52 protein-coding genes, 2 tRNA genes and 1 rRNA gene (1 of these 55 running past the window's edge) are annotated in these 57,671 nt (G+C 44.4%); 12 read left to right on the top strand and 43 right to left on the bottom strand.

Going from position 1 to position 57,671, the window contains the following annotated elements:
- From urtC to trmJ, 24 genes are all read right to left on the bottom strand, one after another.
- Positions 1 to 214, bottom strand: partial view of an urea ABC transporter permease subunit UrtC gene (gene urtC, locus L1D37_RS21080; protein ID WP_239849055.1) — the start only. 959 nt of this gene lie to the left of the window's left edge; the window shows 214 of its 1,173 coding nt (coding positions 1–214); it begins with the start codon at positions 212 to 214; the stop codon falls past the left edge of the window.
- A 10-nt stretch (positions 215 to 224) separates the two neighbouring features.
- Positions 225 to 1,853, bottom strand: coding sequence for an urea ABC transporter permease subunit UrtB (gene urtB, locus L1D37_RS21075; protein WP_239849054.1), 1,629 nt, complete (start codon positions 1,851 to 1,853; stop codon positions 225 to 227).
- Between the two features lie 160 nt (positions 1,854 to 2,013).
- Complete coding sequence (gene urtA, locus L1D37_RS21070) at positions 2,014 to 3,300, bottom strand: urea ABC transporter substrate-binding protein (RefSeq protein ID WP_017629853.1); 1,287 nt, start codon at positions 3,298 to 3,300, stop codon at positions 2,014 to 2,016.
- A 295-nt stretch (positions 3,301 to 3,595) separates the two neighbouring features.
- Entirely contained in the window at positions 3,596 to 3,823 is a 228-nt protein-coding gene (locus L1D37_RS21065; protein ID WP_132743347.1) for a zinc ribbon domain-containing protein, read from the bottom strand.
- 36 nt (positions 3,824 to 3,859) lie between these two features.
- Positions 3,860 to 4,861 carry a sensor domain-containing diguanylate cyclase gene (locus L1D37_RS21060; protein ID WP_239849053.1) on the bottom strand — a complete coding sequence of 334 codons (1,002 nt, stop codon included), beginning with the start codon at positions 4,859 to 4,861 and terminating at the stop codon, positions 3,860 to 3,862.
- A gap of 289 nt (positions 4,862 to 5,150) precedes the next feature.
- A complete protein-coding gene (locus L1D37_RS21055; RefSeq protein WP_239849052.1) occupies positions 5,151 to 6,053 on the bottom strand; it encodes an alanyl-tRNA editing protein in 903 nt (300 codons plus the stop codon).
- A gap of 133 nt (positions 6,054 to 6,186) precedes the next feature.
- Positions 6,187 to 7,668 (bottom strand): ribosome biogenesis GTPase Der, encoded by a 1,482-nt coding sequence (der, locus tag L1D37_RS21050; RefSeq protein WP_017629857.1) that lies wholly within the window; start codon positions 7,666 to 7,668, stop codon positions 6,187 to 6,189.
- Positions 7,669 to 7,826: 158 nt separating this feature from the next.
- Complete coding sequence (gene bamB / locus L1D37_RS21045) at positions 7,827 to 8,987, bottom strand: outer membrane protein assembly factor BamB (RefSeq protein ID WP_239849051.1); 1,161 nt, start codon at positions 8,985 to 8,987, stop codon at positions 7,827 to 7,829.
- 10 nt (positions 8,988 to 8,997) lie between these two features.
- Positions 8,998 to 9,612: a YfgM family protein gene (locus L1D37_RS21040; protein ID WP_017062513.1), complete on the bottom strand. Its 615-nt coding sequence runs from the start codon at positions 9,610 to 9,612 to the stop codon at positions 8,998 to 9,000.
- Between the two features lie 80 nt (positions 9,613 to 9,692).
- The gene (gene hisS / locus L1D37_RS21035; protein WP_017062514.1) at positions 9,693 to 10,961 is read right to left on the bottom strand and encodes a histidine--tRNA ligase; all 1,269 of its coding nucleotides are present in this window, start codon (positions 10,959 to 10,961) and stop codon (positions 9,693 to 9,695) included.
- Between the two features lie 70 nt (positions 10,962 to 11,031).
- Positions 11,032 to 12,153, bottom strand: a complete 1,122-nt coding sequence (ispG, locus tag L1D37_RS21030; RefSeq protein ID WP_017629859.1) for a flavodoxin-dependent (E)-4-hydroxy-3-methylbut-2-enyl-diphosphate synthase — start codon at positions 12,151 to 12,153, stop codon at positions 11,032 to 11,034.
- 7 nt (positions 12,154 to 12,160) lie between these two features.
- On the bottom strand, positions 12,161 to 13,111 hold the full coding sequence (gene rodZ / locus L1D37_RS21025; protein WP_239849050.1) for a cytoskeleton protein RodZ: 951 nt from the start codon (positions 13,109 to 13,111) through the stop codon (positions 12,161 to 12,163).
- 440 nt (positions 13,112 to 13,551) lie between these two features.
- A complete protein-coding gene (locus L1D37_RS21020) occupies positions 13,552 to 14,694 on the bottom strand; it encodes a bifunctional tRNA (adenosine(37)-C2)-methyltransferase TrmG/ribosomal RNA large subunit methyltransferase RlmN (protein WP_017629861.1) in 1,143 nt (380 codons plus the stop codon).
- A 625-nt stretch (positions 14,695 to 15,319) separates the two neighbouring features.
- Complete coding sequence (ndk, locus tag L1D37_RS21015; protein ID WP_008222758.1) at positions 15,320 to 15,754, bottom strand: nucleoside-diphosphate kinase; 435 nt, start codon at positions 15,752 to 15,754, stop codon at positions 15,320 to 15,322.
- Positions 15,755 to 15,861: 107 nt separating this feature from the next.
- Positions 15,862 to 17,157, bottom strand: coding sequence for an aminopeptidase PepB (pepB, locus tag L1D37_RS21010; protein WP_017629862.1), 1,296 nt, complete (start codon positions 17,155 to 17,157; stop codon positions 15,862 to 15,864).
- A 207-nt stretch (positions 17,158 to 17,364) separates the two neighbouring features.
- Complete coding sequence (gene iscX / locus L1D37_RS21005; RefSeq protein ID WP_004740335.1) at positions 17,365 to 17,565, bottom strand: Fe-S cluster assembly protein IscX; 201 nt, start codon at positions 17,563 to 17,565, stop codon at positions 17,365 to 17,367.
- A gap of 117 nt (positions 17,566 to 17,682) precedes the next feature.
- Positions 17,683 to 18,021: an ISC system 2Fe-2S type ferredoxin gene (fdx, locus tag L1D37_RS21000; RefSeq protein WP_017629863.1), complete on the bottom strand. Its 339-nt coding sequence runs from the start codon at positions 18,019 to 18,021 to the stop codon at positions 17,683 to 17,685.
- Between the two features lie 20 nt (positions 18,022 to 18,041).
- On the bottom strand, positions 18,042 to 19,892 hold the full coding sequence (gene hscA, locus L1D37_RS20995; RefSeq protein ID WP_239849049.1) for a Fe-S protein assembly chaperone HscA: 1,851 nt from the start codon (positions 19,890 to 19,892) through the stop codon (positions 18,042 to 18,044).
- Between the two features lie 22 nt (positions 19,893 to 19,914).
- Positions 19,915 to 20,430, bottom strand: coding sequence for a co-chaperone HscB (gene hscB / locus L1D37_RS20990; protein ID WP_017629865.1), 516 nt, complete (start codon positions 20,428 to 20,430; stop codon positions 19,915 to 19,917).
- Positions 20,431 to 20,514: 84 nt separating this feature from the next.
- Positions 20,515 to 20,838, bottom strand: coding sequence for an iron-sulfur cluster assembly protein IscA (gene iscA / locus L1D37_RS20985; protein WP_010440519.1), 324 nt, complete (start codon positions 20,836 to 20,838; stop codon positions 20,515 to 20,517).
- Positions 20,839 to 20,936: 98 nt separating this feature from the next.
- The gene (gene iscU / locus L1D37_RS20980) at positions 20,937 to 21,314 is read right to left on the bottom strand and encodes a Fe-S cluster assembly scaffold IscU (protein ID WP_004735094.1); all 378 of its coding nucleotides are present in this window, start codon (positions 21,312 to 21,314) and stop codon (positions 20,937 to 20,939) included.
- Positions 21,315 to 21,347: 33 nt separating this feature from the next.
- Positions 21,348 to 22,562, bottom strand: coding sequence for an IscS subfamily cysteine desulfurase (locus L1D37_RS20975; RefSeq protein ID WP_017629866.1), 1,215 nt, complete (start codon positions 22,560 to 22,562; stop codon positions 21,348 to 21,350).
- Between the two features lie 27 nt (positions 22,563 to 22,589).
- Positions 22,590 to 23,111, bottom strand: coding sequence for a Fe-S cluster assembly transcriptional regulator IscR (gene iscR / locus L1D37_RS20970; protein ID WP_010440512.1), 522 nt, complete (start codon positions 23,109 to 23,111; stop codon positions 22,590 to 22,592).
- A 116-nt stretch (positions 23,112 to 23,227) separates the two neighbouring features.
- On the bottom strand, positions 23,228 to 23,956 hold the full coding sequence (trmJ, locus tag L1D37_RS20965) for a tRNA (cytosine(32)/uridine(32)-2'-O)-methyltransferase TrmJ (protein ID WP_123301608.1): 729 nt from the start codon (positions 23,954 to 23,956) through the stop codon (positions 23,228 to 23,230).
- Positions 23,957 to 24,137: 181 nt separating this feature from the next.
- Between trmJ and suhB the strand changes: the two genes are divergently transcribed.
- Positions 24,138 to 24,941 carry an inositol-1-monophosphatase gene (gene suhB / locus L1D37_RS20960; RefSeq protein WP_017062520.1) on the top strand — a complete coding sequence of 268 codons (804 nt, stop codon included), beginning with the start codon at positions 24,138 to 24,140 and terminating at the stop codon, positions 24,939 to 24,941.
- 299 nt (positions 24,942 to 25,240) lie between these two features.
- Here the strand turns inward: suhB and secF are convergent, their stop codons facing one another.
- The 5 genes from secF to queA form a co-directional block, all read right to left on the bottom strand.
- Complete coding sequence (gene secF / locus L1D37_RS20955; protein WP_086716169.1) at positions 25,241 to 26,188, bottom strand: protein translocase subunit SecF; 948 nt, start codon at positions 26,186 to 26,188, stop codon at positions 25,241 to 25,243.
- 14 nt (positions 26,189 to 26,202) lie between these two features.
- Entirely contained in the window at positions 26,203 to 28,059 is a 1,857-nt protein-coding gene (secD, locus tag L1D37_RS20950; RefSeq protein WP_123309911.1) for a protein translocase subunit SecD, read from the bottom strand.
- Positions 28,060 to 28,079: 20 nt separating this feature from the next.
- On the bottom strand, positions 28,080 to 28,409 hold the full coding sequence (yajC, locus tag L1D37_RS20945) for a preprotein translocase subunit YajC (protein WP_010440492.1): 330 nt from the start codon (positions 28,407 to 28,409) through the stop codon (positions 28,080 to 28,082).
- A 111-nt stretch (positions 28,410 to 28,520) separates the two neighbouring features.
- Complete coding sequence (gene tgt / locus L1D37_RS20940; protein ID WP_017056177.1) at positions 28,521 to 29,657, bottom strand: tRNA guanosine(34) transglycosylase Tgt; 1,137 nt, start codon at positions 29,655 to 29,657, stop codon at positions 28,521 to 28,523.
- Between the two features lie 195 nt (positions 29,658 to 29,852).
- Positions 29,853 to 30,905 (bottom strand): tRNA preQ1(34) S-adenosylmethionine ribosyltransferase-isomerase QueA, encoded by a 1,053-nt coding sequence (gene queA / locus L1D37_RS20935; RefSeq protein ID WP_017629870.1) that lies wholly within the window; start codon positions 30,903 to 30,905, stop codon positions 29,853 to 29,855.
- A gap of 334 nt (positions 30,906 to 31,239) precedes the next feature.
- Here queA and L1D37_RS20930 point away from each other — a divergent pair, with 334 nt between their 5' ends.
- Positions 31,240 to 31,686: a CBS domain-containing protein gene (locus tag L1D37_RS20930; RefSeq protein ID WP_017629871.1), complete on the top strand. Its 447-nt coding sequence runs from the start codon at positions 31,240 to 31,242 to the stop codon at positions 31,684 to 31,686.
- Between the two features lie 64 nt (positions 31,687 to 31,750).
- Here the strand turns inward: L1D37_RS20930 and L1D37_RS20925 are convergent, their stop codons facing one another.
- Positions 31,751 to 34,729: a hypothetical protein gene (locus L1D37_RS20925; RefSeq protein ID WP_239849048.1), complete on the bottom strand. Its 2,979-nt coding sequence runs from the start codon at positions 34,727 to 34,729 to the stop codon at positions 31,751 to 31,753.
- 348 nt (positions 34,730 to 35,077) lie between these two features.
- Entirely contained in the window at positions 35,078 to 35,983 is a 906-nt protein-coding gene (locus tag L1D37_RS20920) for a hydrogen peroxide-inducible genes activator (protein WP_239849047.1), read from the bottom strand.
- 210 nt (positions 35,984 to 36,193) lie between these two features.
- Here L1D37_RS20920 and L1D37_RS20915 point away from each other — a divergent pair, with 210 nt between their 5' ends.
- From L1D37_RS20915 to L1D37_RS20895, 5 genes are all read left to right on the top strand, one after another.
- On the top strand, positions 36,194 to 36,802 hold the full coding sequence (locus L1D37_RS20915) for a peroxiredoxin C (protein ID WP_004740353.1): 609 nt from the start codon (positions 36,194 to 36,196) through the stop codon (positions 36,800 to 36,802).
- Positions 36,803 to 37,119: 317 nt separating this feature from the next.
- A complete protein-coding gene (locus L1D37_RS20910; protein ID WP_239849046.1) occupies positions 37,120 to 37,863 on the top strand; it encodes a copper homeostasis protein CutC in 744 nt (247 codons plus the stop codon).
- A 101-nt stretch (positions 37,864 to 37,964) separates the two neighbouring features.
- On the top strand, positions 37,965 to 38,906 hold the full coding sequence (locus L1D37_RS20905) for a LysR family transcriptional regulator (RefSeq protein WP_239849045.1): 942 nt from the start codon (positions 37,965 to 37,967) through the stop codon (positions 38,904 to 38,906).
- 119 nt (positions 38,907 to 39,025) lie between these two features.
- Positions 39,026 to 39,583: a porin family protein gene (locus tag L1D37_RS20900; RefSeq protein WP_239849044.1), complete on the top strand. Its 558-nt coding sequence runs from the start codon at positions 39,026 to 39,028 to the stop codon at positions 39,581 to 39,583.
- A 63-nt stretch (positions 39,584 to 39,646) separates the two neighbouring features.
- Entirely contained in the window at positions 39,647 to 40,138 is a 492-nt protein-coding gene (locus tag L1D37_RS20895; RefSeq protein ID WP_239849043.1) for a hypothetical protein, read from the top strand.
- A gap of 27 nt (positions 40,139 to 40,165) precedes the next feature.
- Here L1D37_RS20895 and phoU read toward each other — a convergent pair whose 3' ends face one another.
- The 4 genes from phoU to L1D37_RS20875 all read right to left on the bottom strand — a co-directional run bounded on the left by phoU (position 40,166) and on the right by L1D37_RS20875 (position 45,726).
- Positions 40,166 to 40,864, bottom strand: a complete 699-nt coding sequence (gene phoU, locus L1D37_RS20890; RefSeq protein ID WP_017632981.1) for a phosphate signaling complex protein PhoU — start codon at positions 40,862 to 40,864, stop codon at positions 40,166 to 40,168.
- Positions 40,865 to 40,938: 74 nt separating this feature from the next.
- A complete protein-coding gene (gene pstB / locus L1D37_RS20885; RefSeq protein WP_239849042.1) occupies positions 40,939 to 41,757 on the bottom strand; it encodes a phosphate ABC transporter ATP-binding protein PstB in 819 nt (272 codons plus the stop codon).
- A 1-nt stretch (position 41,758) separates the two neighbouring features.
- Entirely contained in the window at positions 41,759 to 43,453 is a 1,695-nt protein-coding gene (pstA, locus tag L1D37_RS20880) for a phosphate ABC transporter permease PstA (RefSeq protein ID WP_239849041.1), read from the bottom strand.
- Positions 43,454 to 43,497: 44 nt separating this feature from the next.
- Positions 43,498 to 45,726: an ABC transporter permease subunit gene (locus tag L1D37_RS20875; RefSeq protein ID WP_239849040.1), complete on the bottom strand. Its 2,229-nt coding sequence runs from the start codon at positions 45,724 to 45,726 to the stop codon at positions 43,498 to 43,500.
- 203 nt (positions 45,727 to 45,929) lie between these two features.
- Here L1D37_RS20875 and ppk1 point away from each other — a divergent pair, with 203 nt between their 5' ends.
- Both ppk1 and ppx read left to right on the top strand, forming a co-directional pair.
- Entirely contained in the window at positions 45,930 to 48,029 is a 2,100-nt protein-coding gene (gene ppk1, locus L1D37_RS20870; RefSeq protein WP_239849039.1) for a polyphosphate kinase 1, read from the top strand.
- On the top strand, positions 48,016 to 49,599 hold the full coding sequence (ppx, locus tag L1D37_RS20865; RefSeq protein WP_275665549.1) for an exopolyphosphatase: 1,584 nt from the start codon (positions 48,016 to 48,018) through the stop codon (positions 49,597 to 49,599). Before ppk1 ends, ppx begins: the two co-directional genes overlap by 14 nt.
- Before the next feature lie 15 nt (positions 49,600 to 49,614).
- Here ppx and L1D37_RS20860 read toward each other — a convergent pair whose 3' ends face one another.
- Genes L1D37_RS20860 through phoB form a run of 3 tightly spaced genes read right to left on the bottom strand, consistent with a single transcriptional unit; the run spans position 49,615 to position 52,610 of the window.
- Positions 49,615 to 50,571, bottom strand: a complete 957-nt coding sequence (locus L1D37_RS20860) for a phosphate ABC transporter substrate-binding protein PstS family protein (RefSeq protein ID WP_239849064.1) — start codon at positions 50,569 to 50,571, stop codon at positions 49,615 to 49,617.
- Positions 50,572 to 50,588: 17 nt separating this feature from the next.
- Positions 50,589 to 51,887: a phosphate regulon sensor histidine kinase PhoR gene (gene phoR / locus L1D37_RS20855; protein WP_176681937.1), complete on the bottom strand. Its 1,299-nt coding sequence runs from the start codon at positions 51,885 to 51,887 to the stop codon at positions 50,589 to 50,591.
- A gap of 33 nt (positions 51,888 to 51,920) precedes the next feature.
- Positions 51,921 to 52,610, bottom strand: coding sequence for a phosphate regulon transcriptional regulator PhoB (gene phoB / locus L1D37_RS20850; protein WP_004735064.1), 690 nt, complete (start codon positions 52,608 to 52,610; stop codon positions 51,921 to 51,923).
- 194 nt (positions 52,611 to 52,804) lie between these two features.
- Here phoB and rdgC point away from each other — a divergent pair, with 194 nt between their 5' ends.
- The 3 genes from rdgC to L1D37_RS20835 all read left to right on the top strand — a co-directional run bounded on the left by rdgC (position 52,805) and on the right by L1D37_RS20835 (position 55,612).
- A complete protein-coding gene (gene rdgC / locus L1D37_RS20845; protein WP_017062534.1) occupies positions 52,805 to 53,719 on the top strand; it encodes a recombination-associated protein RdgC in 915 nt (304 codons plus the stop codon).
- 206 nt (positions 53,720 to 53,925) lie between these two features.
- Complete coding sequence (yegQ, locus tag L1D37_RS20840) at positions 53,926 to 55,329, top strand: tRNA 5-hydroxyuridine modification protein YegQ (protein ID WP_239849038.1); 1,404 nt, start codon at positions 53,926 to 53,928, stop codon at positions 55,327 to 55,329.
- Positions 55,330 to 55,357: 28 nt separating this feature from the next.
- Entirely contained in the window at positions 55,358 to 55,612 is a 255-nt protein-coding gene (locus L1D37_RS20835; RefSeq protein ID WP_004735061.1) for a YfhL family 4Fe-4S dicluster ferredoxin, read from the top strand.
- 40 nt (positions 55,613 to 55,652) lie between these two features.
- Here the strand turns inward: L1D37_RS20835 and L1D37_RS20830 are convergent, their stop codons facing one another.
- The 5 genes from L1D37_RS20830 to rrf form a co-directional block, all read right to left on the bottom strand.
- Positions 55,653 to 55,961, bottom strand: a complete 309-nt coding sequence (locus L1D37_RS20830; RefSeq protein ID WP_076656433.1) for a hypothetical protein — start codon at positions 55,959 to 55,961, stop codon at positions 55,653 to 55,655.
- 274 nt (positions 55,962 to 56,235) lie between these two features.
- Positions 56,236 to 57,075 (bottom strand): penicillin-insensitive murein endopeptidase, encoded by an 840-nt coding sequence (gene mepA, locus L1D37_RS20825; protein ID WP_239849063.1) that lies wholly within the window; start codon positions 57,073 to 57,075, stop codon positions 56,236 to 56,238.
- 187 nt (positions 57,076 to 57,262) lie between these two features.
- Positions 57,263 to 57,339: transfer RNA gene (locus L1D37_RS20820), tRNA-Trp, on the bottom strand.
- 35 nt (positions 57,340 to 57,374) lie between these two features.
- Positions 57,375 to 57,451: transfer RNA gene (locus L1D37_RS20815), tRNA-Asp, on the bottom strand.
- 79 nt (positions 57,452 to 57,530) lie between these two features.
- Positions 57,531 to 57,646 (bottom strand): 5S ribosomal RNA (gene rrf / locus L1D37_RS20810).
- Between the last annotated feature and the right edge of the window lie 25 nt (positions 57,647 to 57,671).

Here is a 57,671-nt window from a genome sequence, read left to right as displayed (position 1 = left end):
CCCACACCAGATCGAGCGCCAACGCCAACATCGCATAGCTCAGGTATTTGCCCATTAGTGAGATAGTGAAGGTCTCAACATGAAGCGGGTGTCCACTGGGCAACATGGTGTTAGCCAATGGGATAAGAATCACGGCCGCGAGAATGGCAAGGATGGTCAGTTGCCCACCTTTATCACCACGCATCGCCGAAAGTACAAATGATTTAGACTGCATGATGTTGTCCTTAACCTTCAGCCGCACGACCACGTTGCGGGAACAATCCGCGTGGGCGTTTTTGAATAAATAAAATGATGAAAACCAGTACTAGAATCTTGGCAAGTACTGCGCCAGCCCATGGCTCTAAGATCTTATTGAACAAACCAAGGCTCAGACCTGCGACTAATGTTCCCCACAAGTTGCCGACTCCGCCAAACACCACCACCATGAAAGAATCAATGATGTACGCTTGCCCCATATTAGGGCCAACGTTAGTCAATTGAGACAGTGCTACACCGGCAACACCCGCCACGCCAGACCCTAAGCCAAAGGTCATCGCATCAACTCGTTCAGAGCGAATGCCCATCGCACGCGCCATACCACGGTTTTGAGAAACGGCACGAACCTGTAAACCTAGCGGTGTCTTTTTCAGAACCATTAACAAGCCCATAAACACCAAACCACAGAACAAGATGATATATAAACGGTTGTAGGTCAGAGACAACATTGGATTCAATTGAAGTGCACCAGACATCCATTCAGGTGTGCTTACTGAGCGGTTCAAAGGAGAGAAAATAGAACGAACGGCTTGCTGCAAGATCAAGCTAATACCGAAGGTCGCAAGCAAGGTTTCCAATGGGCGACCGTAAAGATGACGAATCACACTGCGCTCTATCGCAATGCCCACTAAGCCAGACACAATAAACGCAGCCGGAATAGAGAGAATCAGCGCTAAACCGATATGATTCGGCATTAACAGTTGTAATACATAGGTGGTGTAAGCGCCAATCATGATCAGCTCGCCATGGGCCATGTTAATCACACCCATTACACCAAAAGTGATCGCCAAGCCAATGCCTGCTAGCACCAACACAGAGCCCAAACTCAAGCCAAAGAACACGGTCTCAACACCCGAGTACAGTGCTTGGCTCTGTTGATAATCATCCATCGCTCTCTCTGCTGCCGCCAAGACTTTTGGGTCTTGTTCGCTGTTGAGCAATTGATTCAAGGTTTTGAGTACTACTGAATGTTTGAAGTCACCGACTCGGTCAATCGAAGCCACACGATCATCAACCGCGGTACTCTTATCAAGAGAAGTGAAAATAGCTAACGACAAGTCCATCAACTCAGCGACTTTGCCATCCGATTCACTGGTTCTGAGTACAGCTAAACGATCGATAATGTCGGAATCTTTGGTACCGAGCAGATCCAGAACCGCTTTATAACGCACATCTGGGTTACTGCTGTTCAGTCCAATCGAGGCAATTTCCCCACGCAAGATCCCGCGAAGCTTGTTGTTCACGCGAACTTTTTTGAACTGTCTAGCATTCTCGATACTGAGGCTTGATTCATCCCATACCGACTGAGCCTCGGTTGCCGTTTTAATGCTTTGAATCAGGTAAAGCTGGTTGTACTGCTCGCTCTGTTTATCATTGAAATAATAGAGATTACCGTTTAACCAGCCATCCAAAATAGGTTTCGACACATCTTCCGTTTGTGCCTCAATAACCCAATCGATAGCCAATTCTTTATCCGATGTTTTCTTACCAACTAGCGCCTTGGTAAAGCTAACTTCATCCGTTATTCCAGCAAAAGCCAACTGAGCACTGACTGCCATAAGCAATAGCGCCTTAAATACGTTCAATACGTTTTTCATCCCTGCTTCCTTAATCCATCGAGCTAGATATTGTTATTTTTGCTCAGTGGACATGTGGAGAATTATTGTTAGTTGAAACGATGAGCCTTCCGTTTGCTTCACCTCTTAAACAGAGACGCTCTTCCCAAACAAGAAGGCTCAATATTCCTAAATTAACGCTCTAGTTACCGCCAGAACACTTCTTGGTTTCGACGTTAAACGCACCACATGAGAATGGCTTAGACCAGCTAGAAAACAGCTTCGCTGATTCAGGTAAGTAACTAGACCAAGCATCACCCGCAACAAGACCCGTGGTTTCCCAAACGATATCGAATTGACCATCGTCTTGGATTTCACCGATCAGGACAGGTTTAGTGATGTGGTGGTTTGGCAGCATGGTGGAGTAGCCGCCAGAAAGGTTAGGAACAGACACGCCAATCAAGGCATCTTGTACAGATTCAGGATCAGTTGTGCCCGCGTTGGTTACCGCTTGCGCCCACATATTGAAGCCAACATAGTGCGCTTCCATTGGATCGTTGGTGACACGCTTTTCACTCTTGATGAACGACTGCCACGTTTCAACGAACTCTTCATTGGCTTCGGTATCAACACTCATGAAGTAGTTCCAAGCCGCTAGATGACCAACCAGTGGTTCAGTATCCATACCTGACAGCTCTTCTTCACCAACAGAGAATGCAATCACTGGGATGTCTTCAGATGAAATGCCTTGAGCGCCAAGCTCTTTGTAGAAAGGTACGTTCGCATCGCCGTTCACAGTAGAAACCACAGCGGTTTTCTTGCCTGCTTCACCGAACTTTTTAATGTCTGAAACGATAGACTGCCAATCGGAGTGACCAAATGGCGTGTAGTTGATCATGATGTCTTCTTCTGCGACACCTTTATCTTTTAGGTAGGCTTCAAGGATCTTGTTGGTCGTGCGTGGGTAAACGTAATCGGTGCCTGCTAGTACCCAACGTTCAACTTCAAGCTCTTCCATCAAGTAATCCACAGCAGGAATTGCTTGTTGGTTTGGCGCAGCGCCGGTGTAGAAAACGTTTTTAGACGACTCTTCACCTTCATATTGAACTGGGTAGAAGAGGATGCTGTTAAGCTCTTCAAATACCGGCAGCATCGATTTACGCGATACCGATGTCCAACCACCGAAGACCACATCGACCTTCTCTTTTTCGATCAGCTCACGGGCTTTTTCTGCAAATAGAGGCCAGTTTGACGCAGGGTCGACAACCACAGGCTCTAGCTTTTTACCCAGCAAGCCGCCCTTTTTGTTCTGCTCTTCGATGAGCATTAGCACGGTATCTTTTAGCGTGGTTTCACTGATCGCCATGGTGCCGGACAGTGAATGTAGAACGCCGACCTTGATGGTCTCGTCAGCCGCAAGCACTGATGCAGAAGAAAATGAAAGTGTTGTACACAGTGCAGCTAGCGATAAATTGAACACCTTGTTCATGATAGTACTCCATAATTGTATTTTTGTTATTCAATTACAGAGTAACAAGAAGAGTGCCAAACTTAAAAATTAACCACTAAATTTATAAGTCATTGTATTTATGGAACTAAAAAACCATTCACACCAATAGCGTGCATAGCAATCATGTAACTATGTTTCATACTGGTGCAGCGACGATAAGAATGAACCAAGATGAGACATAACCGCACAATGGATACAAAAAAGGCCCAATACATAGGTATTAGGCCTCTATTAAATTGTATGGATTGCGATACTTAACCTTCTCGCTTTCAAGCTAGTCCGCAGCTTGGAACTCGAATTTTACTCTCGACTTAGATTTAAGCTCGTTACAGTCACCATTACAAAAATAACTGGCAGCACCACAGGCTTGAAGCTTCTCTAGCTGGCTACTGCACTCTGGGCAGAACCCAACTTTGGTAAAGTGAGCCTGACAACTTTCACAGTGATATTTACCATCCCAGCCTAACTCTGACTGGCACTTAGGGCAGATATTTTCACTCATTAGCATTTCCTAATTCACTACTATTTTTACAATCTACTACTGCTGAGACTTAGCTTGCTTGATTTGGTACATGTTCTTATCAGCTTGTGCGATCAAAGCTTCTAACGACTCAGGATCTTTCTCGTAAGAAAGCCCTACACTGACCGCAAATTGAGTGTCGTTGATATAAAGAGCCTGATCCAAGGTTCTTTCTAAGCTTCGATAAAATTTAAGCACGCTTTCTTGATCGTCAAAGCAAGAGAACACCACAAACTCATCACCACCATAACGCCCGATCTTGGCACAGGCTGTGGTCGCCTCATCCAGTACTTTGGCAACCGCTAACAGCACATCATCACCAAAGCTATGACCATAGGTGTCGTTGATTGATTTGAATTTATCGACATCAACAAACAAGCACGCCATCACCTTTTGTCCAAAACAGCGCTTGGTTAACACTTGCTCAGCTTCTCTCAATAAGGCTCGACGATTCAAACTATGTGTCAAAGAGTCGCGATTGGCAAAAAAGTTGAGTTGATTCTCCAACTCATACTTTTCTAGTGCGACTGAATACAGAGACGCTAGTAACTCTAAGATCTCTAGTTCAAACTCATGCGGCTCAGAAACATATTGGCTGTAAATCGCGAAGGTACCTAATACATGACCATGTGAAGAGATGATTGGCACTGACCAGCACGCATGAAGATTGGCTTGATTGGTTAAGGCTAAGAAAGGTGCCCAATTTGGGTGTGTATTAATATTGGAGATCATAACGGCCTTTTTAAGCGCCGCCGCCTCACCACAAGAACCAATCCCGGCACCAATGCCGACTCCTTCTATCTGTTGATTATAAAAATCAGGTAGATTCGGGGCATATTCAAGATGCAGAGTATTTGACTCGGAGTTGAGCAGTAAGATTGAAGCCATACGCTGACCAAAAAGCTGCTCAGTAAGCTGAATGATCTTATGGTTTAAGTCCTTGCGATCCATCCCAAGGGCAAGCTTCCGAAGCAAACTATTGACTGCTCGGTGGCCTTCTAATAAAAATTGTTGTTCCATTCACTAAAGCTTTCAATTATGTAATTGGGTACAGCCTGTTCTTATGCAAGCTTGTTATTGGTTAATAATAACACACTAAGTTAGTACCACACACAACCGAAGATCATAGGTTGATCTTTCGCTTTATCTATTTTGATCAGCGATCTACCCCAAAAAGAATATTTATATCACCACACACCGAAAGCATAAGTTACATGTGCTGCATTTCAATTTTAAATAGTCATTTATATCAAAGGTGACATATAAAAATAGAATAAACAGCACAAGCCATTTCGATCTGTAACCTAAATCATCGAATTACATGCGTCAGCATTTCAATGTGTTGGTCATCTAACTGGGTTAATTTAACCGATAATGCATTAAGCTCTGAGGTGTTCTCGATGTGAGTACCACCACACGGAATCGACACCAACGTCTCAGCATCCAGTTGCCATTCCCAGTAACGAGAGTCAGTGAGCGCCTCACCTTCCAGTCTCATCACCACTGGAGTCGACTGTGCGAGCCAGCCTGAAATCATCTGGTTAATGTCGGCTTCGATACCTTCAAGGTTTGCAAGCATGTCTGCAACGTTCAAGCCGCGCTTCTTCAATGTTTTACCCAAACGATACTTATCAGTACATAGCTCAGGAGTCACAAAGCTGGTCACTTGTGCGTAACTATTAAAGTCGTAGCTGCCAAGCGGATCCTTTCTGTCGGCATCTTTGCGCCAGTAGCTCTCAGCCAATACTTTATTCAACGCTAAGAAAGCAATGTGGCCAGCACTGTGACCACGACTCAAGCTTGCTTGATACGCTTTATCTACCGACAACACTACTTCGTCGTTAACATTAATCATAGAAGCAGATACCGGTAGCTGGTGGACAACCACAAACGCCCAACCTTCCGTATCACGCTTAACAGGAATATCTGCTGCGATGTGAAGTTTGCCAGTAGATTGTTCTATTGCACCAACAAGGCACTCTTCCACTGGATATTGAACGTCACCAACAGTCACAAAGCCTTGGTCTGCCGGATGATCAGGCCAAATATGACTTACAGGGTGAAAAGGCGTCACATCAGTGACCAGGTAGGTCTTATTGCTATCGCTTTCTACATACAACGCTTTCGCCGTCAGTTGCCACGCTTGATGACAGAATTGAGTAATGGTTGGCGTGATTGCTTCAGCTTGTGTAATCAAATCGCTAGTGGTCATATTGTTCTTCTTTTGAAATCTAGTCTGATTCGTTAAGCCACAGCGAAACAAAAATGTGCCGTTATGGATTAACGTGAATTTTGCTTAAAAAAATACCCGAGACAGGCTCGGGTATCAAATCTATTGGAAAGGACTATTTACGGCCTTTAACCATGCTCATCATACGCTTACGTTTACGCTCTTGAGAGATTGTCAGCTTGTTAGTCTTAGCTTCAAATGGGTTCTCGCTGTTCTGGAATTGAATGCGAATTGGTGTACCCATAATCTCTAGTGAACGACGGTAGTAGTTCATCAAGAATCGTTTGTATGAATCTGGCAAGTTACGTACTTGGTTACCGTGGATAACGATAATTGGTGGGTTATAGCCACCAGCGTGCGCGTATTTCAGTTTCACACGACGGCCACGAACCATAGGCGGTTGGTGATCATCCGTTGCCATTTTCATGATACGAGTTAGAACAGAAGTACCAACACGAGTCGTCGCTGACTTGTAAGCTTCTTGAACAGACTCAAACAAGTGACCAACACCTGTACCGTGAAGTGCAGAGATAAAGTGAATACGTGCGAAATCAACGAAACCTAAACGGCGGTCTAGCTCTTTCTTAACGCGCTCTTTAACGTCGTTATCTAGGCCATCCCACTTGTTTACCGCAATCACGATTGAACGACCTGCGTTCAACGCAAAGCCTAACAAGCTTAGATCTTGATCAGAGATGTTTTCACGAGCATCGATAAGCAGCAATACAACGTTAGCATCTTCAATTGCTTTCAGCGTTTTAACTACTGAGAACTTCTCTACCGTTTCGTTGATGTTCTTACGACGACGAACACCCGCAGTATCGATCAGAACGTATTCACGCTCGTCACGCTGCATTGGGATGTAGATAGAGTCACGCGTCGTACCAGGCATATCGTAAACAACCACACGCTCTTCACCAAGAATACGGTTAGTTAGTGTTGATTTACCTACGTTAGGGCGACCAATGATCGCTAGCTTGATTGGTTGATCTTGAAGACGCTTGAATTCTTCTTCAGCTTCTTCTTCTGTAAATTCAACCTGCTCTTCTTCTTCGTCTTCAAACTCAGTTAAATCGCTTACTTCGCCATTTTCCGCTTTTAATGCTTCTGCGAACGGGTTAAGAGCAAGATCAATCAGCGCTGTTACACCACGACCGTGTGCAGCCGCGATTTGATACATGTCTTCTACGCCTAGTTGCCAGAAGTCAGCACTTGCGGCATCAGGGTCGATACCGTCAACCTTGTTTACTACTAGCATTGAAGGCTTTTCTAGCTGACGAAGGTGCTTAGCAATCGCTACGTCAGATGGTGTTAGACCAGCACGGCCATCTACCATAAATAGAACAACATCAGCTTCATCAATCGCCGCTAGCGACTGTTCAGCCATTTTAGTTTCAACACCTTCTTCAGTACCATCGATACCACCAGTGTCAATAACAATAAAGTCATGCTCGCTAAAATGAGCATGGCCGTATTTACGGTCACGCGTTAAGCCAGGGAAATCCGCAACCAATGCATCACGAGTTCGAGTCAATCGGTTAAATAACGTAGATTTACCTACGTTCGGACGCCCTACTAGAGCAACAACAGGTACCATAACAACCTCTACAATTTCTTCTCTAAATGTAGTTATAGGTAAGCACTTGTTCGCAAGTTTAAACTCTTACCTATAACCACACGGTTTATTAATTTTTAACAACAAAACGGCTCCTGGCTGTTACCAACCAGGAGCCGACTGTGAATTATATCACGCTTTTATTGGCTAATCGTCAGTTTCTTTACATCGCCATTGCGAGTCGTCACTAAGTAGCCTTCAGGTAATTCAATTGGTGCAACCGCAAAGCCGCTATCATCGACTAGCTGTTGAGCAACAAACTCACCCGATGAACGATCTAACCAGTGCAGATAACCTTCGGTGTCACCCACGACTACATAACCATTAATAATAGCAGGTGCTGTCAGTAAGCGGTTTTCTAACAGTGGAGTGCTCCACAGTTCTGTACCACTACGCGCATCAACCGCAACCACATGGTCTTTGTCGGTCACAACGAACAAACGACTACCGTCACTTGCTAAATCAATCGCAGACGAGTAGTTACGCTTCCAAACTGGCTTACCAGAACGAAGGTCGATAGCGATAAGCTGACCATTGATACCTACGGTATATAGTGTGCCGCCAAGAACAACTGGTGATGCATCAACATCCACCAAGCGATCAATTTCCGTAGCACCTTTTGGCGTACCTACTGGCTGTTGCCAAATAAGCTGACCACGGTCCACGATAGCAGCTGCTAAACGACCATTGGCTGTGCCCCAGAATACACCACCAGAAACCGCAACAGGTGTGCTGTCGCCACGCAGTGTTAGACTCGGAACTTCAGTGCTGATTGTCCACTTCTGTTCGCCGCTTTCTTGGTCTAGTGCGATCATCATGCCGCGACTGGTGTGAATCAGTACCATGTTGCTTTCAGTCGCAGGAGATGCAAGCACCTCACCGTTCACTGATACACGCCACAGTTCTTCACCTGTCGATTCGTCCATCGCGATCACTTCGCCATTTTCAGAACCAACAAACACTTTGCCGTAAGCTGCGGTTAAGCCGCCAGACAAACGAGCCAGTACTTCTTTCTCAAGATCTACTTTCCACAGATCTTTACCTGTTTCAGGATCAAGCGCCTTAACGAGACCTTCACGGCTTGCAACAAACACTTTGTCGTAAGCCAATTCAGGCGTTAGTTTTGAAAAGTAGTGGCCAACACCATCACCAACCGACGTAGACCATTCCTGTTTAGGAGTGAACTCGCTGTTTACTGTTGGTACTGGAGCCATGATTACGGTGTCTTCTTCACCTGCACAGCCAGCTAGTAGGCCAAGAGCAATCGCACATAACGCCGCTTTTGGAAACATCTTCTTCATTCAAAGCGCCTTATTTAGCTAGGTCGTCAAGTTTGATTTGAAGCGTTTGGCTAGCATCAACTGCTTGCTGTGCTTCTGTGTAAGCACTGTATGCTGCGTCAGTGTCGCCTTTACGAAGTGAAATATCACCGCGTAATTCAGCAACACGGCCTTTCCAAGATTCGTCTGTCATTGCCGCAAGGTCAGTCAATGCTGCGTCAAATTCGCCTTGCTCAGCTTTGATACGTGCAACACGGTAAGTAAGTAGTGGCGCAAGTGCCGCGTCCTTAGTTGCCGATTTTGCCCACTCTAGCTGTTCAAGTGCCGCCGCTAGATCGCCTGCTTGTACTTGTACTTTTGCTAGTTGCATAGCAGCAAGTACTGAGTACTCAGCGTCTTTGTTCGCGTCGATGAAAGCTTGAATATCAGATTGAGCATCAACGCCCTTAACATCAAGAGCTGAAATTACAGAGGTGTAGCTTTCTGAAGCTGCTTCACGCGCTTCAACTACTGAATCTTGGTAATAGCGCCAGCCAAATAGGCCACCTAAACCAATAACCGCACCAAAGATTACGGCTTTACCGTTCTCTTTCCACCAATCTTTAATGGCTTCAACCTGTTGCTCTTCGCTATCGTAAAGTTCCACTTCCTGTCCTCTTTAAATTCTTTAAACGCCAGCATAGTGCTGACGTTAGTATTCATTATGAGCGTTTGCTCAAGGGCTAATTAGATTAGCGCAGCAACTTTCTCTGCAACTTCCGTTTGAGACACGGTTTCTTGCTCGCCGCCAACCAAATCTTTTAGCACTACTGTATTGTCAGCAACTTCGTTCTCACCAAGTACAAGCGCTACAACAGCACCTACTTTGTCAGCACGTTTAAATTGCTTCTTGAAGTTACCACCACCGAAGTGGTTCATTACACGCACGCCTTCAACGGTGTCGCGTAATTGATTCGCTAACTGCATGCCCGCGATCATCGTACCTTCGCCAGCAGCAACTACGTAAACATCAACGCTACGGCGAACTTCTGTTAGCTCTAGCGTTTCCATCATCAGAACCAGACGCTCTAGACCCATCGCGAAACCAACTGCATTGGTTGCTTTGCCGCCCAGTTGCTCAACAAGACCATCGTAACGACCGCCGCCACATACTGTACCTTGTGCACCAAGGCTGTCAGTGATCCACTCAAATACAGTGCGGTTGTAGTAATCCAGGCCACGTACTAGACGTTCATTAACTTGGTATTCGATACCAACTGCGTCAAGAAGTTCACACAAACCAGCAAAATGTTGCTTCGATTCTTCACCTAGATATTCAGATAGTCGAGGTGCGTCACCTAAGATAGCTTGAACGTCTGGGTTCTTAGTATCTAGTACACGAAGCGGGTTGGTGTGCATACGACGTTTGCAGTCTTCATCTAGCACATCGATGTGTTGCTCAAGGAAAGCCACTAACGCAGTGCGGTAGCTTACGCGATCTTCTTGAGAACCGATTGAGTTCAGCTCTAGGCGAACGTGCTTATCGATACCTAGTTCACGCCATAGACGTGCTGTCATCATGATAAGTTCTGCGTCTACGTCTGGACCGTCTAGGCCAAACACTTCCACACCACATTGGTGGAATTGACGGTAACGACCTTTTTGAGGACGCTCGTGACGGAACATTGGACCCATGTACCATAGGCGCTGTTCATCACGGTTGATAAGGCTGTTTTGAATACATGAACGTACACAACCTGCTGTGCCTTCTGGACGTAGCGTTAGGCTATCGCCATTACGGTCATCAAAGGTGTACATTTCTTTAGAAACAACGTCAGTCTCTTCACCAACCGCACGGCTAAATAGGTTCGTTTCTTCAACGATAGGCATACGTACTTCGTTGTAACCGTATGCGCTCACCACGTTTTTAACTGCGCTTTCTACTTTCTGCCACAGTGGTGATTGAGTTGGAAGGCAGTCGTTCATGCCTCGAATTGCTTGGATATTTTTAGCCACAGTATTTATTCCGTAATTTCTCACGACCAGGTGTTAGTGCGAATAGACAATCACACCCCATCGCGTTGTATTAATCTTCTAAGTTTTCTACATCAATGCGATTTGCTTTATCAAGCACTGACGCTTTTGCTCGGATCTTCGCTTCAAGCTTGTCGACAAGGTCATCGTTGTCAAAACGCTCTTTCTGACGCTTACCGTCTTCGTAGAAGGCACTCTTACGTGCACTACCCGCTAAACCTAAGTGAGACACTTCAGCTTCACCAGGGCCGTTAACCACACAACCGATGATTGATACATCCATTGGGGTGATAACGTCTTCTAGGCGCTCTTCAAGGGCATTAACGGTGTTAATAACATCGAACTCTTGACGAGAACAGCTTGGACACGCAATGAAGTTGATGCCACGCGAGCGAATGCGCAAAGATTTAAGAATATCAAAGCCAACTTTGATCTCTTCAACTGGATCAGCGGCTAGCGAGATACGTAGCGTATCGCCGATACCTTCAGAAAGAAGCATACCTAAACCAACAGAAGACTTAACTGCACCAGCACGTGCACCACCTGCTTCGGTGATACCAAGGTGAAGTGGTTGATCAATCTGCTTAGCCAGCAAACGGTAAGAACCGACGGCTAGGAATACGTCAGAAGCCTTAACGCTGACTTTAAATTGATCAAAGTTCAGACGGTCTAGGATATCTACATGACGCATTGCTGATTCAACAAGTGCTTCTGCTGTAGGTTCTGTGTATTTCTCTTGGATCTCTTTTTCAAGAGAACCGCCGTTAACACCAATACGAATCGGAATATTCATATCGCGTGCACAATCAACAACAGAGCGGATACGGCTTTCGTTACCGATGTTACCTGGGTTGATACGCAGACAGTCAACGCCGTACTCTGCCACTTTAAGAGCAATACGGTAGTCGAAGTGAATGTCAGCAACCAAAGGAACAGAGACCTGCTGCTTGATTAGCTTAAAGGCTTCAGCCGCATCCATAGTCGGTACAGATACGCGAACGATATCAGCGCCAACTTTTTCCAAAGCTCGAATTTGAGCAACGGTCGCGGCTACATCTGTTGTTCTTGTGTTGGTCATGGATTGCACAGCAATTGGTGCACCATCACCGATCGGCACATCACCCACATAAATACGGGTTGATTTGCGACGAATAATAGGAGATTCGTGTTGCATATTAACTCTAAGGTAAGGTTATTCTGGCTACTTTGCCTGAAGTATACCCAGAAAGGTCGACAGGTTCACTTGCAAATGTCATTGATACGCCCTCTGGCGCACCTAGAATCACTTTATATGGCGCAGTTCCTGATAGATTTAATGACTGACCTGCTTTTTTGATGCCAGTCGACAGGGTTTTACCTGTTGCATCTTTTACTTGGATCCAGCAATCAGCAGAAAACTGCATCACTAACTCGTTCGCTACAGCTTCAGGAGCAGCGTCTGCTTCAACCGCTTTTGGCTCAGCAGAAACTACTGCTGCAGTTTCTGTTGCTGATTGTGCGTCAGTCTCATCAGCTTGCGTTAACGCCTCTGAAATGTCTGCCGCGTCACTGATTGCAGTAAGGCCTTCAGTGTCTTCGATAACAGAAGCAGCAGCGTCGTTTTGTTCCGCTTCAATCACTTCTAAAGAAGCAAACTCAGGATCAAGAGACTCTTCTACTGTGAGCTCTTCTGAGCTTTCAGTATTCACGAGAGATTGAGATAGCGTGTCTTGTTGTTGGTTCTGCCACCACCAAAGTGAAGAGATACCAGCAATCACAGCAAAAATGCTCCAAGTAAGGATCATAATTCGGCTGTTGTGCTTCTCGGTTTTTGTTTTACGAGAAAAGCTCAGCATTTCTTGCTCTTGATGTTGAGCATCACCAGCGTGATGAAGCGCGCTCAGCACCACTTTTTCATCAAGATTGACGTATTTCGCGTATGAACGAATGTAACCACGCATGAACGTTGCGACTTGGTCTGATTCGAATTGGTTTTCTTCAATTTGCTGGATCAACGTAATACGAAGTTTCAGGCGGTCTGAAATCTGCTTTTGCGTTAAACCAAGAGATTCGCGCTTGTTCTTAAGCAGCGTTCCCGCTTCTAAAGCAGGAGCAATCGTTTCTTGCGTTTGTGTTTCGTGTTCTGTGTTCATAGAGAGTGAACTTCTAAAGTATTATCGCAGGTTGACGAGAGCGGTTTTTATTGTCGTTTAAGCTCAATCTAACAACCCACTTTATGTGGAATTTTTCCTGTTACCTAAATCATCAACCCTTAAAGACGAACGTCACGCATAGTGTTATGGGTGACCTTCTCAGGAAGCTAGTTTATCAAGTAGCCAACCTAAATAGACATATTGATGATCAGTAGCAAGCGAGCACTTAAATTAATTTAAGATTAGTTAATCATAAGCTAATGCCATTACAAGGCAAAAACACTTTAAACAAAATTTACCGTCAGCTCATGGTTTTGTCCAAAATTTGACGAAAAATGTAAGAAAGCGTGGGCAAGAAGTCCAAAAATAGAAAAACCATACCCCAGAAAAGCAACAAGCCAGAAGTAAGACTTCTGGCTTGTTTAAGTTTAATTAGCGTTTTATACCGCTTTTACTTCAATCACACCACCGGCAATCAAGTTCGCTTCTGAGGCTGCTTTGATCATTTTGGTGCGTTTGGTTCTATCAATCACATCACCAACTAACTGACCACATGCGGCATCAATATCATCACCACGAGTCTTACGAACGGTTACTGTGTAGTTGTATTCCATCAGCGTTTTTTGGAAGCGGTCAATACGAGAATTGCTTGGCTTCTTGTATGGCGAACCCGGGTAAGGGTTAAATGGAATCAGGTTGATCTTACATGGCGTATCTTTCATTAACTCAGCAAGTTCACGAGCGTGGTCCATATCGTCATTCACATGATCCAATAGCACGTACTCAACCGTTACTTTACCGCGGTTAGCATTTGAAGATGCAATGTAACGACGAACAGACGCTAGGAAGTCTTGAATATCCCAACGATCGTTGATTGGCATGATTTGGCTACGAAGTTCATCGTTTGGCGCGTGTAGAGAAATAGCCAGTGCCACATCGATGTTGTCAGTCATTTGGTCAAGGCCAGAAACAACACCAGAAGTTGATACAGTTACACGACGCTTAGACAGTGCAAAGCCTAGGTCATCAAGCATGATTTCTAATGATGGCATTAGGTTCTTCATGTTCAATAGAGGCTCACCCATACCCATCATTACGACGTTAGTAATTGGACGACGACCTGTTTCTTTCTCTAGGCCGATTTCGCGAGATGCACGCCAGATTTGGCCAACAATCTCTGAAACTTTTAGGTTACGGTTAAAGCCTTGTTGAGCTGTAGAGCAGAACTTACATTCAAGTGCACAACCAACCTGTGAAGATACACACAGCGTCGCACGGTCGCCATCTGGGATGTATACCGTTTCAACGTCTTGGTCGCCAACGCTCATCGCCCATTTAATTGTGCCATCTGAAGAGTGTTGAGCTTCAGAAACAACAGGTGCAACAATCTCACAACGACGTTGAAGTTTTTCACGCAGTTTTTTGTTGATGTTGTTCATCTGTTCGAAGTCATCGACACCGAAGTGATAAATCCACTTCATCACTTGCTCTGCTCGAAACGCTTTCTCATTCAGTTCTTCTGTGAAAAATTTACGAAGACCTTTACGATCAAAATCGAGTAGATTGACTTTAGCTGTGGTCATGATGCCTCTCAATGACGGAACAATAATTAAGGGCGCGAATTGTACAGGCTTTACGCAACTTCAACAAGCACTGTAAAACCCTGTGTTTATTAAGACATTCAAACTTAAGCGATTAAAAATTGCACAATTGTATTTATCGGCTTGAGATTACCCAATCTAAAGAAAAGATTCCCGATTACACTCCTCTGTCGCTTTCGGGAATGACGTAAATAATCTCCAACAGCTCGGTAAGATTTACTACGAGATTGTAGCCCCCGCAATTCATCGTCACCAGGTCACGAGTTCCTCAAAGCCCGTCATTCCAGAACCGAGGAACGAGGTATCTGGAATCACCAACAGCTAACAGAGATTCCCGCTTGCGCTCCTTCGTCACTTTCGGGAATGACGTGAAGACTTCCTCACTAACTTTCCGTTCATCGCCACGCGGTCGTGATACCCCAAACACCTCGTCATTCCAGAACTGAGGGACGAGGTATCTGGAATCTCCAACAGCAAACAGAGATTCCCGATTACACTCCTCCGTCGCTATCGGGAATGACGACTAAGTTGATTCTCAAGAACGCAAAGTCTACTTACAAAAAAGGCCTCACCGAAGTGAAGCCTTTAGAATGATTTGCTGTGCCGATTATTGAGCTGGACGCGGGCAAATTTCAGATTCTGGGAAGAAGAATTCGATTTCGCGAGCTGCAGACTCAGGGCTGTCGCTGCCGTGTACTGAGTTGTAACGCATGCTGATTGCGTAGTCAGCACGAATAGTGCCGCACGCCGCTTCTTCTGGGTTAGTTTTACCCATAAGTTCACGGTAACGAGCGATTGCGTTTTCGCCTTCAAGTACTTGAACCATGATAGGACCAGAAGTCATGAACTCTTTTAGCGGACCAAAGAATTCTTTACCTTCATGTTCTGCGTAGAAGCCACTCGCTTGCTCTTCAGTTAGACGAACCATTTTAGCAGCAATAATTTCTAGGCCTGCTTTTTCGATACGGTGGTAGATTTCACCAACAAGGTTACGCTTAACTGCATCTGGCTTAACAATTGAGAACGTTCTTTCTAGAGCCATAGGGATTCCTTCACTTCATTTTTTTGTTATTAAATACTGAAATTACTGAGATCTTTCGATCTGAGCTTTAGGAATGAGCGGCACCGAAATACCGCTCACTCTTATTATTATTTTGCTTGGTCAACAAGAAGACGAGCCAGTGTGCGAACACCCATACCCGTTGCGCCTGCAGCCCATTTATCACTTGCTGATTTACGGTAAGTACCCGCGCAATCCATGTGAATCCAACCTTTTTTGTAGTCATCTACGAAGTAAGAAAGGAACGCAGCTGCTGTACTTGCACCCGGCGTGTAATCGCCCGTGCTGATGTTTGAAAGATCAGCAAAGTTTGAAGGCAACATACCACGGTGGAAATCGGCAAGAGGCAATGGCCATAGGCCTTCTTTCTCTTGGTTTGCCGCTGTTAGCGCTTGGTGAGACAACTCATCATCGAAACTTAGTAGTGCGTGATAATCGTTACCCAGTGCATTCTTAGCAGCGCCAGTTAGCGTTGCACAGTCGATGATAAGCTCAGGGTTTTGTGCGCTTGCGTACATCAAGCCATCAGCTAGAACTAAACGTCCTTCTGCATCGGTGTTCATGATCTCAACTGTCTTACCATTTTTGTAAGTAATGATGTCGCCAAGCTTCAATGCCCGACCAGAGATCATGTTCTCTGCACAACATAGGATAAGCTTGATACGCTTGTTCAGGCCGCGTTCAATCGCTAGACCCAAGCCACCAGTAATCGTTGCTGCTCCGCCCATGTCAGCCTTCATTGCTGTCATGAATTGACCTGGCTTGATGCTGTAACCGCCTGAGTCAAAAGTAATACCTTTACCCACTAGACATGCAAACACGGGTGCGTTTTCGTCACCTGTTGGGTTGAAATCCAGTTGTAGCATTGCTGATGTACGCTCAGAGCCACGGCCTACCGCATAGATGCCTTCCCAACCTTCAGTTAGGAGATCTTTGTCTTTAACGATTTTTGCTTTTACTGTGCCCGCTGGCGCCACTGATTTGATGTATTCAGCAGCCATTGTCGCAAGTTGACGAGGAGCCACTTCTTCAGCAGTTTTGTTGATAATGTCACGCGTCCAATCAGTAGCACGGATGCGAGCTTCTAGCTCAGCTTGGTCGGCTTCTGAAAGTGCATCCCATTCCAATGCATTCTTTTTCTTTGGTCCACGGTAGCCTTGGTAAAAAGCCCAAACGCTTTCTAGATCCCAACCTTCACCACGAAGTGAAACGAATGCGATACCTTGTCCGTCAAGCGTACGACCAGCACGTTGAACTGCGCCTAGATCGTGGCCTTCACCAATGTGAATTGTCGCTCCCGCTTCTGAGAACGATAAAATAGCTCTTGCTCCCCACTGAGGCTGGGCAGCTTCTTGACTTAAAAATACTGACATCTGTGTAGACATGATTTCTCCTTGTCACGAACCACTTTGAGTGTGTGATTCTGATTATTTTTTTATTAGCGCACTGATGTTAGCATTATGTAGGATGAAAATGTCATTTTGATAAAAAAACGGACCATAAGGTCCGCTTTTTTTGGTAAGAATTGTTAACTTGGCTGCGTTTTATATTGGAGTGATTCCAACCCATGACCAAATCATTAGATGAGAGGATTAATCCATCTCATCCATCCAGCACAAAATAATAGCCTCTAAGATTTTTTCATTCGAGTGGTTAGGCTCGTCATCAAACTCTTCAAGGTCTAGCACCCATTGATGCAGATCGGTAAAACGTACCGTTTTAGGATCAGTATCAGGGTACAAATCACATAGCTCAATTGCGATGTCTCGCGAATCAATCCACTTCAAGCTCATAACACTTCCTTATATTTATTAGCGACGCTTGGTCACCTTTATGATCTATATTCTAGGCCAGTTTTGTTAAACCGTTATCTCAGTCATAGCGAAACCACCATGACTGTAGAGAAGTTCTTAGTGATCTTCAGACGCTAGGTTCAATGTGTACTTTGGAATCTCTACTACAAGATCTTCATTAGCCACTTTTGCTTGGCAACCAAGGCGAGATTCCATCTCTAAGCCCCATGCCTTATCTAGCATGTCATCTTCTAGGTCATCACTCTCTTCTAAAGAATCGAAGCCTTCACGAATCACGACGTGACATGTTGTACATGCACACGATTTTTCACATGCGTGTTCAATACCAATACCGGCCTTCAATGCAACATCAAGAACCGTCTCACCAGTTTTTGCTTCTAAAACAGCGCCTTCTGGACATAGATCTTCGTGAGGTAAAACAATAATCTTTGGCATGTTTATCTATTCTCTAACTATTAAATATTATCGACTGACTGACCTGACAGTGCAGCACGAATTGATTTATCCATACGACGAGAAGCAAAGTCTTGGCTCGCTTTGTCGGTATTCTTAATTTCTACTTCAATGGCATCAGCGCTGTCGCCATTACGCACTTCGATGAGTGTTTCAATCGCTTGTAGCAGCTGCTGCTTTTCTTGTTCGTTAAGCAGTTCGTCGCCGTCAGCTTGCATCGCAGCAATAAGGCCTTCGATCACGCGATCCGCTTCTACGCGTTGTTCAGCAAGAGCACGCGCTTGCATGTCTTCTTTTGCGAACGTCATTGAGTCTTTCAGCATGTTCGCAACTTCATCATCGCTTAGGCCGTAAGAAGGTTTAACTTGGATTTCAGCTTGAACACCCGTGCTCTTCTCCATAGCCGTAACCGATAGCAGGCCATCAGCATCAACTTGGTAAGTCACTCGAATATGCGCCGCGCCAGCAGCCATTGGTGGAATGCCTTTTAGAGCAAAACGAGCCAATGAACGACAGTCGTCGACCATCTCACGTTCGCCTTGAACGGTATGCACTGTCATTGCAGTTTGACCGTCTTTGAACGTGGTAAATTCTTGCGCGCGAGCGACAGGGATCGTGGTATTACGAGGGATGATCTTTTCGACCAAGCCACCCATAGTTTCGATACCGAGCGATAAAGGAATAACGTCCAGAAGTAGCATTTCAGAGTCTGGCTTGTTGCCAACTAGAATGTCTGCTTGAATTGATGCGCCAATCGCAACCACTTCATCAGGGTTAATGCTGGTTAACGGCGTGCGACCAAAGAAGTCACCGACCATTTCACGTACAAGCAATGTACGAGTAGAACCACCCACCATCACGACTTCTAGCACTTCGTCAGCGTCAACTTCTGCATCTTTCAAAGCACGACGGCATGAAAGCAATGTTTTCTTCACAAGCGGCTTGATGATCTCTTCAAACTCTTCGCGAGTTAATGAACCAGACCAACCCAACACGTCAACATCAACACTTTCTGCTTCAGATAAACCAATCTTTGCTTCTGTTGCTGCATCAAGAAGAATACGGTTCTGTTCTGCTGTAAGCTCTGATAAGCCCATTTGCTCTTGAAAATGATCAGCTACTAAATGATCAAAGTCGTCGCCGCCTAGTGCAGAGTCACCGCCTGTTGCTAGCACTTCAAAAACACCTTTAGATAGGCGCAAGATAGAGATATCAAACGTACCGCCACCTAAGTCGTAAACCGCGATAACGCCCTCTTTACCTGAATCCAAACCGTAAGCAATCGCTGCCGCAGTAGGTTCATTAAGAAGACGTAACACGTGGAGACCAGCAAGTTGTGCCGCGTCTTTCGTACCTGCACGCTGTGCATCATCGAAGTACGCAGGAACGGTAATCACAGCACCAGATAGCTCGCCACCTAATGTAGACTCAGCACGTTGACCTAGCGCTCGCAGAATGTCTGCAGATACTTGAATTGGGTTCTTGTTGCCTTGTTCTGTGCGAATCACAGGCAGACCATTATCACTTTCTTCAAACTGATATGGCAGAGACGGGTATCGCTGTTGGATATCTGACAATGAACGACCGATTAATCGCTTCACCGAGATAATGGTATTTTTAGGATCAGTCTGTGCATTTGCACGAGCTTCATCACCAGTCGTGTGCGACTCTGACGTATAGTGAACAACGGAAGGCAGAATACTGCGACCTTGTTGATCAACGAGCGTGCTCGCCTCACCACTGCGCACTGCCGCAACCAATGAGTTTGTTGTACCTAAATCAATACCCACAGCAAGCTTGTGCTGGTGAGGAGCGGCGCTTTGCCCTGGTTCTGCAATCTGAAGTAGTGCCATGGATGTGTCCTTGTTATACGAACTAGCCGATCAGACGATCTTCAACTAATTCGATTTCATTCTTTAATTTTGCAATAAACTTAAGCTTTCTTACTCGGTCTGCAGCTTCTAACCAAGCTTCGCTGTCGAGTTCTTGTTGGATAGCGCTTAATTGTTGTTTATACATTTTGCTAACCTTTCCTTCAAATGCAAACAATGCATCTTCAGGATCAGAACTGTCGGCGATGTCTTCAAGCTCTTCACGCAATTCCATTTGCTCCATTAGGAACATTGGATCTTGCATGGTCTGCTGCTCGCCGCGAATATCCTCACCATGTTGCACTAACAGGTATTCAGCTCGGCTGATTGGATTCTTCAACACCTGGTACGCATCGTTAATTTGCGCAGCTTTTTGCACGGCTAATAGGCGATCACGCTCAGAAGCTGTGGCAAATTTATCAGGGTGGAATTGGCGTTGCAGATCTCTAAACTGAGAAGAAAGAAGGCTACCATCCAGTTGAAACTGAAGTGGTAGCCCAAATAATTCGAAATGATTCATGTAACGGTGGTCCTAAGTTTAGGCTCTTTAAACAGAGCCTAATTTTATTCTTCGCTCACTATAAACGCTCAACGATTGAGGCGTTTATACATTGAAGCTCTCACCACAACCACATTCGCCTTTCGCGTTCGGGTTGTTGAATTCAAAACCTTCGTTTAGGCCTTCTTTTACGTAATCAAGCTCAGTACCGTCTAGGTAAACTAGGCTCTTTGGATCAATGATGACCTTAACACCTGAATGCTCGAACACTTCGTCTTCTTCGTTAAGCTCGTCGACGAATTCCAGTACATACGCCATACCTGAACAGCCAGTAGTTTTTACCGCTAAGCGCAACCCGATACCTTTACCTCGGTTATCTAGGAAAGCTTGAACTCGGCTTGCTGCCGTATCTGTCATGGTGATGGCCATACTACAACCTTGTGTTTTATATAAATTGAGAACTCAGGGGGAGCACAAAGGATGCTCCCAAATATTACTTTTTTGAAGTGATTACCTTGTAGAAGCGATTAGTGCTTCTTTTTGTAATCCGCAACTGCTGCTTTGATTGCATCTTCAGCAAGAATTGAACAGTGAACTTTCACTGGTGGCAACTCTAGTTCTTCTGCAATTTCAGAGTTTTTGATAGCCGCTGCTTCATCAATGCTTTTACCTTTAACCCACTCAGTTACTAGTGAGCTAGAAGCGATTGCGCTACCGCAACCGTAAGTCTTGAATTTTGCGTCTTCAATAATACCTTCTGCAGATACTTTGATTTGCAGTTTCATTACGTCACCACAAGCTGGTGCGCCAACCATGCCGCTACCTACACTTGGGTCTTCTTTATCAAACGAACCTACGTTACGTGGGTTTTCGTAGTGATCAATTACTTTTTCGCTATATGCCATGATAGTTACCTCGAATCCTCTATTTCCGTGAGATTAGTGATGAGCCCACTCAACAGTGTTCAAATCAATCCCTTCTTTATACATATCCCATAGAGGAGACATGTCGCGTAATTTGTTTACCGCTACACGAATTTGTGCAATCGCGTAGTCGATTTCTTCTTCCGTTGTGAAACGGCCGAATGAGAAACGTACTGAGCTGTGTGCCAGTTCATCGTTCAGACCAAGAGCACGAAGAACGTATGAAGGCTCTAGGCTTGCTGATGTACATGCAGAACCTGATGATACCGCTAGGTCTTTTAGAGACATAAGCAGAGACTCACCTTCAACGAAAGCAAAGCTCACGTTTAGGTTGTGTGGTACACGTTGGTCTAAATCACCGTTTACCGTTACCGCTTCTAGATCTTGAACACCTTTCAATAGGCGCTCACGAAGTGCTAGTGCGTGATCGTAATCTTTCTGCATGTCTTGCTTAGCAACAGCACAAGCTTCGCCCATACCCACGATTTGGTGAGTAGCAAGCGTACCTGAACGGAAACCACGCTCATGACCGCCGCCGTGCATTTGCGCTTCAAGACGAATACGTGGCTTACGACGAACGTAAAGTGCACCGATACCTTTAGGGCCGTACATTTTGTGAGCTGAAAGTGAGATTAGATCAACTTTCATCTCTTGCACGTCTAGTGGGATTTTGCCCGCAGACTGAGCCGCATCAACGTGGAAGATGATCTTGCGTGAACGACATAGTTCGCCGATTGCAGAGATATCTTGGATTACACCAATCTCGTTGTTAACGTGCATGATAGAAACTAGAACAGTATCTTCACGCATTGCAGCTTGTAGCTTGTCTAGATCGATGATGCCGTTTGCTTCTGGCTCAAGGTAAGTTACCTCAAAACCTTCACGCTCTAGTTGGCGACATGGATCAAGAACCGCTTTATGTTCTGTTTTGCACGTAATTACGTGCTTACCTTTCTTCTCGTAAAAGTGCGCTGCACCTTTAATCGCAAGGTTATCTGACTCTGTAGCACCTGAAGTGAAAACAATTTCACGTGGGTCTGCATTTAGTAGGTCAGCAATTTGCTCACGAGCATTATCTACTGCTTCTTCTGCCTGCCAGCCGTAACGGTGTGAACGAGATGCAGGGTTACCGAAGTTACCGTCCATCGTCATGCACTGAACCATTTTCTCAGCAACTCGTGGATCGACTGGGCATGTAGCTGAATAGTCAAAGTAAATAGGCAGTTTCATTTTCTACTCCAATGTAAAAACTGACCGCTAAGAGCGGGCATTAACACCGTGAGGTGCTGCACTAATCGTTGTAGTGCTCGTATTTTTATGTGCAAAACCATTATTAACCGCAAGATCGATATCTTGACGATCAGAAATTTCTAAAACTTCGTTATCTTTCATTAGCTCACCGAGTGTAATGTCGTTTAAGAAGCTGCTGATTCGGGAGCTTAAATCACGCCATAGAGTGTGAGTTAAACAACGACTACCACCTTGGCAATCTGCTCGACCGTGACACTTAGTCGCATCTACTGATTCGTCTACTGCTGCAATCACAGTTCCAACAGCGATGTCGCTCGCTTCAGCACCTAAACGGTAACCACCACCAGGGCCGCGAACACTAGCAACTAAGCCAGCTTTACGTAACTTAGAAAAAAGTTGCTCTAAGTAAGATAACGAGATGCCTTGTCGCTCTGAAATATCAGCCAGAGGAACTGGGCTTTTTTGCGAATGCAGTGCTACATCTAGCATAGCTGTTACCGCATATCTTCCTTTAGATGTAAGTTTCATATCACACCGTATCCACATTGTTTATGTGGTTGGAATCTTCCCATACCCGACTAAATTGGTCAAGTATTTAGTTGACTATTTTAGTCAGGTATTCACCCTTAACTATTGTATGGGCTTTATTTGTCGTTTTTGCTCTTCTCAATCGAAGTCAAAATACCGCGAAGTGTGTTGATTTCTTGGAGTTCTGGACGAGCACGGCTAAATAGACGACGTAACTTGTTCATTACCTGACCCGGCTTATCCTTAGAGATAAATTGGGTATCGATGATCACTTTTTCAAGGTGTTCATAGAACATTTCTAGTTCGTCGTGACGTGGGTACTCATCTTGTTGCTGTGGCTGATATTGACTAGCGACCATATCAAGGTGCGCAACACGTACTTCGTAGCTGAGTGTCTGTACTGCCATTGCTAGGTTTAGCGAGCTGTATTCTGGGTTAGCTGGAATACATACATGGTAGTGACACTTCTGCAGTTCATCATTAGTTAAGCCAGTACGCTCACGACCAAAGACTAATGCTACTGGGTGCTTCTGACCTTCAACCGCAAACTTTTCACCACATTCACGAGGCTCAAGCATTGGCCATTCAAGCGTACGAGAACGAGCACTTGAACCCACAACCAAACCGCAGTCTTTTACTGCTTCTTCAAGAGTAGAAACAATCGTCGCGTTTTCTGCGATGTCACCTGCACCAGCAGCCAGTGCTAAGGTCTGCTCGTCAACTTCACATTGAGGGTCTACAAGAACTAATTGACTCAAACCCATCACTTTCATTGCGCGAGCTGCTGATCCGATATTTCCCGAATGAGACGTACCAACCAGAACGACTTTTACATTGTCTAACATGCTATATGACACCACTTTAAAAATAATCGCGAGATATTAACACATAGCAAAGTAAAATGGTCAGACCCTTCGCGGAATGTGAAACCAAGAGTTCAAAAAATAACCACTTCCCTTTTGGTAAAACTTTGGTATACTCGCCGCCGCTTTAAATTGTTCTTTAACATCTTGTGGGAAAAACCATATGCATCCAATGCTAAACATTGCGATACGCGCTGCGCGTAAAGCTGGCAACCATATTGCTAAATCTCTAGAAACAACTGATAAGATCGAAACGTCTCTAAAAGGTAACAACGATTACGTTACTAACATTGCTCAAGAAGCTGAGTACATGATCATTGAGACAATCAAAGCATCTTACCCAGAGCACAGCATTATTTCTGAAGAGAAAGGCCTGACTGAAGGTAAAGACTCTGACGTACAATGGATCGTTGACCCACTAGATGGCACCAACAACTTTGTAAAAGGTTTCCCTCACTTCTCTGTATCTATCGCTGTTCGCATGAACGGTCGTACAGAAGTTGCTTGTGTTTATGACCCAATGCTAAACGAGCTATTCACAGCTCAACGTGGCGCTGGCGCTCAACTTAACAACGCTCGTATGCGTGTGACTCAACTTAAAGACCTTCAAGGTACTGTTCTAGCGACTGGTTTCCCATTCAAGCAAAAACAACACTCTGAATCTTTCATGAAGATCATCTCTGGTCTATTCATCGACTGTGCTGACTTCCGTCGCACTGGTTCTCCAGCTCTTGACCTATGTTACCTAGCAGCTGGCCGTGTTGATGGTTACCTAGAACTAGGCCTTAAGCCATGGGATCTAGCAGCTGGCGACCTAATCGCTCGTGAAGCTGGTGCTATCATGACTGACTTCGCTGGCGGTACTGATTACATGACTTCTGGTAATGTTGTTGCTTCAAGCGCACGTGGTGTTAAGTCTATTCTTAAGCACGTTCGTGAGAACGCTAACGAAGGTATGCTGAAGTAATTCAGGCCTTACGTTAAAGCTCCCTGTTTCAAGGGAGAGCAGAAATTCCAAAGCCTCGCAATCGCGGGGCTTTTTCGTATCTGCGATTCCAAGATGCGAGATGCGAGATGCGAGATGCGAGATGCGAGATGCGAGATGCGAGATGCGAGATGCGAGATGCGAGCAGAATATCGCTTATGACATTAAGTGCAACTCACCTCGACTGCAATTTTTAGAGATTTCCTACAAAATGCAGGCATAAAAAAACCGCTAGTTGCCTAGCGGTTTTTTTGGTTTAGCAAAACTTGTTAAGCCAAGGCCTAAGGCATTTCGTCAAACTCTTCACCTTCTTTTTCCACTTGTGGTGGCATTAGGTGCTCACGCGTAATACCCAACTTCATAGCTAGTGCAGATGCAACGTAGATAGAAGAGTAAGTACCAACCGTAATACCCAATAGAAGTGCAGTTGCGAAGCCGTGAATCATAGCGCCGCCCTGAACGAACAGTGCGATAACTACGAATAACGTGGTACCAGAAGTGATCAATGTACGGCTCAATGTTTGTGTGATTGAGCTGTTCAGTACTTCAGGAGCTTCACCCTTACGCATCTTACGGAAGTTCTCACGGATACGGTCGAATACAACGATGGTATCGTTGAGGGAGTAACCGACTACCGTTAGCAAGGCTGCTACGATGGTAAGGTCTACCTCAATTTGCATTAGAGAGAACACACCAAGTGTGATGATAACATCATGCGCAAGTGCTAATACCGCACCCGCTGCCAAACGCCATTCAAATCGCACTGATACGTAGATCAAGATACAGATAAGAGAAACTAGGATAGCAAGGCCACCAGCTTCTGTTAATTCATCACCCACGTTAGGACCAACGAACTCAATACGACGCATTTCAACTTGCTCACCAGTACCGCTCTCAATAGCAGAAAGGATCTGGTTACCAAGTGTCTCGCCCGCTACGCCATCACGTGGACGTAAACGAACCATTACATCACGAGCTGAACCGAAGTTCTGTACTGTTGCATCACCAAAGCCTTCGGCTTCTAGTGCACTTCGGATATCAGGAAGGTGTGCTGGTTGTTCAAAGCCAACTTCAATCAGAGTACCGCCAGTAAAATCTAGACCCCAGTTCAACGATTTCGTTGTTAGGGTGAAGATAGCAGTACCAATCATCAAGATAGAAAAAACAAAGGCAACCTTTGACCAACGCATAAAGTCGATCATTTTGTCTGCTTTTAGAATCTGAAACATATTAATTCCTAGCCTTAGATCGACAGTTTTTTAACGCGTTTGCCGCCATACATCAGGTTCACGATACAACGTGTTCCGACAATAGCTGTAAACATTGAAGTCAAGATACCGATAGACAGCGTTACCGCGAAGCCTTTAATCGCACCAGTACCCACAGCAAATAGAATGATTGCTGTTAGTAGTGTGGTGATGTTGGCATCGGCGATTGTGCTGAATGCGTTCGCGTAACCTTGGTGAATTGCTTGTTGTGGACTGCGTCCATCTCGAAGCTCTTCACGTATACGCTCAAAGATCAGAACGTTCGCATCGACCGCCATACCGACCGTTAATACGATACCGGCAATACCTGGCAGAGTCATTGTAGCCCCCGGAATCATCGACATCACACCGATAATCAACACCAAGTTAGCCATTAGTGCAACGTTCGCAATCAGACCAAAGCTACGGTAGTAAAGCAGCGTAAATAACATAACTGCAGCCATACCCCAAACCATCGCCATGATACCCATATCGATGTTTTGCTGACCCATAGATGGACCAATCGTACGTTCCTCTACAATCGAGATAGGTGCAATCAGAGCACCAGCACGAAGTAGAAGTGCCAAGTTATGAGCTTCAGCTGTTGAATCGATACCAGTAATACGGAAATTACGACCAAGTGCAGACTGAATCGTCGCTTGGTTAATCACTTCTTCGTGCTTACTTAAGATCACTCGGCCTTCAGGTGTTTTACGACCGCTGTCTTTGTACTCTGCGAATACCGTTGCCATTAGCTTACCGATATTTTGACGAGAGAACGCTGACATCTTGCTACCACCTTCGCTGTCTAGCGAGATGTTAACTTGAGGACGACCATATTCATCAACACTTGAACTTGCATCAGTAATACTTGAACCGCCTAGGATAACGCGTTTCTTAAGTACCACAGGGCGACCATCACGATCTTGCTTGATTTCGCTGCCCGCAGGGGCACGACCAGAAGCGGCAGCGGCTAAGTCAGCACTGCTATCTACTTCACGGAACTCAAGTGTCGCCGTCGCACCAAGAATTTCTTTAGCACGAGCCGTGTCTTGAACACCAGGCAATTCCACTACGATACGGCTAGCGCCTTGACGTTGAACCAAAGGTTCAGCAACACCAAGCTCGTTCACACGGTTACGTAGAATAGTAATGTTTTGCTCTACCGCATAATTGCGGATTTCTTGAAGACGAGTCTCTGTGAAGCTAGCAACCAAAGAAAAACGACCGTTAGATTCAGAATCTACAAACGTCATGTCTTGGTGCTTAGATTGCAGTAGCGATTTCGCTTCAGCAAGTTGCTCTGCGTTACGTAGAATCACTTCAACCGCATCTTTACCAGATGGGCGAATCGCACGGTAACGGATTTTTTCTTCACGAAGTTCGCTACGGAACGCTTCTTCTTGTTGGCCCACCAGCTTTTGCATCGCAGCGTCCATATCCACTTCCATCAAGAAGTGAACACCACCACGTAGGTCAAGACCAAGCTTCATTGGTGCAGCACCAATAGATTCAAGCCAATCAGGAGTTGAAGCCGCTAAGTTTAAAGCAACGATTACGTCTTCATCTAATGCTTCAGTGATGACATCACGAGCACTAATTTGAGAGTCTGTATCGTTAAAGCGAACAAGAATGGAACCGTTTTCTAGAGCAACGGATTTAGTAGAAAGGTTTTCAGCTTCAAGAGCATTGGTGACAGCATCCAGCGTAGACATATCTACAGAGGCGCCACGCGCCCCTGTAACTTGAACTGCCGGATCTTCACCGTATATATTCGGAAGTGCGTACAACGCAGCGATGGCGATAGTAAACACCACCATCAGGTACTTCCATAACGGGTAACGGTTTAGCACAGCGAGGATCCTCTAGCTGTTTATAGAGATTTCAGAGTACCTTTTGGTAGCACTGCTGTAACGAAGTCTTTCTTGATAACTACTTCGTTGTTTGCATTCAGTTCGATAGCAACGTAGTCGCTGTCTTCTGCAATCTTAGTGATCTTGCCGATTAGGCCGCCGCTTGTAAGAACTTCATCACCTTTGCCCATAGAAGACATAAGGTTCTTGTGCTCTTTAACACGCTTAGCTTGTGGACGGTAGATCATGAAGTAGAAGATCACAGCGAACATACCTAGCATGATAAGCATTTCGAAACCGCCGCCTGCTGGTGCACCTTCTGCTGCTGCGTGAGCTTGAGAAATAAACATTTAAAACATCCTCTATTTATATTTTCGTAATTGTTTGTCTAATTGGGTTGCATCCCTTTATTTTCAAGCCCCATCACTCGGAAGAGAGATAGGGCTCGCAAAAAAGAAATACTAAGATTCTTTACCTAGTGGTGGCACTTCACGCCCCATTCTTGCGTAGAACTCTGCAACGAACTCTTCAAAGCGGTCTTCATCGATAGACTGACGAATGTCTGACATTACTCGTTGGTAGAAACGCAGGTTATGAATCGTGTTCAGTCGAGCACCTAGGATTTCGTTACAACGATCCAAATGGTGTAAGTACGACTTGCTGTAGTTCTTACAAGTGTAACAGTCACACTCTGAATCTAGTGGTGTTGTATCGGTTTTATGCTTCGCATTACGGATCTTGATCACACCTTCAGTCACAAACAGGTGGCCGTTACGTGCATTTCGCGTTGGCATTACACAGTCAAACATGTCGATACCACGACGAACACCTTCAACTAGGTCTTCTGGTTTGCCTACGCCCATTAGGTAACGTGGCTTATCTTCAGGCAGTTGAGGACATGTGTGCTCAAGAATACGGTGCATATCTTCTTTTGGTTCGCCTACTGCTAGGCCGCCAACTGCGTAACCGTCAAAACCAATTTCAGTTAGGCCCTTAACAGATACATCACGAAGGTCTTCGTACACACCACCTTGAACGATACCAAATAGTGAATTCGGGTTTTCAAGTTTGTCGAAGTGGTTACGTGAACGCTCAGCCCAACGAAGAGACATCTCCATTGAGTCTTTTGCTTCTTTGTGTGTCGCTGGGTAAGGCGTACACTCGTCAAAGATCATTACGATGTCTGAACCTAAGTCTTTTTGGATTTCCATAGACTTCTCAGCGTCCATGAAGATCTTGTCACCGTTTACAGGGTTACGGAAGTGAACACCCTCTTCAGTGATCTTACGCATTGCACCTAGGCTGAATACTTGGAAGCCGCCTGAATCAGTCAGGATAGGACCGTGCCAGTTCATGAAATCGTGCAAGTCACCGTGCATCTTCATGATTTCTTGACCAGGACGTAGCCATAGGTGGAATGTGTTACCTAATAGAATTTCAGCGCCTGTGTCTTTCACTTCTTCAGGTGTCATACCTTTTACAGTACCGTAAGTACCTACAGGCATGAATGCTGGGGTTTCAACGGTACCGCGTTCAAACTGAAGTTGACCACGACGTGCGCCGCTATTAGTTTTTTTAAGTTCGTATTTTAATTTCACGAAGCCTCCAATATGCCAGAGAAACAATCTGACTGTTAATTCAGAACCTTAAGCCAAACAAAAGTTCAGTCCAGTGGGTTCTATGAGGAGCGGTCGCGTATTCCTTGCGAGAGATTAGACAGACACCCTGCCCGACTCCTAGCTTACTGCTAGCACCCGTAAATTCTTATGTATATCGTTTATAACTAGCTTAAATCAGCTTGTTTTCTTATTGATGAACATGGCATCACCGTAGCTGAAGAAACGATACTCGCTCTTCACTGCGTGATCGTATGCGCCCATCACATTGTCGTAACCTGCAAATGCACTCACCAACATAATCAGCGTTGATTCTGGTAAGTGGAAATTGGTAATCAAGCAATCCACCAACTGGTATTCGTAACCAGGGAAGATAAAGATTTCAGTGTCACCGAAGAATGGAACTAACTCTGTGCCTTTCTTCAATGCATCTTGCGCTGCGCTCTCTAAAGAACGAACCGATGTTGTACCAACGGCAATAATGCGTCCGCCACGCGCTTTTGCAGCCGCCACGGCATCAACCACTTCTTGCGGCACTTCAACGTACTCAGCATGCATGTGGTGGTCATTGATGTTGTCTACTTTAACGGGCTGGAATGTACCGGCGCCAACGTGAAGCGTCACGTAGGCAAACTCAACACCTTTCTCTTTCATGTCTGCCATTAGCTTGTCATCAAAATGAAGACCCGCTGTTGGAGCGGCAACCGCACCTGGCTTCTCATTATAGACGGTCTGGTAACGCTCTTTATCTGCGTCTTCATCTGGACGATCAATATAAGGAGGTAGCGGCATATGACCAACACTGTTAAGAATCTCTAAAACGCTTTGGTCAGATGTGAAATGGATTTCAAATAACGCATCATGTCGCGCCACCATTTCAGCTTCATACTCATCGTTCTCACCAAGGAATAATTTAGTGCCCGGCTTAGGTGATTTAGAACAACGAACATGCGCTAGAATACTTTTCTCATCAAGCATACGCTCAACCAGCACTTCAAGCTTACCGCCTGATGCCTTGCGACCGAATACACGAGCAGGAATCACGCGCGTATTATTAAAAACAACAAGATCGCCTGGCTCAACCAAGTCTAAAACGTCTTTAAACGAACCATCTGTCAGGTTGCCATTATTGCCGTCTAATTTAAGCAGGCGGCTTGCTGTACGCTCTTCTTGAGGGTAGCGAGCAATAAGTTCATCTGGTAGGTCAAAGTGAAAATCTGAAACTTGCATGTGTCTAGTCTTGTCTTAGTTGATGAGATTTGTGCTGTTGACGAATAATAAATCGTTGTCGCTAATCAATCGTTACAGTAAGTAAACTGATACCGTAAACAAAGCGCAAACACGACTAAAAATTTCGCAGTGGGCTAGTATAGGCACACGAGCCGCAATAGCAAGGTTTACAGCTATGGATTATTGTAAAGAGGCGTAAAATAATGCTACCGATTAACCGCTTCAAGTTAGAGAATTAGTTGCATAAAACTCCCTCAAAAATGCGCCAGCTCTCAGTTATTTATTGGATAAAAAACTATAGTGATAGCAACAAATAAAAAATAAGGAGGTTCGTATGATCAAGGTTGAAGATATGATGACTCGCAACCCTCATACTCTATTGCGCTCACACTCACTGGCCGATGCTAAGCACATGATGGAAGCGCTTGATATCCGCCATATCCCAGTCGTCGATGCCGACAGAAAGCTGCTTGGTGTGGTTACTCAGCGAGATGTTCTCGCAGCTCAAGAATCAAGCCTACAAAACATCCCACAAGCTCAATCTTTTACCCTTTCAACACCACTCAACGACATCATGCACAAAAGCGTCATGTCGGTAGAACCACGTGCTGGATTAAAAGAGTCAGCTATTTATATGCAGAAACACAAAGTGGGCTGTTTACCTGTCGTCGATAACCACGAACTAGTCGGTATCATCACGGACAGCGACTTCGTCACAATCGCGATTAACTTGCTAGAGCTACAGGAAGAAGTAGAACCGGAAGAGGCTGAAGTAGAGTAGAACTCGAAAGCCATAAAAAGAGCCTCATAAAACGATGAGGCTCAAAGTTAGGTTATTTATGTTGTTATAAAGGACCAGATTCGCCGCTGCAAATTGAGGCACGTCGAGCCTTCAGGTTGTGCTGCACTATCACTTGGATATCATCAATCGCTTCAGTTTCAACAATGTCACCATATTCGTCACCTAACTGAAGAGACAACCTCCACCCTGAAGCTGCTACACTTCTCTCTTTAAATGAATAAGTTGGGTTAAGGAGCTCTTTATTATCATGATAGCCAGTCATGATATTAGCGCTCATATGCTGTTTAAAACTGCTTTTAGATACAACACCGTTATTGGAAATATCTGAAAAACGTGTTGAATAGGGAATCAAATCTTCTTTAAGCCCTTCGCCATCATCAGTTAACATTCCTGGAATACGACTACGCATGTAGTTATTACCACCATAAGTAAGAAGTGCGCGAGTTGCAGATTCACCCGATATGTCATAATTGATTGCAAGGTTAATCGAAATCCCGTCAATTTTATCTGAGTAATTCCCAGCAACTTCTAAACACATCACATCATCTTCGTTGCCAAGTATCGGGCCATGAAAAAGGTTCGTTTTAGGAAAGTGTTTCACGGTACTGAACTCTACAGTTAACCATTTATCAAAGCCAAAGTTACGAGAAAGCAGCTTTAACTTTGCGTTAAACGCTTCATCTGCAGTCAACATATCTCCGCTACCATCAGGAGCAGGGTAGTAAATGGTTTTCCCACCATGATTATCGATGTAACCAAAAACATGTTCCTTTAGGGAAATAACATCCGTCACTTTCTGGCCGAATGGCGTATACCTCTTATCGTCAAAACGCTTTAATGCATCTAAGTAAGCGGTTGATTGCTGTGTATCTTGGAGCTTAAACACAAAGTTTTTATCAAAACCCTCAAGGCGATCATAAAACGACTCCTGCCATTTATACTCAAGTGCTTGTACAGCATAAAAAAGCCATTCTTGAAGGTTAGAGAACTGTGATTCAGCTCGAGATGTTTCAACGGTCAACGCACTGAAATTCAGCGGATTAGCATAAGAGCGTTCAGATTTAAGATGTTCATTTTGTCCTATTTGAGCAACCAAACGTTGAGCTTCTGCACTAAAGGCTACCAATCTATCGGCATCATCAACTAAATTAGAAAGCGACTTAGCCATATCAGCTTTAGCAGTTTCTAGCTCTAACGTTAGTTCCTTAATCCGACCTTCTGTAAAGACATCTAATTGCTCTGCTCGTAAGCCTTTGATTCTTGAGCGCTCGAGCAAAGCCAACTTCTGAATATATAATTCAGCTTCAATGGAGCTTCCCTTCAAAGCGCCTTGTAAGCTTTCAATTGCAGAAAATGTCGATGACAAGTCGGTGGAACCGATATCATTCAAAAAGCGACCTAAGGTATCAAGAGAGCGCTTAACTTCTTCGGAAGACAGCACTGAATTCATATCCAAAGTCGACTTTTGGCTTTCATCAATTAAGCTTTTGAAAGGAATATCATTGAGACCCAACTTAACCGTAATCTCACCGATCGCATTGTTAACATCCTTATCTTGCTCAATACGTTCAATTTCTTTCGATATGTTTTTCAACACCTCACTATGAAGTCTATAGGCTCGTTCAACTTCGGTCTTTGTAGCTTGAACGCTTTTCAACTGGTAGCCAATTAAGCTTCCTTGACGTTGACTCTCGGTCTGCTCTTTACAAGGTCTAACATCCGAGTCGACCGAACATCCGAGTAAAGTAAACAATCTTGCCTTTAATCGGTCATTTTCTTGAGCGAAGTTTCGTGTAAATGAATCCAATTGGTAGTGGTAATCAACACGCTCTTTTTGAGCTTTATTCAATGAATATTCTAATGAGTGTGACATCCCACCTAACACTTTTTCCAAAGACTCGAATGAGCTGTTCCCAATATTATCTTGCGAGTTGTAATCAGGCATCAACAAAACAAAATCATCAGGCAGCCCTAAATAGTTAGCTCCACCTTCGAGCCAGTTGGCTACAGATTTCAAATCAACAATGTTGCCTTTAAATTTATCAAGCTCAGAGGACAACATTATATGGGTATAGGAATCAGCGCCTAACAAACGACGTAGCTCCTTCTCTTTTAAAGAAACTCGCTCAAGCAGTGAGCTTGCTTCATATGCAAGCTTAGATTCTTTCTCTGCAGAGCTCGCCGATACTGCCTTTAATTTACTGAGTTGTAATTGCTGAGACAATAACTCATTCATTAACTGATAAGCTAATAAAGCATCTTTATAACCTGTAATTAAAAGGTCTTCTTGATATACAGGTAATGACTGCCCTTTGTCATTTAGGTATCGAGCGCTTTTCACATCACGAAATGGCTGCGAACTAGCAAATGTTTGAGGGTGGTTTTCGATCAACTTCCAATAGCTATCAAAAGCATTTAATAGAATATCGAAAGATTGTTGACGGTATTTTTCTACAGTTGAAGTGCTCGCTTGCTCAATCCACTGTATTCTAGCTTGGTCAGTAGAACGATTAGCCAAAATAAAATCGGCTGTAGCGCGATCATAATAAATATCAAAAAGTACCGCTTCTAAACCTTCCATGTCGGAAGTTTCGATAACGAGGTTTTCAATAGTTTCAACTGCATCGTCAGCTTGACGTTTTTCTGCAATACCCCATAAAGAATCGAAAGGTGCTCCTTCTCTAACTTCAGATAGTGCAACGATAATCTCGCCACTTTTTGGATCGAGAGTAAACATACGTTCCAAATAACGAAAAGCTGTTAAGTCCTTATTTTCAATATTTTTGGCATACTGAGGATACAATTTCGATAAAGTTTCTTCGATGACTGTATGCTGATTAGAAAGTTGAGGTAGGGTTGACCAACAAGGTTCACCTTCAATAAATTCCTGATAACAATTTCGCTCTAAATTTACCTCATCGAACAAATCGTTCCCGTTTTTATCACCTGAAGCATTAGCCATTCCTGACAATAAGAAGAAGGGTGCAACGAGCCCTACCAAACGTTGTTTAGTATCATTCATAATTATTCTTTTGATTTTATTTTTGACTAATTAGTAAATAACATCATCGTCATTTACTTTACCTTGCTAACAATAAAAGTTATTTATTATTAGCAAGGCTTACTATCCATACGGAGAATACAACATCAACTTTTATAAAATGCAATTACCATTAACTTAATTAGGATCACATTTCCTAGCAAGTAGAATGACAAAAAGGATAATAAAATCGAAGGTTAATTAGATAATGAAAAAATCGCCCCCGAAATATACAATTAGAAATGATGTTTTGTTCAATTATTCGTAAAAATAAAAGAGCGGCTTACATAGCCGCTCAAAGGTAGGTTTTATCTATTTGTACGCTGCGCTTTAAAGTAGCTCAGAAACCACATCAGCTAACTGATGGAAGGTTTCACGGCGTGACGAGCTTGGTCGCCAAACAAGGCCGATGTCTCGGTACGCTTGCTGGCCCGGAGGGTCGATAACCACTAAGTTCTGATTTTCCAGCAATCCGTGATCAATAGCCATTTGCGGAATAAAGGTAGTACCCAAACCGTTCGCTACCATTTGCACCAATGTGTGCAAGCTAGTTGCTGTGAACGGGTTTATCTTCTCTTTATCGGTTAACTTACAGGCTGATACCGCATGCTCGGTTAAGCAGTGTTCATTTTCCAATAGAAATACAGATTCGTCTGGCAAGTCGTCATATTTAATTGGGACACGAATACCGTCAGCTTGATTGCGACTGATCACCATTCTGAAAGTGTCTTGCCCAACCACTTTGCTTTCCATGTTGTCGATATCGACAGGCAGAGCAAGAATCAATACATCTAATTCACCATGGCGCAGTGCAGCAAGTAAGTTCGTTGTCGTGTCTTCACGTAGTAGCAAGTTTAGCTGCGGGAAACGATGGTTGGCTTCTTGTACTAAATCACACAAAAGAAATGGCGCAATGGTAGGAATACACCCTACTCGTAGCTGCCCTTGCATCGCATCTCCATTACATAAGTTTCCAAGTTCAACCAAGTCTTGCCCTTTCGCCAATAACTCTCGGCCATGCTTCACCACCAGCTCTCCCGCTTGAGTGAAAACGAGCGGGCTCTTTTTATCCTTCTTTTCATACAGAGGACAACCGATCAGTTCTTCTAGATTTTGGATACCTTTACTGAGCGTCGATTGGCTAACGAAACAGCGATCTGCGGCGTCGCTAAAGTGGCGTGTTTCGTGAAGAGTAACAAGATAGTGAAGTTGCTTAAGACTTGGCCATTTATTCATGAAATTACTTTGTAATATGAGTAGGATAAGTTACACGAAGGTCCTAAGACCTGAGAAAAGGACAAAGAATAAACTCATCGCTTTTTTCGATGAACTTAATCTATTTAATTCGCTTTTTTCTATAGTACCGATTGTACTATAGTTTGTCGCGTAGAAACGGAGCCCAAACAAAGATGTGTTGGGCCAACTAATTTTTTAGGAGATTCCAAAATGGTACTAGTAGGTCGTCAAGCCCCTGACTTTACTGCAGCAGCTGTTCTAGGTAACGGTGAGATCGTTGATAACTTCAACTTCGCAGAATTCACTAAAGGTAAGAAAGCGGTTGTTTTCTTCTACCCACTAGACTTCACTTTCGTTTGTCCTTCAGAGCTAATCGCTTTCGACAACCGTCTAGAAGATTTCCAAGCTAAAGGCGTTGAAGTAATCGGTGTTTCTATCGATTCTCAATTCTCTCACAACGCATGGCGTAACACTGCTATCGCTGACGGCGGTATCGGTCAAGTTAAATACCCTCTAGTTGCTGACGTTAAGCACGAGATCTGCAAAGCATACGATGTTGAGCACCCAGAAGCAGGCGTTGCTTTCCGTGGTTCTTTCCTAATCGACGCTGACGGTCTTGTACGTCACCAAGTAGTTAACGATCTTCCACTAGGTCGTAACATCGATGAAATGCTACGCATGGTAGACGCACTAAACTTCCACGAGAAGAACGGTGAAGTTTGTCCTGCACAATGGGAAGAAGGTAAATCAGGTATGGACGCATCTCCAAAAGGTGTTGCAGCATTCCTATCTGAGCACGCTGACGACCTAAGCAAGTAATTACATTCTTAAGCCCGACTCAACACGGGTTAATGGTTGGATGAATCTCTTTAAAGAGAAATAAAGCATAAGCTAACAGCGCAAAGCGCACCGCCAATCAGTTAAGAAGTAAAGTCTTATTCAAAGCCCGAAGTTAACGCTTCGGGCTTTTTGTTTTTACGCACTTTGGTAACCATTGAATCCATGCTCTCTTTCACAATGAATAGAGGTAACCGCAAAGCGAAACTTTACCCCTATTTTCCTCTATCGCTACCTATTCAGAATCGTCTCAAGATTGCTATGATTTCCTCTGTCTCAATTTGAACGAGTAAAATATCATGAACATCGAAATTGAAGTTTGTATCGATAACCTAGAATCCTTACACAATGCCCTAGCAGGCGGAGCTAATCGGATTGAGCTCTGCTCTTCACTGGCACTTGGTGGATTGACTCCGAGCTTCGGAATGATGAAGCAAGCCGCTCGTATCTCGTCGGTTCCCGTGTATGCCATGATTCGCCCAAGGCAAGGCGACTTCATTTTCGACGATGACGATATGATGTGCATGCTTGATGATATCCAAGCAGCAACTGATGCTGGCTTAGATGGTGTGGTGTTAGGTGTGCTTACCGCTCAAGGTGAAATAGACATGGTTGCGATGAAAACACTAACCTCAAAAGCCCACCAGCTAGAGCTTGGCGTGACCTTTCACCGTGCTATCGACCAACTTAAGGATTACCAAAAAGCGCTAGAACAGATTATAGAGCTTGGCTGTGAACGTGTTTTAACTTCAGGCTTGGCAAGTAACGCAGAGCAAGGAAAAGACATTCTCAAGGAAATGGTTACGCTCACTCAAGGCCGCTTAGACATTATGGCAGGGGCAGGCGTTACCGCTGAAAATGGCCGAGAAATTCTTAAGCACACTGGCGTTCAAGCGCTGCATCTATCAGGCAAGTCGACAAGACCAAGCCTCATGACGCAAGCCTCTCAAGCTCAAATGGGGCACGACGACGTAGACGACTACTTAATCCCAGTAACGAGCACGGCAAAGATTCAAGACCTGATAGTCTCGCTTAACAAATAGATAAACACCCGAGAGCTGACTAAGCACCAACACAACATGGCTAGTAAAAGCTTAGAAGTCACGTATATTAATAGACTCGATATAGCGACTCATGGAATGTTATGGCTAAGGATCTATTCAGCTCTCTTGATTTAAACCTATTGCGCACCTTTTTGATTGTTTACCAGGAAAAAAACACCAGAAAGGCAGCAGAGCGTTTATTCGTTTCTCAGCCCGCAGTGAGTCAAGCTCTACAAAAACTGCGTCATCACTTTTCGGATGATCTATTTGTGAAAGTGCATGGAGGGCTGCAAGCTACTGCTTTTTCGGAACAACTAGCTAACGAGATAACACCTCATCTCGACGGCCTAATGACAGCCGTTAACTCCTCAAGTGCATTCGACCCTACAGAGATTGATTACCCTATAAAAATAGCACTATCTCCAGTCGTACTGTCTTGCTTATCTGGAACCTTGTACAAAGAAATCCTGACCCAAGCTCCGAACTCTAAGCTAGAGCTCACAAGTTGGACAACATCGTCAGCTGAAGATATTCAAAAAGGGGAAGTTTTACTCGGGGTAGCGTATGAACTGCCAAACCGATCGAAGGAAATCTATGCCAAGCAATTGGTAGAAGTGACTGGACGCCTGATTGTTAGAAAAGATCATCCGATACAAAAGACATTGGTAACTCCACAAGAGTTAGCGGGCTACGATATCGCCTCATTAATATCCCCAGGTTGGAACGACAACTTCAGTCGAGCCTCCCAAATTCTAGGCGACCTTTCCATCCCACATAAGATCGGGTTTCGTTCTGAAATCATCATGGCCATTCTAGACGTATTAGATAACTCAGACATGTACTTACCTCATTCAGATCTATTCCCTATCGACAAATACCCTAACCTAAGAGCCATCGATGTCTTGATTACAGATGAGTACAAGAAGGTTGCTGTCTACAGCCATATCCATACCAAGAACCGGAACAACCCTCTTTTACTCTGGTTATTCGATGTTATTCAAAATGCATTGAAGATGCAGATTAATAAGAATTGCTTATCATAGATATATAAACACCTACTTAGAATAACAATAAAACACTGTTTAATATTCATTCCATAGACACGGAGTCAATCAATTAAACCATAGTAAGGATGCTCAATATCAAGTTTATTGAGAGTGTTATGAAATTATTTAAAACTGCCGCGACAATCATTGCCTTATCTACAACAACCGCAGCTTATGCAAATACAGACTACTCGGGACATCGTGTAGGATTAGGCTTTACCTCTAGTGAAGTTGACCACCTTGATTCAGATTACTCTAACAGCGACTTAGGCAATGGCCTTAAGTTGGAGTACGGCTATGACATCAATCGAATTGTTGGTGTGAATATTTCGATGGATACCAGCAAAGACGACGAGAGTTACTATGGATATGGGTACGATTCTAAAGTGTCAACGTTCAAAATTGACTCAGATATTGGCTACGCTTTCTTACTAAATGGCTTCAGTATTAAACCTTACGGTGCTATTGGTGTTGCTCGTGTCGAAGAAAAACTTACTTTAAAAGAGCCGGGAGGTAGCATTACTCTGAAGGACAAAGAAACATCACTTCTATTGGGAACTGGTGTTCGAGCTAACTTTGATTTCGGCCTATACAGTGACCTGCGTTTCAACTTCATCATGATGGATGATTACGACATCGACCAATTATCAATCACCTTTGGTTACAAGTTCTAAAACCAAACGATTCGACTCTAAATTCATTGCAGCCAAGGACGGCTATATGCTCTAGGTATTGTTATGAAGATAAAAACTCCCCTGCTTTTGCTTGCCTTACTTTCGACTTCAGCCTCTGCAACCGGTCTTCACCTTTCACCAGAATTTAAAATAGGTCTGTATCATGGGTTTGGTGTTCAAGTTGGCGTGAGCCATGTCGCGGATCTAGGTGCGGTTTACTTAAGCTACTCAGATATTTGGTATGAAAGCGACCGTTATGATGAAACGGTAAATTCGTATCGAGTTGGCATACAGAACATGTTTGGTTCAAAGCAGGTACATGGCTTTCAAGCTGAGATTGGATTCGCTGATTATGACGGTGAGAAAACACGCTCAGGTGTCACTGAAAGGAAAACGGCGACAGGCTTAAGTTTAGGTGGTGCTTACGTGTATCAAGCTAATTCAGTATTGGCCTTGAGAGCCGGCGCAGACTTAAATATTTTTGATCACAATAAGACTTTCGTGCCTTATAACACCACCATCAACCTCAACCTAGGGGCAATCATACGCTTCTAGATTGATTAGGTTTTTAAGATAAGACCGCTATCGTAAAACGTCATCTAGGCTTTGCTCTCCTAGGTGACGAACATCTTTACCTTTCACAAAATAGATGATGTATTCACAAATATTCTGACAACGATCCCCTACACGCTCAATAGCTCGTGCAGACCACATCACTTGTAAGATGTTAGGAATGTTCTTTGGATCTTCCATCATGTAAGTCATTAACTGGCGAATCACAGCTTCGTATTCAGCATCAAGCTTGTCATCAAGTTTATGCACTTCGGCTGCCGCATCTACATCCATTCGTGCAAAAGCATCCAAAACCTGATGCAGCATGGTAATCGCTTGTCGACACAGTGGTTCTAAAGACACATGGAATTTTTGTTCTTTAGTCGAAGGGATCTCGATAGCACCTTGCGCTATTTTAGAAGCAACGTCACCAATACGTTCCAGATCAGTAATGGTCTTGATGATCGCCATAATCAAGCGCAAATCTTTCGCTGTTGGCTGACGCTTGGCAATGATTCGCGTACATGCCTCATCAATCGACACTTCCATCGCATTTACTTTATGGTCGTCACGAATGACTTTTTTAGCCAACTCCACATCATCTTTGTGAAGCGCTTGCATCGCAAAAGAAAGCTGCTGCTCCACTAACCCGCCCATAGTAAGTACATGAGTACGGATAGACTCTAATTCAACATTGAATTGTCCTGAGATGTGGCGACCAAAATGCATGTCAGCTCCTTAAAGAAATGAATTAAGCCGTTTACATAAGAGTGGCTCAGCTCTATATGGCGCGAACGATCACGTTAGCCATATCTACCAGTAATGTAGTCTTCCGTTTGATTTTTCAATGGTGACGTGAATATTGAATCCGTATCTGAGTACTCGATCAATTTTCCCATATGAATAAACGCAGTGTGGTCACTCACACGAGCGGCCTGTTGCATGTTATGGGTCACGATCACTACGGTGTATTGCGTTTTTAGATCGTTGATCAACTCTTCAATCGTCAGAGTAGAAATCGGATCCAAGGCTGATGTCGGTTCATCAAGCAAAAGTACTTCCGGCTCAATTGCCACCGCGCGAGCGATGACCAAACGCTGTTGCTGACCACCTGATAAACCAAAGGCATTTTCATGCAAACGATCTTTTACTTCATCCCATAGCGCCGCGGCACGTAATGAACGCTCAACAGCATCATCTAAGTCACGGCTGTTGGTCACGCCTTGTAGTCTCAACCCGTACACCACATTCTCATAAATCGATTTAGGAAAAGGATTCGGGCGTTGAAATACCATACCAACACGGCGTCGTAAGGTCGCAACATCAACCTTAGGGTGATAAACGTTATTACCGTACAACTTCACTTTGCCAGATACTCTACAACCTTCGACAAGATCGTTCATACGGTTAATACAACGAAGCAGTGTCGATTTGCCACAACCAGAAGGGCCGATAAAAGCCGTCACCTGCCCTTTCGGTATCGTCATTGATATATCATCAAGCGCCTGAGCTTCTTTATAGTATAGGTTCAGGCCCTCAATCGAGATGGCTGTTTGCTCTTCAGTTAGGTTGTGCACATCTAAAGGTGCTTGATAACCCAAGGTTTCATTAATTGAGAACATCTTAATCTTGTCCTAAGGTTCGGTACTTTTCACGCAAGTTATTTCGAATGTTAATTGCCGTTAAGTTCAACCCAACAATCACGGTAACCAGCAAAAATGACGTTGCGTAAACTAGAGGTCTTGCTGCTTCTATGTTTGATGTTTGGAAGCCCACATCATAGATATGAAAACCTAAATGCATAAATTTTCGGTCGAGGTGTACATACGGGAACTGCGCATCGACAGGTAAGCTCGACGCTAGTTTCACTACACCCACCAGCATTAATGGCGCCACTTCTCCCGCAGCACGAGCCACAGCCAGAATAAGCCCAGTAATAATCGCAGGGCTCGCCATGGGTAAAACGATTCGCCACAATGTTTCAGATTGGGTTGCGCCCAAAGCTAAAGAACCGTGTCTCACAGAGCTTGGGATTCGAGTTAAGCCTTCTTCGGCGGTCACAATAACAACAGGCAATGTTAACACAGCCAGCGTTAATGCCGACCACAACAGACCCGGCGTACCAAACGTCGGAGCAGGTAAGCGCTCTGCATAGAATAACGAGTCTATCGAGCCACCAATGGTGTAAACAAAGAAACCTAAGCCAAATACACCATAAACGATGGATGGCACACCCGCTAAGTTTATGACTGCTATGCGAATCAAGCGAGTTAACGCGTTATTTTTTGCGTATTCGTGTAGATAAATCGCGGCAATGACACCAAGCGGCATCACGACGATCGACATGATAAGCACTAAGAGTACCGTACCGAAAATTGCAGGGAACACGCCACCTTCAGAGTTAGATTCTCTAGGGTTTTCAGATAAGAACTTCCAGACCTGCTCGCACCAATGCAGCACTTTCTCTGGATAAGTCATCTGGTTAGGAAACCAGAAGTCTAAGATCTCACTCAGTGGAACCTCGACGACTTTGCCCGTCATATCTTCAACAATCAGAGCATCAAGGTTGAGCTGTTGCCTAAGAGAATCAAGTTGATACTCTCCAGAGGCGAGCTCTTGACCTAAAGCCAAACGTTTAGATTCCAGCTCTTGTCGCTCTTGCTCGGATAGGTTGTCATTAAGCTCTTTTTTACGCTTTTTTAAACGTAACTGCTCCAACGACCAACTAGTCGTTCGAACCGTTTGGTTAACAATCTTTTGAATTTCATCACGCAATGTATCTGCGTGAGTTAAACCTTTGACCAGTTCTTTCTCGATGTCATCGGTTAGAACACCGTCTGCACTCCTAAAGCCAACCGGTTTTCCGAAAAAGTAGCCACCGCGGCTACGCTCGATCACTGCCCACTCTTTTGGCGTCGTCGGTTCTTTCAGGTTTACCTCAAGAATTGACACAAAGTCTGCAGGGTACAATTCACGGTTAGCGATCTTGATGCTCAGACGTCGAACTAACCCTTTATCGATGATCTCTTGTGGTAACTTCTTATCCTGCACATTCGACAGTTGTTCAACCGGAATATATTTACGTTCATAAAGTTGACCAATTAAACGATTCTTCGCCATCTCTTGATGTTGAAATGGCACATTGGCAAGGCTTTCTGTCTCATTCACTTGCCACTGATAAAGAGGCGCAGGCCAGAAATAGGTCAGCCCTTTCCAACCAATGAACAAGATCAAGCCAAGTACCGACAGCATACTAATACTAACGGCACCACCAGTTAGCCATATCCAAGGAGATCCCGATTTAATCCACTTAAACATGAAGAGGCTCTCTTACTGGTTGCGATTGACGATTCAGATAAAAATTATAAAGCACGGTATTTATCTCGCAGCCTTTGTCTAACCCATTCCGCAATCGAGTTCACGGCGAAGGTAAAGACGAATAGAAGTAACGCAGCTAAGAACAGCAGTCTAAAGTGAGGGCTGCCAACCTCTGATTCTGGAAGCTCAACCGCAATCGTCGCAGACAGTGTTCGCATCCCCTCAAGAATATTCCAGTCCATGATTGGCGTATTACCAGTCGCCATTAACACGATCATAGTCTCACCAACCGCTCTGCCCAAGCCCATCATTATTGCTGAGAAAATACCGGGACTCGCAGTAAGCAGAACAACATAGATCAGAGTTTGCCAAGGTGTAGCACCTAGCGCCAAAGAACCGTCCGACAGGTGTTTAGGCACTGAGAAAATAGCATCTTCTGCGATAGTAAAAATGGTCGGGATAACCGCGAAGCCCATCGCGAAACCAATCACGAGCGCGTTACGCTGATCAAAATCGATTCCGTGGCGATTTAAGAAGAGTTTGATATCACCAGCAAACAGTAGTGATTCAATTTTCCCACCAAAGTTAAGCACGACCACTGTAGTCACAATCAACACCGGAACCAGAATAAGTGCGTGCCAACCATTAGGGAAACGGCTCACCCAGTCTTGTGGTAAGCAATACCAAATTAAGCCAACAACCAGGGTGCTAAGAGGCAACACCAATAGCAGTGACACAATGGCGGTTAAATGCGTTTCCACGATAGGAGCAAACCATAAGCCCGCGATAAATCCGATGATAACGGTCGGCAATGCTTCCATTAATTCAATCGAAGGTTTTACCACTCGACGCATCTTAGGTGTCATAAAGTAAGCGGTATAAATGGCACCAAGTACCGCAATAGGCACGGCGAACATCATTGCAAACAACGCCGCTTTAAGCGTACCAAAAGTCAAAGGCACTAAGCTGAACTTACCTTCAAAATCATCATTCGCAGAAGTGGATTGCCACACATACTGAGGCTCTGGGTAGCTCTCGTACCACACCTTTTTCCATAACGATGAAAACGATATTTCAGGATATGGGTTATCAACCAATGCAAGACTAATAACGCCATCACTCAGCGTTGCGAGATGAAGCTCGTTGGCAGACATAGCCGCAAGTTGTGGCGACTTCTTGTAAGCTTTCTCAAACAGAGATAACTTTTCACTGGTCGTGTAGTGACTCTGAATCGTGCCATTCTTATAGAAGCTGTAAAAGCCTTTGCGGTAGGTATCGGGCAGTAAGAACTGAACCTCAGAAGGCAGTTTAAAATCACGGATGTGAGTCAGGCTACGCTGCTCATTGCTCAATACATCAAACCATTGAGAGACTCGCCCATCGAAATGACTCACGAGCAGAGAATAAGCACCAGACAACAAGTCAATATTCTTAACGGCATGCTGCTCATCACCTAAACTTAAATCGATCACTTCTCGAACCGAGAACTTGTTCGCTTCCGCAGTTAGAACCGTAAGGTCAGAAGCGTTTCGAAGATACAAAGTATGCCCGTTAGGTGTCATTAAAAGCTGGTCTTGCTGACCAAACTCTTTCGATAACCATTGAGAGTTAATCTCTGAGTATTCACCCGTTAGCGACGCTTGATACCATTTCACCAAGATGCGTTTATCGGACAACTGAGCCACCAGCGTCAGATGATTATTGTCAGTCGCAAATGTTAGCTTCTCAATGCTCAAGCCATCACTCAACGCAGTGCCATCTAAAAAATCAAATGGTTGGCTTTTGGGTTGAAGGTAATTAATGCGAGGGCTAGCTGCTTGCCCTTTTACGGCAAGAGGCTTTGAAAATTCAGGTTGAAACAACTGAACTTGGCCTTGGCGGTTAGCAAAGGCAAACCAATTGTCTGCTGGTGTGCTTCGAGCAAACGCGACCGAGTCTTGAATAATTGATTCAGAAAAGTACGGCGCAGATTGGGAGTTATCGAGAGTCCAATAATCGACAGAGCCATCACGATCGATCACTAACGCATGTTGCCCATACTCATCGATCGTCATTGCGATCGGATCTTGCACGATCACAGGTTGGACTTTTTGATCGGTCTCTAAACTTGAGTCAGCGAAGATCGGAAGAATGACCATCGCTAGGTAAATAAAGATCAGAACAAGTGCTGCCAGCACGCTCACACCGCCTAATGTCACTGCAAAACGCATAAGACGGTCTTTCAACCATCTCTTTTTATCTCGTTTTTTCAATGAAAGTTCGGCTGCGGCCATCTGTCTATCTACCTTTTTTGAGCTAATATCATAATATTTCGTTTACATGACAATTATATTACAACTCACATTAAACAACTGAAAATAATAGTAAGTTTTATTGAAACTGTAGAGTGAAATAATACCGTAACAAAAACAGCATACTCTGCTCATTTTTTACAATTTGAGTAATCTCACACTCTTTAAGATGTCTAGGATTGATTATGAACGCTGAAAAGCTCTATATAGAAAAAGAACTCAGTTGGCTCTCTTTTAACGAAAGAGTCTTACAGGAATCAGCGGACAAAACAGTACCTTTGATCGAAAGAGTACGCTTTCTCGGGATCTTTTCTAACAATCTAGACGAGTTTTACAAGGTTCGATTCTCGGATGTGAAACGTCGCATTTTGATCAACCAAGAGCGTGGGATCAATGACAACTCAAAGCATCTGCTCACTAAGATGCAAAACAAGGCGTTTAAGTTAAACCAACGTTTTGATGAACTCTACAATGATCTCATTCTAGAGATGGCAAGACGACGTATTTTCCTAGTTAACGAGACACAGCTAAATGACGCTCAAAAGAAATGGGTAAAGAAATACTTTAAGAAAGAGGTGCTTCCTCACATCACGCCCCTTTTAATGAACGACGAAATGAATGTGCTTCAGTTCTTAAAAGATGAGTATGCCTACCTGACCGTCGAGCTTCAAAAAGAGCAGCAATCCAAATACGCCGTCATTGAGATACCGACCGATCATCTTCCGCGCTTTGTCATGGTGCCAGAGCAGAAAGGCAAACGCCGTAAGACCATCATCTTACTTGATAACATTATCCGATACTGTATCGATGATCTATTTAAAGGCTTTTTCGAATACGACCAACTCAACTGCCACGCGATGAAAATGACTCGTGATGCTGAATACGATCTTAGCCACGAAGTCGAACACAGCTTGCTGGAACAGATGTCTGAAGGTGTGGCTCAGAGGCTCAGTGCCCTGCCTGTACGTTTTGTTTATGAACACACGATGCCTCAAAACATGCTGGATTTCTTGTGCGGAAAATTAGGTATCTCTAACTACGACAACCTGATTCCTGGTGGTCGTTACCATAACTTTAAAGATTTCATCGGTTTCCCAAACGTAGGTCGTGAATACTTAGAAAACAAACCTTTACCACCAATGTCATGTGCAGACTTTGATGGGTTTGATAACAGCTTTGATGCAATCAAGAATCAAGACATCTTGCTGTACTATCCATATCATACCTTTGATCACATGACAGAGTTGGTTCGTCAGGCTTCATTTGATCCGAAAGTCATCAGTATCAAGATCAACATCTATCGTGTAGCTAAAAACTCACGATTAATGAATTCGTTGATCGATGCCGTTCACAATGGCAAAAACGTAACGGTAGTGGTTGAGCTTCAAGCTCGGTTCGACGAAGAAGCCAATATCGAATGGTCAAAGATCCTAACTGAAGCTGGCGTTCAAGTTATCTTTGGTGCTCCGGGTCTAAAAATCCACTCTAAATTACTTCTAATCAGCCGCCGTGAGGGTGAGATAATCACTCGCTATGCGCATATCGGTACGGGCAACTTCCACGAAAAGACTGCAAGAATCTACACAGACTTCTCGCTGCTCACCGCCGATCAAGAACTGACTAACGAGGTGCGTAATGTCTTTGGGTATATTGAGAACCCTTACCGCCCTGTAAAGTTTGACCACTTAATTGTGTCTCCACGCAATTCACGTAAGAAGCTTTATCGTCTCATCGATACAGAAATTGCTAACGCTAAAACGGGTAGAAAAGCGCAGATCACCTTAAAAGTGAACAACTTGGTTGATAAAGGGCTTATCAATAAGCTTTATGGCGCAAGCAATGCGGGTGTCAAAATTCGCATGATCATACGAGGTATGTGCTCGCTGGTTCCGGGGGTCGAAGGCGTTAGTGAGAACATTGAAATCATCAGTATCATCGACCGATTCCTAGAGCATCCACGCGTTTTGATCACACACAACGATGGTGACCCAAAAGTATTCATCTCATCGGCAGACTGGATGACGCGAAACATAGATCACCGCATTGAAGTCGCGTCGCCAATCCGTGATGAACGTTTGAAACAACGCATCATCGACATTGTAAATATTCATTTTACCGATACAGTTAAGGCAAGGTGGATAGATAAAGAGATGAGCAACGCTTACGTTCCTCGCGGTAACCGTAAAAAACGCCGCTCTCAAGTTGCCATCTATGATTACCTCAAGCAGGTAGAGAAACAGACTCGAAAAGCTAGGGAACAACAATCTCACGATGAGCCAAGCTAAAAACACCAAGGCCAATAAGCCAGAAGATTCCAATAATACCGCCTCACTTGAGGCGGTATCTCCACCTATCAAGAACGTTGCTGCCATCGATTTAGGCTCCAATAGCTTTCACATGGTTGTGGCAAAAGTTATTGGGCAAGAATTGCAACTTGTCAGCCGACTCAAGCAAAGAGTCAGATTAGGCTCAGGCCTCGATGACCAATCAAACCTAAACAATGCAGCCATCGAGCGTGGTTTAGAGTGTCTCGCTATGTTTGCCGAGCGCTTACAAGGCTTTGAAGTCGAAAACGTTCGTATTGCAGCCACCCACACGCTTCGCCAAGCAAACAACGCTCATATTTTTATCCAGCGTGCACGTGAGGTGCTTCCTTTTCCTATCGAAGTGATTCCCGGTGAAGAAGAAGCGCGACTTATCTATTTAGGCGTGGCTCACACACAACCCGAGTCGGACTCCAAGTTAGTTGTCGATATTGGTGGTGGCAGTAGCGAGTTGATTATCGGCAAAGGATTTGAGGCGAAGCTCGTCAACAGTAAACAGATGGGCTGCGTAAGCTTTACACAGCGATATTTCTCGAATGGAAAACTCTCTCGCAAGAACTTCTCCAAAGCCATCATTGCGGCTCAACAACGTCTAGAGCCTCTAGCCGCTAAATACAAAAAGAAAGGCTGGGATGCTGCTCTTGGCTCCTCAGGAACCATCAAAGCAATCAAAGAAGTCTTGGTCGGAATGGGCTATGAAGATGCCATTATTACCGAAAAGCGATTAGGCCATTTAATTGATGTATTGTGCGAACACGACACTATTGAAGAGATAAAACTCAAAGGACTCACAGAGGAGCGCCAACCCGTTTTTGCTGGCGGAGTGGCCATCCTCACTGCGATATTCATGGCTCTTTCAGTCAAAGAGATGCACTTTTCAGACGGTGCACTTCGTGAAGGATTGCTCTATGAGATGGAAGATCGCTTTCATCGTTCGGATATTCGTATGCGAACCACAGAAAACCTCGCGACTAAACACTCAGTTGATTTCGATCACGCGACTCGCGTAAAAGAGCAAGCAAGCGAGTTTTTACATCAGATATGCGATGAACTGTGCATTAAGAGAAAAAGTCAGCTGTTTGAACTGCTTGAATGGAGTGCGCTATTACACGAGGTCGGGCTGAGTATCAGCTTCTCAGGCTTCCATAAGCATTCTGCGTATCTTCTGCAGCATACCAATATGCCAGGCTTTAATAGCGAGCAACAGATGGTCATGTCGATTTTAGCTCGCTTCCAACGTAAAGCCCTTAAACTTCAAGACATGCCTGAACTGAATTTGTTTAAGAGCAAGCACTTAATCAGCTTGATTCGCATATTACGCCTATCCATCATTCTCAATGGTCAACGCAACGACTCCCCACGTCTAAAAACACGCATTGAAGTCATCGAGAAAGATCATTGGAAGATATGTGGTGCCGATGGTGATTGGCTTGAGGAAAATAAACTATTGGCAGCGGACTTACTCGCAGAGCAGGAACTGTGGAGCAATGCTGAATGGCAACTAAGCTTCGATGAGAATCAAAAAGCGTAATTGCCAATCGGGAGATCAAAGCCCTACTTTTGCGAGTTCTTGTTTTGCGTATTCGTGAGGAATAGAAACGTAGCCGTCTTTTTCCACCAACTCTTGACCTTGTTTAGAAAAGATAAAGGTTAGGAACTCTTGTTCTACCGGAGAAAGCGGCTTGTTTGGGTGTTTGTTCACGTAAACGTACAAGAAGCGCGAAAGCGGATAAGCGCCACTTAGGATGTTTTCTCTTGTTGCGTGTACATATTGATCACCCGTCTTAACCACAGGGACCTGTCTCACACCCGCAACACGATAACCAATGCCCGTGTATCCAATGCCGCTGATCGACAAAGCAACAGATTGAACAACAGAGGCTGAACCCGGCTGCTCATTGACTCGATTCTTGAAATCACCACCGCACAAAGCATTCTGCTTAAAGTAGCCATAAGTACCGGAGACGGAGTTTCGGCCAAACAGTTGGAAACGATGTTTTGCCCAAGGTTGTTTAATGCCTAGTTCTTGCCAGCTCTCGATATTTTTAACACCGCCACAGCGCAATGTTTCAGAAAAGATGCCATCTATCTGACGAAAGTTGAGCCCTTTGATCGGGTTATCTTTGTGTACAAACACACCAATCGCATCGATCGCGACTCTAAGCGCAGTAGGCTTGTAGCCATGCTCTCTTTCGAATGCCTCAATCTCACGTAGACGCATTGGTCGGCTCATTGGCCCCAAATGCGCGGTCCCCTCGGTAAGTGCGGGAGGCGCAGTCGCAGAGCCTGAAGCCTGAACCTGAGCATTCACATTCGGGTAGTAAGATTTAAACTCTTCAACCCACAATGTCGTCATACCCGCCAAGGTATCTGAACCTACCGATAGCAAGCTGCCAGAAATTCCTGGCACCTTAGAATAATCAGGAAGCGACTCTACCGTCAACTCAGCATGAACTGGAGAAGCTAACGCACACGCTAGCAACGAAGTGATGGGTAAACGCATCCTGCGTATTAAAGCAATCATGAAACGGTCAATCGGTTTGGTAACGTGAAATGGAAACGACTGCCGACACCTAGCTCACTCTGAATTTCCAAATGGGAATCATGGTGAGTCAAAGCATGCTTAACGATAGCCAGCCCAAGACCACTGCCGCCAGTATCACGTGATCGCGCTTTATCGACACGATAGAATCTTTCTGTAAGTCGATGTAAATGTTGGGGCTCGATGCCGTCTCCAGTGTCAGAGACATCCAAACAGGCACCTTGGCTTGTTTGATACCAGCGAACCTTAACCGTAGCGCCCGGTGGGGTGTATTTGACTGCATTGTAAACAAGATTCGATATCGCACTTCGCAACTGATCTTCATCCGCTAATACGCGTAGGCTCTTATCAATATCAAACTCAAGCTTGTGTTCACGATCGCCACTTAAACTCGCGGCTTCTTTCTCAAGAACCTCAAGCATAGCGGGAACATTCACCACTTCATCCAACTCGTGCATTGGCGCTGCTTCAATTTTCGAAAGCGTGAGCAACTGATTAACCAGACTGTTCATTCGATTGAGCTGCTCAGTCATGACACCATGCGCCTTGGTCCACATTGGGCCAACGATCATGTCTGGGTCTTCCGTCATTTCAAGGTAACCTTGAAGTACGGTCATTGGGGTTCGTAATTCATGTGAAACATTAGCGAAGAAGTTACGGCGCATGCCCTCTAACTGCTTAAGCTGGGTCACGTCACGCACAACCATCAAGTGTTCACCCTCGGTATACGGCACGATACGCAGTTCAAGCATACGTTCCACATTCAATGGAGAAGGCATCTCTAGTGGCTCAGAGAAATCTTGCTTATTAAGGTACTTAATAAAATCTGGAGTGCGAATCAAATTCGAGATCGGTTGACCTGAATCATCTGGCCAACGAAAGCCCAACAAATACTGAGCCAGCTTGTTACACCAAACAATATTGCCTTCACCGCGAAATACCACAACGGCATCGGGAAGCGATTCTGCACCGTTACGGAAACGGCGGATAAGGTTAGTCAGTTCTTTACGTTTGCGACGCTGCCTCTGCTGCATACGATAGATACCGTTAAACAGAGATTCCCAGTTTCCAGAGCCTGAAGGTGGAGTTAGACGCTTCTCATCCCACAGCCATGCGGACAAACGCATTTGGTTGTGTAGATGCCAGCCGAGCTGCAATACCGTAGCAGCCAGCAGTAACCAAGGTAGGTAACCGAATATCCATCCGACTAAAACCCATGGTGCGTAAAAAAAAGCCAGCTCCCAAGCCAGCTTTTTCCAGGTTAACTTTTCAACCATTCAGGACTCCGTAAATTGGGCAGCGAAGCCACATTAAGCCTTTGTAGAAAAACGGTAGCCCGCGCCGCGAACCGTTTGGATTAGCTTATCGTGACCTGCAGATTCAAGCGCTTTACGTAGGCGTCGAATATGTACATCAACGGTGCGGTCTTCAACGTAAACGTTGGTACCCCAAACGTTGTTAAGCAACTGCTCTCGGCTGTACACACGCTCTTGGTGCGTCATAAAGAAATGCAGCATTTTGAATTCTGTTGGTCCCATATCAACTGGACCTTCACTTGCAGTCACGCGGTGTGATACAGGGTCTAGTTTAAGACCTTGAACATCAATCACATCTTCCAATGCGGTTGGTGTTACTCGGCGAATAACCGCTTTCAAGCGAGCTACTAACTCTTTTGGCGAAAATGGTTTGGTAATGTAGTCGTCAGCGCCAACTTCTAAACCGCGAACCTTATCTTCTTCTTCACCACGAGCCGTCAGCATCACCACTGGGATGTTGCGAGTTAACTCTTCACGCTTCATGTGCTTGATAAAGTTTATCCCGCTACCACCAGGTAGCATCCAATCTAGTAATACTAGATCTGGGAAAGGTTCACATAGCTTGTTTACCGCTGTATCGTAATCTTCAGCCTCTACTGCTTGGTAGCCTTTTTGTTCAAGTACAAAACACAGCATCTCACGAATAGGTGCTTCATCTTCAACGACCAGAATCCTTCTCGACATAATTGAATAGCCTTTGTATTTAATCAACGCATTGCATTATCTGAGTTAATTATGACACTTTTGTGACCTTTGAAAACAAATTTTCATATAACTGTCTCAAACGTTTCACTTTACAACTTTTGATACAGAGCTAGGGACAAATCGAATTAGATCTCATATCATGAAGCACTTCTAAAAAGGTATGAGAAAAATTTATGTGGTTTAAAAATTGCCTAGTCTATCGCTTCAACCGTGATATTGATTTCAACGCAGATCAGCTAGAGAAACAACTTGAAGAGTTCCGCTTTACTCCTTGTGGTAGCCAAGACAAACAGAAGTTTGGTTGGGTACATGCAATGGGTAGACACGGCGATATGATGACGCACGTATCAGAAAACCGCATTCTAATCTGTGCAAAGAAAGAAGAGAAAATGCTACCTGCTTCTGTGATCAAAGAATCACTGAACGCAAAAGTAGAAACGCTTGAAGCTGAATCTGGCACTCCTCTTAAAAAGAAAGAGAAAGACAGCCTAAAAGAAGACATCATCATTGATTTGCTTCCTCGCGCATTCAGTCGCAGTAACTTCACTTACGCGCTGATCATGCCAAAAGAAGGTTTCATTGTGGTTGATGCTAGCAGCTACAAAAAAGCGGAAGACGTATTGGCATTGCTACGTAAAACAATGGGTAGCCTACCAGTCGTGCCCGCGATTCCTGAGCAAGCGATTGAAACGACTCTAACTGAGTGGGTTAAATCTGGTGATACGCCTCAAGGTATCACGATGCTTGATGAAGCTGAGCTTAAGTCGATTCAAGAAGACGGCGGTATTGTTCGAGTTAAGAAGCAAGAGCTAGAAGCGGACGAGATTAAGAACCACATCGAAGCCAATAAGATGGTGACTAAACTTCTTATCAACTGGCAAGATCGTATTGAATTCATTCTGGCAGAAGACGGAAGCATCAAGCGCCTAAAATTCAGCGATGAGCTTAAAGATGAAAACGATGATATCCCTCGTGAAGACCAAGCTGCACGTTTTGATGCTGATTTTTCACTTCTATGTGGTGAGTTCAGTGTTTTCCTTCCTAACTTATTCGAATCACTTGGCGGGTTAACTCAACCAAACGCTTAATCTGTGATTTTAAAAGCTCAGATGTCGACGGCATCTGAGCTTATTTCCTGCCAAACTCCTGCTTATATTCGTCTATCAGCCCTCTTCTTAATGTCATTGCTATCTTTAGGGCTATCAACCAAACTCGTTTTAGCGTAAAATTTGCGCCCCTTTGATATCACTTGGTGGTATCAACCTGACTTGAGATCAGATTAGAGAACGAAGCAATGACTACACAAAAACCATTTGTACCTGAACTATTATCACCGGCAGGAAGCCTTAAAAACATGCGTTACGCATTCGCCTACGGCGCAGATGCAGTTTACGCAGGCCAGCCACGTTACAGCCTTCGTGTTCGTAACAACGAGTTCAATCACGAAAACCTACAAATCGGTATCGATGAAGCTCATGCTCAAGGCAAAAAGTTATATGTTGTATGTAACATTCAGCCACACAACTCTAAATTAAAAACATTCATTCGCGACCTTAAACCAGTTGTAGATATGGGTCCTGACGCTCTTATCATGTCAGATCCTGGTCTTATCATGATGGTTCGTGAAGCATTCCCTGAAATGCCAATCCACCTTTCTGTTCAAGCAAACGCTGTAAACTGGGCGACCGTAAAGTTCTGGTCAACTCAAGGCGTTGAGCGTGTGATCCTATCTCGTGAGCTATCTCTTGAAGAGATCGAAGAGATTCGCGAACACTGCCCAGAAACAGAACTAGAGATCTTTGTTCACGGTGCACTTTGCATGGCGTATTCTGGTCGCTGCCTACTTTCGGGTTACATGAATAAACGCGATCCAAACCAAGGTACTTGCACTAACGCTTGTCGCTGGGAATACAAAACTGAAGCAGCGAAAGAAGACGAGAACGGTCAAATCGTTGAAGCAAACCCTACTGGTGTTGAGATTCAAGATGTAGAGGTTCAAGATGAACGTCCAGACAACACATTAGGTCTTGGTAAACCAACAGACGAAGTCGTTCTACTTTCTGAGTCACACAAGCCAGAAGAGAAAATGGCTGCGTTTGAAGATGAGCATGGTACTTACATCATGAACTCGAAAGATCTTCGTGCAATCCAACACGTTGAGCGCCTAACGAAGATGGGTGTTCACTCTCTGAAGATTGAAGGTCGTACTAAGTCTTTCTACTACTGTGCACGTACAGCTCAGGTTTACCGTAAAGCTATCGATGACGCTGTAGCAGGCAAGCCATTTGATGAAAGCTTAATGGGTACACTAGAGAGCCTAGCTCACCGTGGTTACACTGAAGGTTTCCTACGCCGCCACACTCATGATACATACCAAAACTACGAGTACGGTTACTCTATCTCTGACACTCAACAGTTTGTTGGTGAATTCACAGGTAAGCGCCGTGGTGACCTAGCGGAAGTAGAAGTGAAGAACAAATTCCTAGTAGGCGATAGCTTAGAAATGATGACACCGAAAGGTAACGTTGTTTTCACACTAGAAATGATGGAAAACCGTAAGTCTGAAGCAGTAGAAGACGCAAAAGGTAACGGTCACTTTGTATTTATTCCTGTACCAGCCGATCTAGACTTAGAATACGGCTTGCTGATGCGTAACTTGAGCGAAGGCCAAGACACACGCAATGCATCAGGTAAGTAACTTTACTTAGAAAACTGAGAAGTAAGCAATGGCTCTGTTAATCACTGACAAGTGCATCAACTGCGATATGTGTGACCCTGAATGCCCAAATGGCGCAATCACTATGGGTGACAGCATCTTCGAAATCGATCCAGATTTATGTACTGAATGTAAAGGTCACTATGAGAAGCCAACGTGTCAGTCTGTATGCCCAATTACCAAGTGCATCATCACTGATCCAAACCATATTGAAACGGATGACGAGCTACTAGAGAAGTTTGTAATCATTCAAGGCTTGACCTAAAAGAGAAAAGGTTCAACTTACTGTAAGTTGAACCTTTTTTTTATCCTGACTTTTCTATTGGATAAATATTACAGAAGAGCTCTTTTTCAAATTGATATTCGAGTCGCTCTCGCCAATTGATTGATTGAGCTATAGGGACAAGATAAAAGTTTTCCCTGCTGGTATCAGTCACAAACGCCATTCCATATTGCATCAACTCATAATGGACATCGTTTACAAAACTAGGGTCTAGTCGTTGTCTGCCCGTCAATTGATTGATGTCATCTCTTGAAATAGAAATACCCGAGTTTTCTGTACTGAACCTATGTCTTAACCATTCTGAAAATTCCTTTGCACAAATCATAGTCATAGTCTTATCCTTGAATTATCTATCGACGGGTATCAGACTCTGATTTCGCATACTGCACATAAGCCGCATCTTTCACCCCAAAAACACTCCATCCCTGACCAACCCTTGTCAAATTCGTCACTGTTCTTGCTGTTGTCGTTATTGGTTTTGTTAATATCAAACGATGTTCTTAATCTCGTGTTTATAAACTCTAGACAAAAGTGTGACATTTCTCAACTTTCAGAGACGAGAAAGCCAGTGGCATTACCACTGTAATTAACCTCGATATATGCGATTACTTATTGGATATCAAGGCTAAACACTGACTTGGCATCACTTTAACTTTCTTCTTTTTCTTACTTTTTGCGACTTTTTTAGGAGGAGATACAGGTATGGTTTTCGGAGCCCAACTTGCAAGTTCTTCTCCACAACCATCACCTTTTGGAGGGCTAGCTTGAGCAATGCAGTTCGTACTCCCTTCAGGGCACTTTAAGCGAACATGAAAATGAGAATGATGCCCCCACCAAGGTCTGATTTTGCCAAGCCAAGCTCTATCATCTGCATCAAAGTTTTCTTGCTCACAAAGGGTTTGCTTAATCACGGGATGAACAAAAATTCGCACTACTTTCTCATCTTTCGCGGCATAGCGGATCACTTGAAAATGATCCTCTGTCCAATTTGATTTGCGAAGCTTGTAGTTAGTAAGATCAACGACACTCACTGGCTTAGGAACAGCAAGCTCATTCACCGAAAGCCTCTTGCTTGTCAGCCTTAACCATATATCGATATCTAGCCCTGTTTGATGGCTTGAATGACCAGATGAAAAGCGCCCGCCACGGGGCAAAGAAATATCTCCTACCAGTAAGTTGGTATCGAGTTGCTCGCTTGTGGTGACACCTAGCCTTTCAATAAACTGAATGGCCTCTGTATGTCCATAATAGCGCCCTCTTTGAGGACGAATAATCTGATAACCGACGCCATCGATTGGCAAGGCCTGCGCACCATCAAGGCAACCATTAGCATAGCTTCCTATTGATGAGGTTGAATTTACCGTGGGGGTCTTCTCTTTCTCCCAAGTCGTTGCCGATGCGAAAAAAGAACAAAAAGCCCCAACTAATACACAAAATAACCTCATACCAATTCCAAGTGAACGATGCATATTATTTATACTAGTCGTCATTAGAGAATAATTGACGATTATTGGTAACTTTTCGGGAATAAACAAAGAGGTATTTGAGATGGAAGAATCTGAAAGGGGGTTATGAAGTATTTCGACGCCAGAAAGCAAAAAGGCTCTAGTCTTTCGACTAGAGCCTTAAATATGGCAGGGGTGGAGAGATTCGAACTCCCAACACGCGGATTTGGAATCCGCTGCTCTGCCAATTGGAGCTACACCCCTATTTTCAGTTTTAAAGAGCTGAAACTCTGAATAAGTGGCGGAGTGGACGGGACTCGAACCCGCGACCCCCGGCGTGACAGGCCGGTATTCTAACCAACTGAACTACCACTCCGCAGTGGACTACTTGTCGTCGCTGACAAGTCGTTCATAACACTTTTTGTCTTCACTTTTAAAAGTGAAAATAAATTAAAGCCTGGCGATGTCCTACTCTCACATGGGGAAGCCCCACACTACCATCGGCGCTATTGTGTTTCACTTCTGAGTTCGGCATGGAATCAGGTGGGTCCACAATGCTATGGTCGCCAAGCAAATTTTAAAATTCGGAAAACTGT

Origin of the sequence: Vibrio sp. Isolate33 (genome assembly GCF_022397895.1) — a bacterium.
GTDB lineage: Bacteria > Pseudomonadota > Gammaproteobacteria > Enterobacterales > Vibrionaceae > Vibrio > Vibrio pomeroyi.
Note: the sequence above shows the minus strand (reverse complement) of the source record. Positions and strands in the feature narration are given on the sequence as shown.

Excerpts from the sequence above, each read along its gene's own strand:
- urtB (WP_239849054.1), bottom strand. The coding sequence starts at position 1,853 with ATGAAAAACGTATTGAACGTATTTAAGGCGCTATTGCTTATGGCAGTC.
- urtA (WP_017629853.1), bottom strand. The coding sequence starts at position 3,300 with ATGAACAAGGTGTTCAATTTATCGCTAGCTGCACTGTGTACAACACTT.
- L1D37_RS21065 (WP_132743347.1), bottom strand. The coding sequence starts at position 3,823 with ATGAGTGAAAATATCTGCCCTAAGTGCCAGTCAGAGTTAGGCTGGGAT.
- L1D37_RS21060 (WP_239849053.1), bottom strand. The coding sequence starts at position 4,861 with ATGGAACAACAATTTTTATTAGAAGGCCACCGAGCAGTCAATAGTTTG.
- L1D37_RS21055 (WP_239849052.1), bottom strand. The coding sequence starts at position 6,053 with ATGACCACTAGCGATTTGATTACACAAGCTGAAGCAATCACGCCAACC.
- der (WP_017629857.1), bottom strand. The coding sequence starts at position 7,668 with ATGGTACCTGTTGTTGCTCTAGTAGGGCGTCCGAACGTAGGTAAATCT.
- bamB (WP_239849051.1), bottom strand. The coding sequence starts at position 8,987 with ATGAAGAAGATGTTTCCAAAAGCGGCGTTATGTGCGATTGCTCTTGGC.
- ispG (WP_017629859.1), bottom strand. The coding sequence starts at position 12,153 with ATGCAACACGAATCTCCTATTATTCGTCGCAAATCAACCCGTATTTAT.
- rodZ (WP_239849050.1), bottom strand. The coding sequence starts at position 13,111 with ATGAACACAGAACACGAAACACAAACGCAAGAAACGATTGCTCCTGCT.
- L1D37_RS21020 (WP_017629861.1), bottom strand. The coding sequence starts at position 14,694 with ATGACCACAGCTAAAGTCAATCTACTCGATTTTGATCGTAAAGGTCTT.
- ndk (WP_008222758.1), bottom strand. The coding sequence starts at position 15,754 with ATGGCTCTAGAAAGAACGTTCTCAATTGTTAAGCCAGATGCAGTTAAG.
- pepB (WP_017629862.1), bottom strand. The coding sequence starts at position 17,157 with ATGTCTACACAGATGTCAGTATTTTTAAGTCAAGAAGCTGCCCAGCCT.
- iscX (WP_004740335.1), bottom strand. The coding sequence starts at position 17,565 with ATGAGCTTGAAGTGGATTGATTCGCGAGACATCGCAATTGAGCTATGT.
- fdx (WP_017629863.1), bottom strand. The coding sequence starts at position 18,021 with ATGCCAAAGATTATTGTTTTACCTCACGAAGATCTATGTCCAGAAGGC.
- hscA (WP_239849049.1), bottom strand. The coding sequence starts at position 19,892 with ATGGCACTACTTCAGATTGCAGAACCAGGGCAAAGCGCCGCTCCTCAC.
- hscB (WP_017629865.1), bottom strand. The coding sequence starts at position 20,430 with ATGAATCATTTCGAATTATTTGGGCTACCACTTCAGTTTCAACTGGAT.
- iscA (WP_010440519.1), bottom strand. The coding sequence starts at position 20,838 with ATGGCCATCACCATGACAGATACGGCAGCAAGCCGAGTTCAAGCTTTC.
- iscU (WP_004735094.1), bottom strand. The coding sequence starts at position 21,314 with ATGGCATATAGCGAAAAAGTAATTGATCACTACGAAAACCCACGTAAC.
- L1D37_RS20975 (WP_017629866.1), bottom strand. The coding sequence starts at position 22,562 with ATGAAACTGCCTATTTACTTTGACTATTCAGCTACATGCCCAGTCGAT.
- iscR (WP_010440512.1), bottom strand. The coding sequence starts at position 23,111 with ATGAAACTTACATCTAAAGGAAGATATGCGGTAACAGCTATGCTAGAT.
- trmJ (WP_123301608.1), bottom strand. The coding sequence starts at position 23,956 with ATGTTAGACAATGTAAAAGTCGTTCTGGTTGGTACGTCTCATTCGGGA.
- suhB (WP_017062520.1), top strand. The coding sequence starts at position 24,138 with ATGCATCCAATGCTAAACATTGCGATACGCGCTGCGCGTAAAGCTGGC.
- secF (WP_086716169.1), bottom strand. The coding sequence starts at position 26,188 with ATGTTTCAGATTCTAAAAGCAGACAAAATGATCGACTTTATGCGTTGG.
- yajC (WP_010440492.1), bottom strand. The coding sequence starts at position 28,409 with ATGTTTATTTCTCAAGCTCACGCAGCAGCAGAAGGTGCACCAGCAGGC.
- queA (WP_017629870.1), bottom strand. The coding sequence starts at position 30,905 with ATGCAAGTTTCAGATTTTCACTTTGACCTACCAGATGAACTTATTGCT.
- L1D37_RS20930 (WP_017629871.1), top strand. The coding sequence starts at position 31,240 with ATGATCAAGGTTGAAGATATGATGACTCGCAACCCTCATACTCTATTG.
- L1D37_RS20925 (WP_239849048.1), bottom strand. The coding sequence starts at position 34,729 with ATGAATGATACTAAACAACGTTTGGTAGGGCTCGTTGCACCCTTCTTC.
- L1D37_RS20920 (WP_239849047.1), bottom strand. The coding sequence starts at position 35,983 with ATGAATAAATGGCCAAGTCTTAAGCAACTTCACTATCTTGTTACTCTT.
- L1D37_RS20915 (WP_004740353.1), top strand. The coding sequence starts at position 36,194 with ATGGTACTAGTAGGTCGTCAAGCCCCTGACTTTACTGCAGCAGCTGTT.
- L1D37_RS20910 (WP_239849046.1), top strand. The coding sequence starts at position 37,120 with ATGAACATCGAAATTGAAGTTTGTATCGATAACCTAGAATCCTTACAC.
- L1D37_RS20905 (WP_239849045.1), top strand. The coding sequence starts at position 37,965 with ATGGCTAAGGATCTATTCAGCTCTCTTGATTTAAACCTATTGCGCACC.
- L1D37_RS20900 (WP_239849044.1), top strand. The coding sequence starts at position 39,026 with ATGAAATTATTTAAAACTGCCGCGACAATCATTGCCTTATCTACAACA.
- L1D37_RS20895 (WP_239849043.1), top strand. The coding sequence starts at position 39,647 with ATGAAGATAAAAACTCCCCTGCTTTTGCTTGCCTTACTTTCGACTTCA.
- phoU (WP_017632981.1), bottom strand. The coding sequence starts at position 40,864 with ATGCATTTTGGTCGCCACATCTCAGGACAATTCAATGTTGAATTAGAG.
- pstB (WP_239849042.1), bottom strand. The coding sequence starts at position 41,757 with ATGTTCTCAATTAATGAAACCTTGGGTTATCAAGCACCTTTAGATGTG.
- pstA (WP_239849041.1), bottom strand. The coding sequence starts at position 43,453 with ATGTTTAAGTGGATTAAATCGGGATCTCCTTGGATATGGCTAACTGGT.
- L1D37_RS20875 (WP_239849040.1), bottom strand. The coding sequence starts at position 45,726 with ATGGCCGCAGCCGAACTTTCATTGAAAAAACGAGATAAAAAGAGATGG.
- ppk1 (WP_239849039.1), top strand. The coding sequence starts at position 45,930 with ATGAACGCTGAAAAGCTCTATATAGAAAAAGAACTCAGTTGGCTCTCT.
- ppx (WP_275665549.1), top strand. The coding sequence starts at position 48,016 with ATGAGCCAAGCTAAAAACACCAAGGCCAATAAGCCAGAAGATTCCAAT.
- L1D37_RS20860 (WP_239849064.1), bottom strand. The coding sequence starts at position 50,571 with ATGCGTTTACCCATCACTTCGTTGCTAGCGTGTGCGTTAGCTTCTCCA.
- phoR (WP_176681937.1), bottom strand. The coding sequence starts at position 51,887 with ATGGTTGAAAAGTTAACCTGGAAAAAGCTGGCTTGGGAGCTGGCTTTT.
- phoB (WP_004735064.1), bottom strand. The coding sequence starts at position 52,610 with ATGTCGAGAAGGATTCTGGTCGTTGAAGATGAAGCACCTATTCGTGAG.
- rdgC (WP_017062534.1), top strand. The coding sequence starts at position 52,805 with ATGTGGTTTAAAAATTGCCTAGTCTATCGCTTCAACCGTGATATTGAT.
- yegQ (WP_239849038.1), top strand. The coding sequence starts at position 53,926 with ATGACTACACAAAAACCATTTGTACCTGAACTATTATCACCGGCAGGA.
- L1D37_RS20835 (WP_004735061.1), top strand. The coding sequence starts at position 55,358 with ATGGCTCTGTTAATCACTGACAAGTGCATCAACTGCGATATGTGTGAC.
- L1D37_RS20830 (WP_076656433.1), bottom strand. The coding sequence starts at position 55,961 with ATGACTATGATTTGTGCAAAGGAATTTTCAGAATGGTTAAGACATAGG.
- mepA (WP_239849063.1), bottom strand. The coding sequence starts at position 57,075 with ATGAGGTTATTTTGTGTATTAGTTGGGGCTTTTTGTTCTTTTTTCGCA.